Consider the following 56,714-nt stretch of genomic DNA (forward strand, 5'->3'; position numbering starts at 1 on the left):
AATGTCGTCAATCTCCGCGGCCGTCCTCACTCTGGAGCGGCAGCGCTGAAAGACCTCACTGATCGATGGGCTGGTGAAGGTCGTCCGCAGGGACGTCGACGGCCGCGAGAGGCTGCTGAGCTTCCGCGGGCCCGGCGAGGTGCTGGGCGACATGGCGGTGCAGAACGGCAGGGCCCGGCTCGCCGACGTACAGACCATTAGCGTGTGCGAAGTCGCATCGATTCCCGCGGCCGTCTTCCGGAGCTTCGTCGTCCGGCACGATCTCCCCGGCCGGCTGGCCTGCCTGGCGAACGACCGCCTGTGGGAGCAGACCGAGGCCGGCGAGGGAGACCTCGACCAGCGGCTCGCGGGAACCCTGCTGCGCCTGGTGGCCATGTCCGGCGACCGCGCCTTCCGCCTCACCCGGAGGGAACTCGCCCAGCACCTCGGGGCGGGCCGCAACTCCGTCAGCGACGCGCTGCGGCGCCTGGGCCCGGGCTGCGTCCGGGCCGACAAGACCTGCATCGAGGTCGTCGACGCGCGCCGGCTGCACGAGGCGCTGCGGCGGCCCCGGCCCGGCCGGCCGCCCGTCCCCTCCGGCAGGCAGTGACGGCCGTCACTCCTCCTGCGCACTGAGCGTGCACTGCCCCTCTCCCGGAGTGGCGAAGCTCGGAGAGCGCCCTCACCGGCGCCCCCCTGACCGCCGGTACCGGACCTCGCCCGTCCCGGTACCGGCGGGCCTTCGCAGAGGAGAGAGCCATGCACAGCGACCGTTCCGGGCTGCCCGCGACCTCGGCGGCCCCGTACTCCCGCAGCCGCCCGCTCCCGCCGTACCGCGGGATCCTGGCCGTGGACCTGAAGGGCTTCACCGAGCGCCCCGCCATCGACCACGAAGTGGTCAGCCGCGCGGTGCCCGACCTCCTGAGGATCTCGCTCGGACGCGCCGGACTGGCGCGGCTGTGGACCGACCGGCTGTTCCCCGCCACCACCGGCGACGGCTACGTCCTGGGCTTCGACCCCGCGTTGACGCCCCTGGTGATCCACCCCTGGCTGGACACCCTGCAGGACGTCGTCGCCGAACTGAACGTCCACGCCCTCGGCACGGCTCCGCTGCGGCTGCGGGTCGGTCTGCACATCGGTCCGCTGCCCGACACGGCGGACGCGTTCGGCGGCAACGGGACCGCCCGTACCGACACGCACCGGCTGCTCGACTCCCGTCCGGTCAGGGCCGTGCTGGCCGCGCACAGCGAGAACATCACGCATGTGGCGGCCATCCTCTCCGACCGGTGCTACCAGGACGCCGTCGCCTCCGGGTACACCGGACGCCACCGCGACTGGTTCCACGAGGTGCCGGCGACCGTCGACGGCAAGGCGTTCGCCCAGCGGGCCTGGCTGTACGTGCCCTCCCCCTCCGGGCCGCCGCCCGGCCGGACCGCTCCGGCGGACGGCACCACACCGGCGGACGGCACCCCTGCGGGGGACGGCAGCGCTCCGGCGGGACGGGAGGGCACCGGCTCGGCAACCGGCCGGCACCGTGCCGTCACCAGCGTGCTCCGTGCCGAGCGGGGCATCATCAACACCGGTTCCGTCCACGGCGGCCAGCACCTGGCCAACCTGGACGGGTCCGTCCGCCCCGGCCCGGAGGGCGGCCATGACGACTGACCTCGACTCGGACGGCGTCCTCGACGCCCTTCCGCCCGGACTCGTCCAGGACCGGGGCCTGGTCGTCATCGCACCGAACGGCTCGGTCAACACCGGTACCGTGCACGGCGGTCAGCGGTACACGGCGACGGACTCCCCCGCCGAGGTACCCCTGGTGCGCCAGGGCCCGGTACGGGCGAAGGACCTCCAGGCGGCCCGGGGCCGCTTCGCCCGGCCCCCCGGCTACACCACCGGCCTCGACGCGCTGGACTCCTCCGGCGTCCTGTTCGTCCTCGGAGCGCCCGGCACCGGCCGGCAGACGCTGGCGCTGAACCTCCTGGCGCACGGCCACGCCGAGCCCGTACTGCTCCAGGTCGACGGGACGGTGGACCTGGCGCACTGGCGGCCCCGGCCCCGCGGAGTGCACGGCTACCTGGTGATGAACCTGGCCGACCCGCTCTCCCTGCGGCCCTGGGACGTCTCGCGGCTGGAGGCGGAGACGGAGAAGGCCGGTGCCCGGCTGGTCGTCGTCCTGCGGGAGACCCCGGGTCTGGCACGGGTCCTGGAGGACCGCCTGGACGTGCGGGTGCTGCGGCACCGGCCGCCCGACCCGGGGGAGGTCTTCTCGCTCCACTTCGCGAGCCTGTGCCCGGACTCCCAGGAGCGCTCCCGTCGGCGCCGCCGGGTGGGGCAGGAGACCCTCGCGGCACTGCTGCCGACCGGGCTGCCGCCCGGCAGGGCGGTGCGGGTGGCCGAGGCCCTGGCCCGTCCCGGACCGGAGGGGCGGGCGAGTGGCGCCGAACTGACGGCCGGGCTCGCCGCGGCCGAGGCCGCGCGGCTGGTCTCGGCGGCGGACGACAGTCCCGCGCTGCTGGCCCACCTGCTCTCGGTCTGCGTCCACCAGGGACTGCGCCGGAACACGGTCCTCGGCCGGGCGACGGAACTGCTCGCCCTGATCCGCGCCGACCACGGCCCCGTGACCCCGCCGACGGCGCCGCCGCCGTACGACGGTGGCGCGGGCCGGGCGGCGCTCGCCCTGCCGGGTCACCCGGATCCCCGGCCGGCGGCCGGCCTCCCGGATCGCGCGGATCCCCGGCCGGCGCTCGCCCTGCCGGATCGCGCGGATTCCCGGCCGGCCCTCACCGCCGCCGCGGTCGAACCGCCGGCCGAGATCGCCGCGGTGTGCGCGGTCCGCGAGGACGGCGACGGTGACCCGGTCATCGCCTTCCTGTGGCCCGCCGTGGGCGAAGCCGTCTGGGACGAGGTGTGCCGTGCACGGTCCCCGTGGCTGCCGCTGCTGCACGTCTGGCTCGGCGCGGCCGGGGACGAGGAGCAGGCGGAACGCGCGGGGCGCGCGCTGGCCGCCCTGGCCGTGCGCACCGCCGGGCGCAGTCTCGGTCTCCTCGCGGACCTGGTCCGTACCGGGCCGGCCGCCGCCGAGGTCGCGGGCCGTGCTCTCGCCGCGTCGTCCCGCCTCCCCCCGGCCGCCGCCACGGCGCGGGCCCTGCTGGAGGAATGGAGCGGCGCGCCCGAAGCGTCGCTGCGCGCCACGGTCGCGGTCGCGTGCCGGCCCGACGCGGACGGGCTGCCCGCCGAGGACGCCATGCGGCTGCTGCGCCGGGTGGTGGACGCGATCGGCGACGGGGACGCCGCGGCGACGGCCCTGCACGTGTCGCAGACGCTCCTCCTCCGGTTCTCCGCCGGGACGCACCGGACCCGGGCGGTCATCGTGCGTGACCTGGCCGTCTGGGCGAGCGTGGAGGACGTAGCGGGGTTGCTGGCCGCCCTCGCGTTCCCCGCGCTCGTCGCCGACGACTGCGACTGGTTCGGCGGCCGGCTGTCCTCACAAGAGGCGTTCGGCGAGACCGGGGGCGCCGGGGAGCCCGGGAAGTTCGGGGAGGAGGACGTCGCGGGCCCGGTCGTCGCCCTCGTCGGTGCCGCCCTGGACGAGGCTTCGGCCTATCCGGCGATGCGGGACGCGCTGTTGATGTGGTGCGCCGGGGCGGCCGGCGTACCCGGACGCACCCGGCAGCTCGACGAGTTGTTCGCCCGGCTCGTCGACAGCCGCCGCCCCGGGTTCCTGCGGCTGCTGCTGTCGATCGAGCGGGCGGCCGAGACCACTCCCGGCAAGGCGCTCGCCGAACGGTCCCTCGCCCGATGGCGCGGCGGACCCGCCCCTGCCGCCGCCGACCCGGCCGAGTGAGCCGCGCCAAGCGGGCCACGCCGAGTGGGCCGCGCCAAGCGTGCCACGCCAAGCGGGCGCCGAGTCGGCCGCGCTCGGTGTCCCCCACCTTCTCGACCAGGCGTCCCCGACCCTCATGACCAGGAGAACCACGATGACGTCACCTCCGTACTCCGCCCTCTTCACCCGCGTGGAGCGGGACCTGCGCAGCCGGGAGCCGCTCACCGGGCTCCGGCTGGACGACGGATCCGGGGCCCCGGGCACCGCCCTGACCCCCGCCGAGGCACGCCCCCTGCTCTACGACCGCTCGGCGCCGGCCGCCCAACGGGCCTCGCTGTGGCACCAGATCGCCGCGCTGGCCCGGGCGGACACGGACGGGAACGGCTGGCGGCTGGGCGCGGTGTGGCTGGGGCTGCCCGGTCTGCGCCGCCACGCCTTCGCCCTCGTCCACCGGTTCGGCGCCGACCGTGACGACGTCGAGGCGGAGTTGCTCACCGCCTACCTGGAGACGCTGCGGACGATCGAGCCGTGCACCCCCGACCCCGGATCCGTCCTGCTGCGCTCGGCGTGCACCCGCGCCTGGAAGGCCGTCGGCAAGGCGCGGCCGGAGAGGACCGTGGAGGACATCCAGTACACGGTCGGCTCCCGGCGCGACCGGGGCGCCCTGTGGCAGGCGGAGTTCGGGGGCCGCGACCGGCCGGACGGCCTCGCCGCCACCCTGCGGATCACCCTCCCGGCCGACCGGGCGGAGGGCGTCCGGATCGGCGCCCTCGCCCGGGAATGGGGGCTGACCGCACGGGTCGCCGGGGCCGGCCGGTTCCAGCGGGGCCGCAGGGTCGGCACGCTGTCCCTGCGCTCCCGGAGCCGCGGATGACCGGGCGCGCGCAGACCCCCCTGACCTTCCGGGAGGTGCTGGACCTGCCGGTCAGTGTCGACCTGAGGACGGCGGCCAGGGCGTACGGCATGTGCATGGCCACGGCCTACCGGCTGGTCGCCCTCGGCACCTTCCCCTGCGAGACCGTGCGGGTCGGCCGCCGGCACCGCGTCCTCACCGCCCATCTGCTGACCTCGCTGGGCATCGAGGAACGGCCCGTCTACGCCGACGACCTCGGCGACGGCGTGGCGCTGACCCTCTTCGACTGAGCCGCACCGGGCGGGGCGGGCCGGCCCCGCCCGCGGCCCCTCCCCCCTTCCGCCTTCCGCCTTCCGCCTTCCGCCTTCCCCTGCCGTCCTTTCCCCCCTTCCCTCCCCTTCCCTTCCTTTCCCTTCCCTCTGTCAGGAGGTACTTCGTCATGCCCACCTGTCTCGTCCTGGGACCCACGGCGCTCTTCCACGAGGAGGTCGTACGGCCCGTCTGCGAGGAACTGGAGCTGTCCCTGATCCGGGCCGACCAGCTCGCCGATCCCAGCCCGCTGGGCGAACGGCTCATGCGTCACCTGGTCGAGGAGGACGTGGTCGTCGCCGATCTCACCGGGGGCCATCCGGCCGTGGTGCTCGGGCTCGGGATCCGGCACGCCACCGGCCGGAGCGCGGTCCGGCTGGGGCAGGCCGGCACGGTGCCGGCGGATCTCGGCGCGCTCCCGGCCATCGAGTTCCCGCCGCTGCCCGGAGGCCGGGCCGAGGCGCGGGCCCTGCTGCGGGCGGCCCTCGCCGAGGAGCTGGGCCTGGTCGAGGAGCTGGGACTGGCCGGGGACCTGGGTCTCGCCGGGGACCTGGGTCTGGCCGCCGCACCGGCCGGGGACGGCGGCCGTGGCGAGGCCGGGGACGAGCCGGCCGAGGACCCTGCCGCACTCGAGGAGAGCGGTCCCGGTCTGCTGGACCTGGCGGTCGCGGCCGAGACCGAGATGGAGGCGATGGCCGAGGACATGGCGATGGTCGAGGCGGCCTTCCTGGACCTGGGCGCGATGGGCGAGCTGTTCACCGAGGACGTGGTGCGGGCCAATATGCCGGGCACCCCGATGAGCGCTCGGCTGGCCGTCGTCAACCGGTTCGCCAAGTCCATCGAGGGTCCCTCGGACGAACTGGAGGCGGCGGCCTGGCGCCTGGCCTCGCGGATGGAGCTGACGATCGGCGCGCTGCGGGCCTTCCTGGAGTGGGCCGGGAGCACCCCCCGCTCCGAGTGGCCCGACTTCGTGGACGCCCAGCTCGACCAGGTGATCGAACAGACGCGGGAGATGCGGGAGTCGGCCACCGGCGTCGAGGAATTCGGGCCCATGCTCCTGTTCCTCGGCAGGACCAGCAGCCGGATGCGCGGGCCGAGCCGGAAGATCGCCGCCGCGCTCCGGACGCTGCTGGGGATCCTGTCGCCGATGGAGGAGTGCGCCCGCATGGCCCACATGCTGAAGCAGGCCTGACCGCCGTACCGCACCGCCCGGCCCGGGCGGCCGGGACGGCGGGGTCCGGGCCGGCGCGGTGCGTGGCGAGCCGTCCGGTGCGTCCGGTGCGTCCGGGAACACCCCGGCCGGGCCGGACGTTGATCTCGTGCGGCAGGAACGGAGGCGCGGGAAGTGCACGGTGAGTACAAGGTGCCCGGCGGCAAGCTCGTCGTCGTGGACGTGGACGTCGAGGACGGCGTGCTGCGGCGGGTGCGCGTGGCGGGGGACTTCTTCCTGGAACCGGACGAGGCGCTGGACGCGGTGAACGGCGCGCTGGAGGGCGCCCCCGCGGACACGGACGCGGCGGGGCTGGCCGCGCGGATCGACGCTGCGCTCCCCGCGGGGACGGTGATGTACGGCCTGACCTCGGAGGGCGTCGGCATCGCGGTGCGCCGGGCGCTCGCACACGCCACGGACTGGACGGACTACGACTGGCAGCTGATCCACGAGGTCCCGCAGCCGCCGGCCCTGCACATGGCGCTGGACGAGGTGCTGACCGCCGAGGTGGCCGCGGGCCGGCGGCCACCGACACTGCGGGTGTGGGAGTGGGGCGCCCCGGCGGTGATCATCGGCAGCTTCCAGTCGCTGCGCAACGAGGTGGACCCGGAGGGCGCGGCCCGGCACGGCATCGAGGTGGTGCGGCGGATCTCCGGCGGCGGCGCGATGTTCGTGGAGCCGGGCAACACGATCACCTACTCGCTGTCGGTGCCCGAGTCCCTCGTCCAGGGCCTGTCCTTCCAGGACAGCTACGCCTATCTCGACGACTGGGTGCTGGGCGCCCTCGGCGACATGGGCATCCGCGCCTGGTACCAGCCGCTGAACGACATCGCCACGGACCAGGGCAAGATCGCGGGCGCGGCGCAGAAGCGGATCCTCGGGCCCGACGGCGGCCCCGGCGCGGTGCTGCACCACGTGACCATGTCGTACGACATCGACGCGGACAAAATGGTCGAGGTGCTGCGGATCGGGCGGGAGAAGCTGTCCGACAAGGGGACGAGGAGCGCGAAGAAGCGGGTCGATCCGCTGCGGCGGCAGACGGGGCTGCCCCGGGAGGCCGTCATCGACCGGATGATCGAGTCCTTCCGCGCGCGCTACGGCCTGGCGCCGGGCAAGGTGACCGACGCGGAACTGGCCCGCGCGGAGGAGCTTGCGCGCACCAAGTTCACCTCTCCGGAGTGGACGGCGAGGGTGCCGTAGCCGGCGAACGGCGGGCAGGGGCGCAGGAGATAAAGGGCAAAGCCGGACAGCGGGCGCAGGCCGTCGTGACCGCTCGGGCACGGAGAGCGTTGGCACTTCCGCCCCACAGGCAGTCATGTGACACTGTCGTCCCCGTCCACCATGCGGACCCCTCCGCACCCCCTCCCCCACGAGAAGTGCGCCGTGCGTTCCCTTCCTCTGCCGCTCACCCTCACCGCGCGTCTGTCGCCGGTCGCGGTGCTCGCCTGCGCCGGCTGGGCGCTGTCGTCCGGGCCGGCCGCGCCGCCGGCCGCGGCCGGGCACCAGACGGCCCAGAAGGCGCCTGCCGCGTCCTCCGCCACCGCCCCCTCGTCGTCCTCCGGGGCCACGAAGACCTACTCCGCCGCGCCCTCCCCCTGCGCCGCGGTACCTGCGGCCACGGTCAAGTCGCTGGTGCCGGGCGCGAAGACGGCCGGCAAGGAGATCCCGTCCACCGACACCGCGCTGCGCCGCACCTGCTCCTGGAACGCCCTCAAGGGCTACGACTACCGCTGGCTCGACGTGTCGTACGAGATCGTCGACTCGGACGAGGCGGCCGGGAAGGAGTACGGGCAGCGGGTCGCCGAGAAGAGCGGCGGCGGGGCGGTGCCGGGGCTCGGGGACAGCGCCTACTCCGTCGTGAACCTCACCACGGAGGACGAACAGCAGACCCGTGAGGGCGTGGTGATGGTCCGTGCCGCCAACGCCCTCGTCATCGTCACCTACAACGGCAGCGACTTCGAGACCAAGAAGGCCCCCGCCACGGACGAGATCAACAAGGGCGCCATCAAGGCCGCGAAGTCAGCGGTGGCCGCGCTGGGCGGCGGCCAGGACTGAGCGGTACGGCGGCACCCGGGCCGGAGCGGTACGGGGGCACCCGGGCCGGAGCCCGTACGGAGGTGCTCAGTCGTCCGGCCCGGCGGGCTCGTCCTCGATGCCGCGGACCACGAAGCCGACCCGGGGGCCGAGTTCGATCCGGTCGCCGTTGTGCAGCCGCTCGGCCCGGTCCGGCACCAGCACGCGGTCGTTGAGTCGGGTGCCGTTGGTGGCGCCCTGCGCGACCTCGGTCACCCAGGCCGCCCCGTCCTCGGTGTGCAGGACGGTCGCGTGCCGGCCCGACACCGTCTCCTCGTGGGCCAGGAGCGCCGACGCCTCGGGCGCCCAGCTGCTGCTGCGGCCCAGGCGGAGTTCCGTGCCGCGCGGCACGACGAGGTGCCGGCCGCCGGACCGGAACACCAGCCGCAGGGCACCGCCCGCCAGCCGCTCGGGCCTCCGTCCCGTACCGGCCTCCCGCCGGGGCGCGCCGACCGGGGTCAGGCACGCGGGGCACACGGCCGTACCGGCGGGGACGACCGCCCCGCAGTCCCGGCACCGCTCACCGACGGACGGCGGGGACGGGACGGACGCGGGGCGCGCGAAGAGGCGGGAGCGGCCGACCCGCCCCCACTCGTCGTCGTCAGCCCCGTCGTCGTCGGTCCCGTCGTCGTCGGTCCCGTCACGGTCGGTCCCGTCGCGGTCGGTCCCGTCGCGGTCGGCCCTGTCCGCGTCTGCCTCTGCTTCTACGGCCGTGTCTGCGGCTGCGTCTGGTGCGTCGTCGACGGTGCGCCCCTCGCCGCCCCAGTCGTCGCCGCCCCAGTCGTCGTCATCCCAGTCGCGTACCCCCGCCATCCGCGGCTCCCTTCTTCAGGACCACCCTCGTGTCCACCCGGCCGCTGTCGGCCTCCCGGACGTCCGTCACCACCACCGTGGTGCCCGGCCCGAGGTCGGGCGCGGCGAACAGCTCCCGGGCGAGCGGATTGATCAGATGGGTCTCCAGCACCATGCCGATGCCACGGCCGCCGTTCCACTTGTCCCGGGTGCAGTACTCCAGCAGTTCGCGCCGGGCCTTGTCCTCGATCCGGAGGACGAGCTGGTGCCCCTGGGCCAGCTGGCGCTGGATGTTGCGGACCTGGAGGTCGAAGATCTGCTCGGCGACGTCGTCGGAGATGAAGTCGAAGACGACGACGTTGCCGCCGATCCGGTTCATCAGCTCAGGGCGTCCGATGACCTGTTCGAAGTGTTTCTTGACGTTGTCCCGGACGGTGGCCTCCAACTCCTTGTACGGCGTGCCGGGTTCCACGATCCACTCGCGTTCCCCGGTCTCCGGGTCGGTGCGCTGCACGCCGAGGTTGGAGGTGAAGATGAGCACGCACTCGCTGAAGTACGTGGTGACGCCCTGACCGTCGGTGAGCCTGCCGTCCTCCAGCACCTGGAGGAACTTGTCCAGGATGCCCTTGTCGGCCTTCTCGATCTCGTCGAAGAGGATGACGCGGAACGGGTTCTCCCGTACGGCGGAGGTCAGTTCGCCGCCCGCCTCGTAACCGACGTAGCCCGGGGGCGCGCCGACGAGCCGGTCGGCGGAGTGCGCGGCGGAGAACTCGCTCATGTCGAAGCGGAGATAGGCCTGGTCGCTGTCGAAGAGGACGGAGGCCACGGCCTTCGCCAGCTCCGTCTTGCCGGTTCCGGTGGGGCCGGCGAAGAACAGCACACCGCGTGGCCGGTGGCCGGGGCTGGTGGCCTGCGCGCCGGACAGCCCCAGCGCCGCGCGCTTGAGGATGTCCAGGGTCATCGCCACGGCCGCCTCCTGGCCCAGCACCCGGTTGGGGATGGACCGCTCGTTGCGCGGGTCCTCGCCGCGCAGGATGCGCTGCCGTATCTCGTCGCGGCTCCAGGGGTTCTTCTCCACGCCCAGCCGGTAGATCCGTACGGCGTCCGGCATGGCGGCGAAGGGCAGACCGCGGGAACGGGCGAGCCGCACGCTCTCCTCCATGGCCCGCAGGCTCAGTCCGGAGGCCGCCCGGGCGAAGGCGCCGACCGCGCGGGCCGCCTCCTCGGCGTCCACGCCGGTGCCCGCGCGGGCGTGCACGCCGGCGGGGACGGTGGTGGTCGTGCCGTCGGGCGCGGCGGATCCGTCGCGGCTGCCGTGTCCGGCGTAGCGCTCGTACCGCTCGTGCAGGAGGCGGGCCATCGTGCCGCGTTCGTCCGCGTCCGGCTCCGGCACGGCGACCGCGCGGATCCGCTCGCTGCCGGCGATCAGCCAGCCGGGTACGTCCCGCTCCCCGTCGGCGAGCCAGATCACCGGGTTGAACAGGCCCGGCCCCTTCGGTACGACACCGGGTGCCTTGCGGGGCGGCAACGGCTCGGCCTCCTCGGCGAGTTTCAGGCAGGCGAGGAAGAAGTCCCGTTCCTCGGGGGTCAGCCGGGACGGGTCGGTGAGGATGCGGGAGGCGTGGTCGATCACCAGGGCGACCCTGAGCGGAGAGAGCCGGCGGCCCTCGCGCCGGTGCGCCCACCCGTTGGTGAGGTTCCGCAGCTGCTCCAGCACGGCCTGCCGCTGCGCCGCCGTCTGACCGGGGAACTCCCGTGGCCCGTGGAGCAGTTCGTCCACGGCGGCGGCGGCCCGGGCCCCGCTCTCGCCGACGTCCGCCACCTGGAAGCCGGTCACCTGGTCGCACAGCACCAGAGCCTCGTAGCCCATCGTCCGCAGCGGGTTCCACAGCACGTCGTGCAGCGAGTAGTACCGGTCCCGGCCACGACGGCGCACGAGGTGCAGGTCACGGATGTTGCCGTGCAGGACGTACTGCGCGTGCACCCCCAGCGTTCCGGTCAGCTCCTCCACGAAGGGCGGGAGCCGGTCGTCCTTGGACAGGTCCATCGTTCCTCCCCGATGCGCGCTGTTCCGGGCCGCGCGCCGGCCATGGATGGTGCGGTCCTCTCGGCGCCGTGCTCCGCGACACCGGCTCACCGTGCTCAGCGGCGTCCGCCGCCGTCGACGGTCCGGTGCCGGACGGCGTCCGCGCGGTCGCCCCGGCGGTCGTCCCTGCGGGTGGCGGCCGGCTCGTCGAGCACCACGGCGTCCTCGCCCAGCACGCCCGGCAGGGCCCCCTCGGTGCTTTCGACCTTGAATTCGAGGTCCAGGCCGAGCCCGGCGGTGATCTCCTCGAACTCGGCGAGCCGTTGCCGGGTCTCGGCGCAGCGGGCGTCGTCCAGGGCGCGCTGCCCGGCCGTCCGCTCCCCGGGCCCGCCCCGGTACATGGTCGCCACCCGGAGGCGGCCGTCGACCAGGGTCGCCCGCAGCCAGTGGCCGGGCTCCCAGCCGTCCGGCGTCCAGTCGAGGCGGATCTCCTGGCCCTCGGGCCGTCCCGCCCCGGCCTGGCCGCCGAACCTCCTGGCCAGCTCGGCGACGGCGCCCGCGCACTGCTGACGGATGTAGATCGCCTCCAGGGCCCGCTGCCGCTCGTCGACCCGGCGTTCGACCAGCTCCCGTTCGGCCGGGGTCAGCGGGGTGCCGTGGTCCAGGGTCCGGCGCAGCAGCGCCAGGGCGTCCGGTGCCGGGGCGAGGTCCTCGGCACCCTCCGGGGTCTCGTAGCCGAGGAACTCGTACTGCAGGGCGGCGGCTTCCTGGGCCTCCCGGGCCTCCTGTGCCTGCCGGGCCGCGTCCCGGACGAACTTGCGGGCCTCGGTGAGGTGGATACGGGCCCGGCGGGGGTCGTCGGCGGCGCGGCGTACGGCGTCCCGGACGGCGCCCGCGGCGAGTTCGGCGGTCTCGGCGGGCGCGTACGGGTCCAGCTCGCCGAGGATCTCCGCGCCGGTACGGCGGACCTCGTCCGGGTCGAGTGCGCCGGGGGTGCGCCCGGCGGCGGTCTGCCGGGGCATGCGGTGGGCCTCGGCGTCGGCGGTGCGCTCGTCGGAGAACCGGCGCAGCGCGCGCTGCCGGCTCTCGCGCAGGGCGCCCTGCCAGTCGTCGTCCCGCTCCTCGTCGAGCCGGAGCAGGGCGGCGAGGCGCTGCTGTTCCCACGCGGCCTGGCGTTCCTCCGCGCGGTGCAGGGCCTCCTCGGCACGGGCCAGGTGCCGGCGCAGTTCGCCGAGCCGCTCCCCGACGGGTGTGAGCGGCGGGGGCACGTCGGGGACCGGTGGGGAGCCGGGCGGGCCGCCGGGTGCCGCGGCGGCCCGTGCCGCGCGGGCCAGCAGGGCGGTCCTGCGGGCGTTGAGCCGGGCGGCGGCGAACGCGGCGGCCTCCCACTGCTCGGCGGCCGTGGCGGCCAGCTGCTGCTGCCGCTCCAGGCAGCGCTGTTCGTCCGCGGCCCGTACCGCCGCCGCGGCGAGGAGCCGGGTGCCGAGCAGGGCGGCCCGCCCGACGAGCAGGACGCCGCTGAGCGAGCCGAGCACCTGGAGCGCGGCGTCCGCGGCCTGGTGGACCGCGTGGCCGGTCGCGCCGGCGAGATGGGCGGAGGCCTGCCCGGTCGCGTCGTGCAGGTGCAGCATGCCGGTGTGCGGCAGCGCCTGCGGGTCGAGGGGCGGCGGGGGCGGGGGGAAGGACACCGCGGGTTCGATCATCTGGATCGTGGGCAAGGCGAGACCCGAACTCATGTCTGCTCTCCTGTCGTGTCGGTCGTCGTCCCGGCCCGCCGGCGGACCACCCGCCGTAGCCGCCGCCACCCGTTCCCGGCCCGCGCGCGAACCCCCTGCCCCAGCCGCCGCCACCAGCCCCCGGTCCGGCCGGTATCCGGCTGCCGACCCCGGCGCCACCGGCCTCCTGCTCCTGCCCGGTCGCCGGCCGGCCGCCCCGGCCACCGGGACCGGCCCCCGGCCCGCCCGCGAACCGCCTGCCGCAGCCGGCGCCACCCGTCCCCGGCCCGCCCGCGAACCGTCCGCAGCAGCCGGCGCCACCGGTCCCGGAGGGGGAGCCGGGCCCCGGGCTGTCCGTCGGGTCCGGGCCGCCACTGCCGGCCGCGACGTCGGGCCTCCCGCCGGGCCCGGCGCTCGCTTCGCAGCCGCCGCCAGGCCCAGCCGCGGCGCACGCTCCAGACGGCGACGGCGGCGGCCGAGGCGAGCGGCCACAGCCACGGGGCCACGGCGACCGCGTAGAACCCGGCGAAGCCGGCGAGGACGAGCAGCGCCGCGCCCACCCAGCGTCCGAGCCGGGTGCGGGCCAGCCTGCCGGGCCGCTCCGAGCTGCGGATCAGCAGGCCCGCCAGCGACCGGCCGGGGTGGTAGAAGGGCGGGCCGATGTACACGGCGGTCCACATCTCCACCACGAAGACGAACGCGGCGGCGGGCAGCGCCTCCAGCCAGGCCGTGACGACCGCCTCGTCGGATGCGCGGCCGAGCACGTCCGCGAGGCCGATCACGAAGGTCCAGGGGGCGGTGACGGCGACGGCTCCGAGCAGGGCCCAGCCCAGCGTGGGCAGGCGGTCCATCCGGCGCAGTACGGCGATGAGTCCGTCCTGGTCGGCCGCCAGCAGCCGGGCGTGTTCCTCTTCCAGGCGTCGGTCGCTGAGCGCCTGCGCGTCCCTCCGGGCCCGGCCGGTGAGCAGCAGGGCGACGACGAGGCGTACGTCGTCGTCCTGGGCGGAGAGCAGCGCGTCGAACCAGGGGATCCGCGCCGGGAGTTCGGCGCGGATCCGCAGCAGCAGGCGGGTGAGCTGCTCCCTGGTGCGTTCCGGTTCGCGCGCCAGTTGCAGCAGCCAGGCGTCCACGGCCACGGTGCGTCTGAGGTCGGCGCGGTCCCGGCGGTCGCGCCGCAGTTCTTGGACGGTGGGCTCCCACCGGTCGCGCAGGACGCGCCACGCGTCGGCGGTCCGGTCGAGTCCGTGGCCGCCGGGCCGCTGGGCGAGTCCGGTGAGCACCTCGGGGTGGTCCGCCAGGTACCGGACCAGCGTGACCGCGTCGGCGTGCCCGTCCCGGGCGCCCTGGCAGAGCCGGCGCATGCCTTGCGCGTCCAGGGGTGCTCCGTGCCAGGTGACGTCGAGTCCGGGGCCGAGCCAGTTCAGCAGGTCCACGACGACCGCGACGGGCGGGGGCCCGGCCAGGTCCTGCCGCAGGCGGCGCAGCCGGTCCAGTTCGCCGCTGCTGCGGCCGCCGACGGACGCGAACTGGCCCAGCCATTCGACCAGTCGGGCCCGGTCCTCGTCGTCGGCCAGCATCCGCGCCGCCGACACGTGGTTCTGGTCCAGGTGGACGGCGAGGTGCTCGGTGCCGGTGAACTCCTGGCCCATGAACGGGAAGGGCCGGACCGCGGGGCGCGCGGGGTCGTCGGGGAAGATCCGCCCGTCGGTGCGCGGGGCGACGTCGGGGTCCTTGCCGTCCAGCCAGTCCCGCACCTGCGCCGCCTGCCAGCGCTGCTCGGGCGCCCGGGTGAGCAGGCCCTCGCAGAGCAGGCGGGTCCGCCGGTGCGTGATGCCGCTGACGTCGGGGGCGTGGGTGGCGATCTCCGCGAGCACGTCCTCGTCCCGGCGGAACTCGATGGGGTGCCTGCCGAGCGCGAGGTGGGCGGTGACCATGCCGAGGGACCACCAGTCGCCGGCCTCGGAGACGGTCTGCCGGAGCAGTCCGGCCTCCGGTGCGAGGTAGAGGGGCTTGCCGCGCCAGTCGGTCCGGGGCTCCAGCGCCTCCTCGGGCCGGTGGACGGCGGCGCCGAAGTCCACGAGGACGAGGTCGGCGGTGTCACCGCGGCGCGTCTGCACCATGATGTTGTCGGGCGTGATGTCCCGGTGGACCACGCCCCGTTCGTGCAGGGCGGTGACGGCGTCCCAGAGCTGGCCCACCACCGCGTGTACGGCGTCGGGGGGCAGGCCGTCGGGGTGGTCCCGGAGGTACCTCTCCAGGGTCTCCTCGCCGTGCGACCAGTACAGGTGCCAGGGGTGGCCGTGGGCGTCGCCGGTCTCCAGGAGCCGTTCCAGATGGGGGGCCGGGCGTGCGCCCAGCTCCCGCAGCTCCTGCTCGACGTCCGGGTCCGGGGCGTGCAGCCGGTGGTACCACTTGAGGACCAGCGGTATCTCGGCGGCCCCATGGCGTGCCGTCAGGTCACGGACGCGCAGGACGACGGCCTCGGCGGGCCGGAGTGCCTCGGAAAGCACGGCGACGAGCAGAAAGCGGTCGGCGAGTGCGGGCGGTACGTCAGCGCGTACCGGGCGGGTCTCGATGATCCGCGCATTGGTGAAACCCCCGTCGGCGGGGTCGACGAATCGGGTGGGCGGTGTGGTCGTCATCTACCGGCCTTCCGGGAAACGCGCTGGGTGAACCGGGGGCCACAATGCTTCGGCGAGCGGGCCCAAGGGACGGGCCGCAGGACGAAGAAGATATCCCGATTCCCTGCGAGGGGCGGGGAGTTTCCCGGATCTTCAGCACATGCCCGCCCGGGACTACGATGCGCATCATGTGCTCCCTGCCCTCGCACGAAAGTCTCGTCGCCGAACTCAGGGAAGTGAGGCGCCGAGGCCTGCCCGGGTTGCGCCACTGCGCCAGGGACGCGCTGCGCGAGGCCGCCACGGCGGCCGGCCTGTGCACCGGGCCGGACGACGAGCAGACCGGTATCGAGGAGCTGCTCGGCGCGGCGGTGCGGCGGCTGGCCGGCGGGCACCCGGTGCGGGACGACGACTCCAGCGATCCGCTGGCCCGCGCCGCCGCCCACTCCTTCGGGCTCTTCGCCGCGCGCCGCGGGGTTCCCGGCACCGACCGGCGCAAGGCCGCGGCGGCCGTCTACGGCGTGACCACCGAGCGGTTCCGCAAGAGCCAGGAGCACGACGTCGTCGCCGAACTGGCGGCGGCGGTCCTGGCGGTCGCCCGGGAGTCCGATGTCCGCCAACAGACCGGTGCCGCAGTTGAGTTGACGACACCGGCGCCCCCGGTGCAGACGGCCCCGCCCGCGCACACCGCCCCGCCCTCGCCCCCGGCCCGGGCCGCCGGCGGTTTCCCGGCCCGGCGCCCGGCCGTCCGACCGGTCACCGCCGGAGCGGCGGCCCCGGCGGGCCGGATCACCGTCCGGGTGTGCCCGATCGAGGAGGTCCGGGACGTGGACATCCTCGTCTCCTCGGAGAACACCTATCTGGAGATGTCCAAGACCTTCCGCCCCACGGTGTCCGGCGCGCTGCGCCGGGCCGCCGCCCTGCGGGACGGCTCGGGCGAGATCGTGGACGACGTGCTCTCCCGGGAGCTGGGCGTGTGGCTGCGGACGCACGGCCGTTCGGGCAGGCCGGTGCGGCCGGGTACGGTGATCGCCACCTCGTCCGGCGCCCTGGCCGCGCAGGGGGTGCGGCGCGTCCACCACGCGGCGATCGCCACCCCGGTCGGCGGCGGCGACCGCTACCACGTGTCCCCCGCCGTGCTGGGCGAGGTGGTGCGTACGTCCTTCGAACTGGCCCGCCACGAGAGCGAGTTCCTCTCCCTGCCGATGTCCTCCATCTGTTTCCCGCTGCTCGGCGCCGGCCGGGGCGGCCTGCCCGTCGAGACGGTGGCCCGCCGGCTGCTGGAGGCGATCCGGGCGGAGCTGCGCCGGGACCCGTCCTGGTCGGTGCTGGTGGTCACGTTGGAGGAGGGCCACGCTCGGCTGCTCACGGCCGCCAGCTCCGCTCCGTGAAGCCGACTCCGCGCTGCCGCAACCGCCGCTCCAGTTGCGCGAGTTCACCGCGGAGCGGGACGCCGTAGAACCGCAGCCGCCCGTCGTCGGCGGGGCCCGTCTGGAGCCGTGGGCCCGGTGACTCCCGGGTGAGGTACGGGACGTAGCGGGCGGTGCCGAGCGGGGTGAGCGGGACGATCCGCTGGTTGGCCGAGCCCCGCCAGGCCAGCCGGGTGGGCTCCGCGATCCGGAACCGGCCGGTGATCACGGCGTCCGCGCCGCGGAGGGCGGACCGCTGCCCGGGCGTCAGCTCCCCGGACTCGTACCCCGTGTACACCAGCAGGTCGGCGGGGTGGGGTCCGGCGCTCCCCGCGCGGCGCCGGGCCCCGTCCCGCAGGCGGGCCGCACCGGCGAGGAGTTCCGCGAGGGCCGCCGCCTGCTGCAGCGGCTCGCCGCCGCTGACCGTGAGGCCGTCCGCCCCGTCGGCGAGGGCCCGCCGCCACAGCGCGAGCACCTCGCCGACCGTGGCGGGCGTCCCCGCCTCCGGGTCCCAGGTGTGCCGGGACATGCATCCGGGGCAGGCCAGCGAGCAGCCCTGGAACCAGACGCCGAGCCGTTTTCCGGGGCCCAGTGTTTCCAACGGGTAGTGCGTCCCGTCGAGGCGTAATTCCACGGCATCTCCTCCTCGCACCGGCTTGGAGTATCCAGTGCGGCGAGGGCCGCCCGCAATTGCCGGAAGGCCGCGATCCGGCTCTCCGCCGGGCGGGAACCGGTTGTTTTCCGGAACCCCGCAAAGAATGATCGGTTCCTCTGAAATCGCGTGCCCCGGAAGGGGTTTTGCTCCGCTACTCTCTCCCCATCGCGGCGCCTTCCCACCCGGACCGCCCGCGACGAATGGGGGCTCTTCGAAAATGATCAACAAAGCTCGAATAAACGTCCGGGTTCGACGGCTGAAAACCGGGCGCCTCTCCTCGCTGCGCGCCCGGTTCCACGGCCGCCGGGACGCGGCCGGGCTCCGGGAACTGCTGAGGGACACCGCGGCGGGACGCACACCGGCCGACACCGGCCTGCCGCCCTACGTCCTCGGCCTGCACGCGCGGGTGCGGCGCGGCAGCGCGCGGCTGCGTTCCCGCACCCTGGCAGCGCACCGCGATCTGTACGTCCGGATCCAGGCCGAGTCGGTACGGGTGGTGACCCAGTACACCGTGCGCAGGGATCCGGCGCCGGCCGCGCTCGCCCGGTACGGGCGGAGCGTCGCGGAGTGGCGCTCCGCCGCCGCGGTCTGCCGGCAGCAGGCCCAGCAACTCGTGGACGAGGCGAACCAGTTGATCGCCTGCTACTGGGACGCCGTCTGGACCCGCGCCCAGGCCGACGGCGGCGGTGACGGCGAGGCCGGCGGCCCGCCGCCGGGCCGGCTGCCCGGGGAGATCACGCTGGACCCCACCTGGGCCAACCTGGACGACAGCCTGCTCAGCGACCGCTGGTACGCCCCGCAGGACGTCGGACGCCACGCCGACCCGTCGGCCGTCGCCCAGGCCCTGCACATCCTCGACCACCAGACGGTGCCCGGCGCCGACGCCACGAGCGGTGCCCGCGGGCGATGACCGTCCCCCGGCCGCCCGCCGCCCGTCCCGCGTACCCCGCTCCCCGGTACCCCGCTCTTCGTGCCCCGCTCCCAGGAAGGCCAAGGACCGTCATCGTGTCTCACTCGGCCCGGACCGCCGGCCGGTCCCCCGTCCGCGCCGCCCGCCGGCTCGCCGTCGTCGTCCCGCTGGTGTGCGCGCTCTCCGCGCTCGTGTCCTGCACCCAAGGGGAGGGGGGAGAAGCCCTCACCACGCCCTGCGGGGTGGTGGTCGACGGTTCGGGGTCGGCCGCCGCGGTGAAGGAGGGATTCGACTCGGAGGCCAAGCTCAAGGACAGCCTCGGCGAGTTCCTCACCGACCAGAAGTGCGGAACCGTGGACTTCGCGCCCATCACGCGCTCCTCCCGCAGTTCCTCCTGCCGCCAGAGCCAGGTGGACCTCGACCCGCCGCACGACGCGACCACCGACCGGAAGGTGCAGCGGGTGAACGCCCAGCGCAGCGCCGCCGTCGCGGCGCTCGCCGAGCTGACGTGCGCCCGCAAGCAGAACGGTTCGGACGTGTGGGGGGCGCTGGCCCGCATCGGGGAGACCGTCCCCGACGACGGCGGGGCCCCGAAGGTGCTCGTGGTCAGCGACTTCGACCAGGCCGACCCGGAGTTCCACCTGTCCCGCCAGGACCTCACCTCCGAGGCGAAGCGGGCGAAGGTCATCGACACGCTCGTACGGAAGCGGGGCCTGCCCGGCATCAAGGGGATGGACGTGTTCCCCGTCGGGCTCGGCATGCAGTACTCGGCGAAACCCAGCAGGGCCGACGACTTCGAGTCCTTCTGGACGGAAGCACTCGAAGGGAGGGCCAAGGCCCATGTCGACAACCGGTACAAGCGCTGACACCCCCCGGCCGCGCCGCAGGAGAGCGGGCCGCTACGTACCCTTCCCCGGGCGGAGCACGCAGCAGACCACAGGGCCCCTGACCGGCCCGGTCACCGGCCGGCTCCCCGCCGACCGGCCCTCGGTCCCCGAGAACAGGTCCGACCGGCGGCTGCTCGCCGAGGCCGGCAAGCGGGGCAGGAGGGACGGCAGGAAGCGGACGCTGGACCCGTGGGTGCTCAACAGCGGTGACCGGCTGCCCTATCTCGCCGAGCTGGCCTCGCTGCGGGACGCCGTGATCCACCGGATCGAGGAGAACCTGAACCGGACGGAGGAGACGGCACGCCTCCAGGACGCCCGGGCGGAGTCCGACGTGACCGCGGGCGAGGCCGAGACCCGGCTGCTGGACGAGCGGCTGCGCGAGGCCGACCAGGCCATCCAGGAGGCCAAGAGCCAGCTCAACCTGCTCGCGCTCCGTTCCTCGCGCTGGATCCGCTTCCGGGACCGGCTGCGCGAAGGGGTGGAGGAACGCTGGCTCCGCGAACGCTTCCGGGACGCCCCCGGGCCGCCGGCCGGCCACGTCCCGGCCCCGGCGGATCCCGGGCTCGGGGACGACGGGAGCGGGCAGCCCGACGGCAAGGCGGAGAGCGGGGACACCGGAGACGACTGGCAGACGGTGTCCACGGCGGGCACCGCCCCGGACGACACCTCGCGCGCCGCCCTGCGGGAGGAGTACATCGCCGCACGGCGCAGGACCGACGACGTCGGCTCGGCCGAGGGCTGGGAGGGACTGGCGACCCGCCCCGGCCTGCCCCGCTGGCTGACCCTGGTCCTGCTGCTCGTCATCATGGCCGTCGAGGTACCGGTCTACTGGGTCGCCTACCAGCCCTTCCACGGGGTCGGCAGCACGAGCGGGGACGCGCTGTCCGGAACGCTCGCCGTGTCCTCGGCCGTCCTCATGCTGATCCTGCCGCACCTCGCGGGACACATGCTGCGGTGGCGGGCGGCGACCGGATCGCCGCGCAGCGGCTGGCTCCCGTCCCTGTCGCTGCTCGGCGTGTGGGGCGGCCTGACCTGGGTGCTCGGCACACTGCGCGCCAGGTTCGTGATGCAGCACGACCCGCCGGCGCCCACCGGCGGGGCGGCCGCGGGCTTCCGCGGAATCGGCGGCTCGTCCGCCGGGACCTCCACCCTGGTGGACCGGCTGCACCTGACGAGCCAGACGGTGACCTGGCTGTTCTGCGCGCTGCTGCTGCTCTCGGGCGGGGTCGGCTTCCTGCTCGGCCTGTTCCGGGAACACCCGTTCCTCGACGCCTACCGGACGGCGGTCGAGCGGCGTACCGATCTGCAGCGGCAGCGCGAGAGGAGCATCGCCGACACCGAGCGGGCGCGGGCGGCGCAGACCACGGCCGAGGACCGGCGGCAGGCCCGCCGGGACGCCGCGAGCAGGCAGATCGCCTGCACCCGCGAGCTGTACGAGGCCGCCGCCGCCAAGTATCTCGACGGAGTGCGGGAGGGCGCGAACGACACCGCCGTCAGCGAGTCGGTGATGCGCCTGTCCAGGGCGCAACCGGTGCTGCCGGCGCCGCGCGGCCTCTGAAGGCCCGCGGCACCCCGGAACCGGAAACCGCCCCGGCCCCCGTGAGGGGACCGGGGCGGTCGTGTGCGCCGGTCCTCAGTCCTCCGGTACGGAGACGACCGCGCGCAGCGGTGCCAGCAGCCGGTTGACCTTGCGCACGTCGCCCGGCGACGCCAGCCGCAGGCACTCCCGCGGGCGCGGGTCGAGGGACGTGCCCGGGCAGCGGTCCTGGAACAGCTGGAGCGCCGGACGCGGCCGGCAGCGTTTGGACGTCCACCACAGGCCCTGTACGCCGGGGCAGCGTTCGCGGATCACACGGACCCAGTACCGGGTGCCGGCGTACTCCTCGGAGTCGATCAGCCAGTCGTCCTGCCAGACGGCGGCCAGCCCCTCGGCGGTGGTGAGGTCCACCAGGGAGAGGTCCGCCGTGGTGCGGACCGCGGAGAGCACGTACCGGGACGCCAGCGCCCAGGGGATCAGACGCACCCCGGCTGCGCCGAACTCGACGGACCTGAGCAGGACTTCGGACAGGGCGGTGACCGGGTCGAGGGCGGCGTAGAGGTAGGGATAGGGGTCCTTCTCGGTGGGGTCGAAGCGGCTGCCCTTGAAGAACTCGTGGGCGACGTTCGGGTTGAACTCGCCGGCCCCGAACCGCTCCTCGTGGCACCGCCACAGCACCGTACCGGCCGGCAGCAGGTGGCACACCGGCTCCATGGCGACGCCCTCGGGCGGGATCTGACCTGCCATCAGAGGGCCCCCACCAGTTCGGCGGCGGCGCGTTCCAGGGCCTCGTCGGGCAGGACGCCGAGCAGGTCCGCGGGGACCCCGCCCAGCCAGCGGTTGCCGCCCAGCCACCAGTCGGCGGCCCCCCAGGGGTCGCGGTCGGCGCGGAGCAGGGTGTTGATCCGGCGGACCACGGGCAGTGGTTCGGCCGTGCCGGGCCGGAACTGGAAGCGGGGGTAGCGGATGCCGCGGTCCGGGTCGCGGAGCCGGATCAGCCCGGCATCAGGAGGTGCCGCGTGCCCGGCCCCGGGCGGCTCGGCGCGTTCGGTCCCGGCCTGCTCGGCACGCTCGGCCCCGGCGGGCTCGGCACGTTCGGTTCCGGCCGGCCGGGCGTGTTCGGTCCCGGTGAGCGCGGCGCGTTCGGCCTCGGTCAGCGCGGGTGCGGCGAGGAGCCGTCGGCGGGCCGTCCGCAGCAGGGCGGCGGAGTCCGTGCCGAGGACACTGATCACGGCGTCGATCGTGCCGAGACCGGGCAGTTCCCGGGTGGCGGCGGCGTAGCGGTGGCCGCCGACCGCCTCGGACACGGGGTGGCCGGGCGGCAGCGCGGCGAGCGTGCGCTTCAGCCGGCGTACGGCGCGGGCGACGGCCACCGGATCGCCGGCGGCGGTCTCCTCGCGCAGCTCCCGCAGGGCGCCGGAGACCCGGTCGAGATCGTCGTCGTCCAGCCCGGTGACCACGGTGGTCCAGTGGCTCCGGAGGAGCCTGAGCAGTTCCTCCGATGTCATGCGCCGTCTCCTTCCTGCCGCCGGGCGGAGGCTGCCGCCGGGGCGGGGTTGCCGTGGTGGACGAAGGCGGCCCAGGTGTCGGGCCGGTCGCGGAAGTCCTCGGCGAGCCGCCAGGGGGCCGCGATGTCCTTCAGCGCGCGGACGGGCGGCCGGGCGTCCGGCGGGGCGAGCATCCAGCGCTGGGCGGCGCGCAGCGCGTCCGGCGGGGCGAGGCCCCGGTCGAGCGCGTCGTGCAGGACGAGCATGAGGAGTTCGGACCGCATGTCGTCGACCTTCCAGCGGGAGCCGATGGCGTCGGCGGCCAGCCGGTGCACCAGGACCGAGGTGAGGGTCAGGGCCTCGTCGTGGTCGCGGGTGGTGAGGTCCGTCTCGCAGCCGCCGCACACGACCAGCGGCCCCTCCGCGCGGAAGGCGTCTCCCTCGGCGGGCGTCTCCAGCAGGGTGCTCAGCGTGAGGTCCCCGCCGGTGCCGGACGGCTCCCCGGCCCCGTCCGGCGCCGCCAGCCGCAGGGCGGAGCGGGTGGGGTCGGGACCGGCGAGCCCGTGACAGGCCAGGTGGACGAGGGAGGCGGGGGCGGCGGCCCGGCCGCCGAGCAGGTCCAGGACCGTCCCCGGGGTGGCGGGGTCCTCGTCGGGGCGGTGGACGACGGCCTTCCGGTAGTGGACGGCGGCCAGGGTGTCGATCTCCTCCTCGGCCCAGGCCAGGTCGTCCGCGCCGTGGAAGACCAGGGCCGGCCGGTCCGCGGGTGCCATGCGCCGGCGGGCGGCGGCGCGCAGGAACTCCCGGCCGGAGGCGGCGTACGTGAGGACGGCGACCTCGCAGGCCCGTACGGCACGCGGTGCGCCGCGGGCGACGGGCGGCCGGAGGACGGCCGCCTGCCAGGGCACCACGCCGAGGTCGCCGCAGGGCACGATGACGAGGCGTACGGCGTCCGGGGCCCCGGCGGGTGCGTCCGCGAGGCCGGCCTCCGCGAGGGCGCGGTCCCACACCCGGAGGGCGTCCAGCGCGGGGCCGAGCACCTCGCCGGCCCAGGCGCACAGGTCGTCCAGGGCCTGCTGCCAGCGGTGCAGGGCGTGTCGTCGGCGCTCACCGGGGTCGACGGTGCCGTCGTCGGCGGCCTCCCGGCGCTGCCGGTCCGCGCCGGCCGCCAGGTACCGGGCGACCGGCCCGCGTCCGTCCGGAGCGAGGCCCGGCAGGGCCAGTGCCGTGACGGGGCCGTCGGCGGTGACGACGAGGACGGCCCCGTCCGGGTCGTCCACGCCGGGCACCAGGTACAGCAGCGCGTCCGCCCCGGTCGCCCGCAGCCCGGCGCGCAGGTCGGTCACGGTGGCGAGCTGCGGCTGTACGTCGGCCCCGCCCTGCCCCCGCAGCACGTCCAGCGAACGCCGGCGCAGGTCTCCGGGGAGGCCGGGGGCTCCCATGCCGGCCGCGGCGAGCAGTTCCAGCGGGCCGCGCAGGTCACCGGGGGTGCCGCCGGTGCCCGCGGCGGCGGACAGTTCGCCCAGCGAGCGGTCCTCGCCGCGCTCCGCGTCGTCGCCGGCGGCGGCCGTGCGCCAGCGTTCGGCCAGTTCGCTCTCGCCGAGGGCGGCGAGCCGGTCGGCGACGCCCGCCGAGACGGCCGCCGCGCCGAGCACCAGGGACCGGCCCGCCTCCAGGCATGCGATGGCCTCCTCGGGGAGTCCGGCGCGCAGCGCCCAGAAGGCGGCCGTGCGGCCCCGGTCCGCGGCGGCTCGCGCGATGCGCAGGCCTCGGCCGACGCCCTGCTGGAGCAGGACGTCCTCGGCGGACGACCGCAGGGACGTGCGAGCGAGTCCGACGGCGGCGCGCAGTTCGGCGACGGCGTCGGGCGCGACCGCGTCCACGGCGGTACCGGTCGGGTCCGGACGCAGCAGGGCACGCTTGGCGCGCAGCGCGGCCAGGTCCCAGGTGAGGCCGGCGCCCCCCGGCCCGCCGTCGGGCAGTTCGGCCCGCGCCCGCGTGAGTTCGTCGATCGCCTCGTCCAGCGCCCCGGTGTCCCCGGTGAGCTGGTGCAGGGTGTCCAGGGCGATCGCTATACCGCCGCGTGCCCTGGGCCGGAACTCGGAGGTGAAGGCGACTCCGTCCAGGGCGGTCCGGGCGCGCCGTACACCCTCGGCGATGCGGCCCGGGTCCGATTCCACGATCGCCGTCAGGGTGATCAGCGGAGCGCAGGCGATGTCGAGGATGCTCCGCATGACAGGCATGTCCACCGACATCTCCGTGACCCACTGGAGGTGGTGCACGGCCGCACGCAGGTCCGTGGTCCGGTCACTCCCGTTCGTGCCGTGCACGACGCGGCCCAGGTAGGCGAGGCCGAGCACGAAGGTGCTCAGCATCGCGGTCCATTCCTCCGCGCCCGCGCAGGTCTCGTCCAGTTCCAGTTCGCACAGCGCGTCGACGACGTCGTCGATCGCCTCGGCGTCGTGCCGGTCCAGGGCGGACGTCAGCCGTCCCAGGAGCCGGACGGACTCCGCGCACACGCGCAGGTTGGCGGCGTTGACGCTGGTGGGGTCGTCCTCCCAGTGGTACGCCTCGACCAGGTACTGGGCCATGTCCTCGTCCTGGAGGCTGCCGCCGGTGAGGGCGGCCCCGTGGAGCACCGCGGGCACGACGGCCTGGAGCCACTCGGTCTGTGCGCGGCCGTCGAGTTCGCCGTTGGCCGAGGCCTCCTGCATCAGCCGCAGCGCTTCCCGGAAGCCCTGCATGTCACCGGTGCGGAAGGCGAGAGCGACGTGGAGGAGGGCGGCGACCATCCGGGACGGCAGGGAGTGGCGCTCCTCCCCCTCGGCGCCCCCTGGTCCCGACATCTCGGCGAGGAGTTCGGACAGGCCGTCCGGTCCCATCATGCCCGGTGCCATCACCTCGGCCAGGGCGAGGAACCGGCTCATGACGCCCCGGACCTCCTCCGGCTCGACGGTGTCTCCGGTCCGCGCGTCGCGGGTCTCCTCCGCCTCCGCGGCGGCCTCGCCCCGGGGGCGCTCGATCTGGTCGAGCGCCAGCGTCATCAGGGTGCTCACCGACGGCGGCACCTCTCTGTCCGCCATGGTGGCGGCGGCATACCGGCCACCGCGGAGGAGCCCCTCGTGGTCGCCGGCCAGGTGTGCCTCGGTCATCTCGCCGAACACACGGAGGTCCTCGCGCAGGCGGGGGGTCATCTGCGGGTGGTCGCGTTCCAGCAGCAGCCGCACGAGCAGCGCGCTGTCCTCCACCAGCCCCGAGCCACCGCCGGCGAGGGGTGTGCCGAGCGCGGCGAGGGACATGAGCCGGTCGACGGTCCACTGCCCCGACAGCCCTGTCATGACCTGCCGGCTCAGCCGCACCAGCCGCGATCCGGCCAGCGCCACGAGGCTCCGGTACGCCGCCTCCCGTTCCTCCTCGCCGAGCAGGGCCGAGGACCGGGCCTCCTCCAGCAGTGCCAGCGCCCGCTCACGGTCGGCCGGACCGCCCTCCAGCAGGAACCGCGCGGCCCGGCACCGGCCGAGGCGGGCCGCCACCACGGCGGCCGTCGCCTCCTCACCCGGCTCTGCCGTCAGCTCAGCCAGTAAGTCCTCGAGTTCGTCCACCAGGGCGTCGAGCTCCGGGCCGCGTGTCCCCGTGTGGCCCTCCGGTTCGAGCGGTACGGAGAATCCCTCGGTGCGGGCGAGCGCGGCGGCGGCGCGCTGGGCCACGGGTGCCATCCCGGCTTCACTCATGTGACATCCCCTCCGCCGCTATGGTGCCCGTCCCCGTGATCCGGCAGCCGGGTCCGGAGCGCCCCACCGGCATCCTGCCGGACAACGCCCGGCTCCCGGCCGGTTTCCGCCCGATCCGCGGCGGCGCGGAGGGGCGGAGCCGGTCGCCGTCAGGGTGCGGCCGGCCTCGGTGGCGCGAGGCGGGTCAGGGCGAGGTACAGCACCAGCGAGGTGGCGAGGCCCACCGCCCAGCCGTAGTCGGCGAGGGAGGCCAGCGCGGGGACGGGGCGTCCGTCGATCAGGGGCCTGAAGCTCGCGCCGCCGACCGCGAGGACACCGCCCGCCAGGAAGGCGACGACCGCCCGCCAGTTCCAGCCGCCCGTGTACCAGTACCGTCCGCCCGCCCGGTACAGGTCGGCGAGGTCGAGCCGGGTGCGGCGCAGCAGCCAGTAGTCGGCGACGAGGATGCCCGCGACCGTGCCGAGGAGCCCGCCGACCAGGCCCAGCCAGGTGAAGATGTAACCCTGCGGGTCGGAGTACAGCTTCCACGGGAGGATCAGCACGGCGAGGACCGCGGTGACGAGGGCGCCGGTGCGGAAACTGACCTTCCTGGGGGCGACGTTGGAGAAGTCGAAGGCCGGGGAGACCAGGTTCGCCGCGATGTTCACCGACAGGGTGGCCACCAGGACGGTCACGAGCGCGTAGATCAGTCCGGCCGCGTTGTCCGTCTTCGCCGCCAACTGCACCGGGTCCCAGACCGGTTCGCCGTACACGGCCTGCGAGCCGGAGGTGACCAGCACGGAGAGGAGCGCGAAGAGGGTCATCGTGGTCGGCAGGCCGAGGGCCTGGCCCCAGGTCTGCGCCCGCTGGCTCCTTCCGTAGCGGGTGAAGTCGGGGATGTTCAGCGACAGCGTGGACCAGAAGCCGATCATGCCCATGAGGGAGGGCCAGAACAGCTTCCAGAAGTCGCCGCCCCAGCCCAGCCTGGACGGCTGGTCGAAGAGCGGGCCGACTCCCCCGGCCTTGCTGCTCATCCACCCCAGCATGACGAACGCGCCGACGAGGACGAAGGGCGCGGCCCAGTTCTCGAAGCGGCGGATGGTCTCCATGCCGCGGTGGATGATCGCCACCTGGACCGCCCAGAAGATCGCGAAGGAGAGCCACATGGTCCAGGCGTGGCCGCCGATGTGCGAGGCGCCCGTCCAGCCGCCGCCGATCAGTTTCCCGGCGAGGAAGTAGATGGCCTCGCCGCCGATCCAGGTCTGGATGCCGAACCAGCCGCACGCCACGAGCGCCCTCACCACGGCGGGCAGGTTGGCGCCCCGCACGCCGAACGAGGCCCGGGCGAAGACCGGGAAGGGGATGCCGTACTTGGGTCCCGCGTGCCCGGTCAGCAGCATCGGCACCAGGACGACCAGGTTGGCGAGGGCGATGGTGAACACCGCCTGCTTCCAGTCCATGCCCACCGCGATCAGCCCCGAGGCCAGGGTCCAGGAGGCGGTGTTGTGGGCCATGCCGACCCACAGGGCGGAGAAGTTGTACGTGGTCCAGGTGCGCCCCGCGGCGGGGACCGGGAGGAGGTCCTCGTTGGCGTAGGGGCCGCTGGGCGGCGGTGTGCCGGGGGCGAGTTCCACGCGTCCGTCGGGGAGGGTGACCTGGCCGGATATCGGTACGGCCGGGGGAGCTGTGTCGGTCATGGGCTGGCCAATCGGGGAGGAAGGGATCGGGAGCGGCCGTGCGGGCACCAGCCCCCTCCCCGGGACGGCGGGGAGGGGTGACCAGGAGGGGCGTGGGGGGGGGATCGGTGACTTCGTGCGGGAACTCAGGAGTTGACGGCGGGGATGATCCGGTGGCCGTAGGCCTCGATGGTGGCCTCCTGGGCGTCGTGCATGTCGTAGACCGCGAACTGGTCGACGCCCAGGGAGCGCAGCGCGGTCAGTTTCTCGATGTGTTGCGCGGGCGGTCCGATGACGCAGAACCGGTCCACGATCTCGTCGGGCACGAACCGGGTGTCGGGGTTGCCGCTGCGTCCGTGGTGGGCGTAGTCGTAGCCCTGGCGGGTCTTGATGTAGTCGGTGAGTTCCTCCGGGACCCGGTCGGAGTGCTCGCCGTACTTGGCGACCAGGTCGGCGACGTGGTTGCCGACCATGCCGCCGAACCAGCGGCACTGGTCGCGGGCGTGCGCGAGGGCCTCCGGCGAGTCGTCCTCGGTGACGTAGGCCGGGGCGGCGACGCAGATCGTCACCTCGGACGGGTCACGGCCGGCGGCCACGGCGGCGTCCTTGACGGCCTTCACCATGTACTCGGTCAGGTACAGGTCGGCGAGCTGGAGGATGAACCCGTCGGCCTCCTCGCCGGCCATCTTCAGCGCCTTCGGTCCGTACGCGGCCATCCAGACGGGGAGTTCGGCGCCCTCCCCGATCCACGGGAAGCGGATCTTCGTGCCGCCGAGGTCGGCCTCCTCGCCGCGGCCGAGGGCGCGGATGACCTTCATGGCCTCGCTGATCCGGGCGAGGGTGTTGGGTTTGCGGCCGGCGACGCGCATCGCGGAGTCGCCGCGGCCGATGCCGCAGACGGTGCGGTTGCCGAACATGTCGTTGAGGGTGGCGAACGTGGAGGCGGTGACCTCCCAGGTGCGGGTGCCCGGGTTGGTGACCATCGGGCCGACCTTCAGCCTCTGCGTGTTCGCCAGGATCTGGCTGTAGATCACGAACGGCTCCTGCCACAGCACGGCGGAGTCGAAGGTCCATCCGTAGGTGAAGCCGTTGCGCTCGGCCCGCTTCATCAGGCTGACGACGCGCGAGGCGGGCGGGTCGGTCTGCAGGACGAGTCCGAAGTCCATGGGCGCCACTCCTAGTTCAGGTACTGACAGGTGGAGCGCGGGGTGAAGACGCCGTGTCCGGCGCGTCCGGTGTACTCCCGCTGGTCGATGACGGGTTCACCGCGCGACAGCACCGTCTCGACGCGGCCGGTGACCCGCTTGCCCTCGTACGCCGAGTAGTCGACGTTCATGTGGTGGGTGGCGGCGGACATCACCTGCTCGGCGTGCGGGTCGTAGATGACGACGTCCGCGTCGGCGCCCGGGGTGATGGTGCCCTTCTTCGGGTACAGGCCGAACATCCGGGCCGGGGCGGCGCAGGCGATCTCGATCCAGCGGCGGCGCGAGATGTGTCCGTCCACGACGGCCTGGTGGAGCAGGTCCATGCGGTTCTCGACGCCCGGCAGCCCGTTGGGGATCTTCGAGAAGTCGCCGCGGCCGAGTTCCTTCTGGCCGGTGAAGCAGAAGGGGCAGTGGTCGGTGGAGACGACCTGGAGGTCGTTGGTGCGCAGGCCCTGCCACAGCCTGGCCTGGTGCTCGCGGGGCCGCAGCGGGGTGCTGCACACGTACTTGGCGCCCTCGAAGCCGGGTTCGGCGAGGTTGTCGGTGGACAGGAAGAGGTACTGCGGGCAGGTCTCGCCGAAGACGTTCAGTCCGTCGTCGCGGGCCCGTGCCAGCTCGGCGACCGCCTCCGCCGCGGAGACGTGCACGACGTACAGGGGGGCGCCGGCGACCTGGGCGAGGCGGATGGCCCGGTGGGTGGCCTCGGCCTCCAGCAGAGCCTTGCGGACCTCGCCGTGGTGGCGGGGGTCGGTCTCGCCCCGGGCCAGCGCCTGTTCCACGAGCACGTCGATGGCGATGCCGTTCTCGGCGTGCATCATGATCAGCCCGCCGTTCCCGGCGGCGCGCTGCATGGCGCGCAGGATCTGGCCGTCGTCGCTGTAGAACACCCCGGGATACGCCATGAACTGCTTGAACGAGGTCACGCCCTCCTCGATCAGAAGATCCATCTCCTTGAGCGTCTCCTCGTTCACATCGGAGACGATCATGTGGAAGGCGTAGTCGATCGCGCAGTTGCCCTCGGCCTTGGCGTGCCAGGCGTCCAGTCCCTCGCGCAGGGTGGTGCCGACGCTCTGCACCGCGAAGTCGACGATGGTCGTCGTACCGCCCCAGGCGGCGGCCCGGGTGCCGGTCTCGAAGGTGTCGGAGGCGTGCGTGCCGCCGAACGGCAGCTCCATGTGGGTGTGGGCGTCGACGCCGCCCGGGATGACGTACCTGCCGGTGGCGTCGATCGTGCGGTCCGCGCTCCAGTTCTGGGAACCGGGCGAGGCCAGGGCGGCGATGCGGGTGTCCTCGATCAGGACGTCGGCGTGGATCTCGTCGGACGCGGTGATGACGAGACCACCGCGGATGACGGTACGGCTGCTCATGCTGCTCCCTCTGTCGACGTGGCCGTCAGGGCGCGGTCAGCGGCCCGTAGGTGCCCGGCGCCCGGTCGCGGTAGAACTGCCAGCGGTCGCGGACCTCGCGGAGTGTGGCGAGGTCCAGGTCGCGGACGACGAGTTCGGTCTCCTTGTCGCTCGCGACCTCGCCGACGAACTGGGCCTGGGGGTCCACGAAGTACGTGGTGCCGTAGAAGTCGTTGTCGCCCAGGTCCTCCACGCCGACCCGGTTGATGGCGCCGACGAAGTACTCGTTGGCGACGGCCGCCGCCGGCTGTTCCAGCTGCCAGAGGTAGCGGGACAGGCCGCGTGAGGTGGCCGAGGGGTTGAAGACGATCTCGGCGCCGGCGAGACCGAGCGCCCGCCAGCCCTCCGGGAAGTGGCGGTCGTAGCAGATGTAGACGCCGATCCGGCCGACGGCGGTGTCGAAGACGGGCCAGCCGCTGTTGCCCGGGCGGAAGTAGAACTTCTCCCAGAACCCCTGTACTTGCGGGATGTGGGTCTTGCGGTACTTGCCGAGGTAGGAGCCGTCCGCGTCGATCACGGCGGCGGTGTTGTAGAGGACGCCCGGCTGCTCCTCCTCGTACATGGGCAGGACCAGGACGATGCCCAGTTCGCGGGCGAGGGCCTGGAAGCGCCGCACGGTCGGGCCCTGCGGGATCCGCTCGGCGTACTCGTAGAACGCCTTGTCCTGGACCTGGCAGAAGTAGGGGCCGTAGAACAGCTCCTGGAAGCAGAGGACTTGGGCGCCCTGGGCGGCGGCGTCGCGGGCCGCCTGCTCGTGCACCTGGATCATGGACTCCTTGTCGCCCGTCCAGGCGGTCTGGAAGAGGGCGGCGCGGATCACTCGGCTCATCGGGACCTCCGGTAGCTCGGTGTGCGCTGAGCGTAGGAAGCCCGGACCGTGGGTTGGACTGGCAGCGTGTCACGTCCGCGGGTGGTCGGCGTGCCACCGTGTCACGCGTGCCCGGTCCCATGTTTCACCGCCGTTGTCGCAGGTCGTCGCATGTTTCATCCCTGTTGCGCGTCGTGCGCGAGGAGCGCGATGTGCACGGAGGCCGCCTGTTCGAAGTCGTCCAGGTCGACACCGAGGCGGGCCTGTATGGCTTCCAGGCGGCGGTAGAGGGCTGGCCGGGAGACGTGGTGGAGCTGGGCGGTGCGGGACTTGTTGCGGCCCGTGGCCAGGTAGGTCCGCAGGACGTTCAGCAGCTCCGGTTCGTCCTCGCACAGCAGCCCGTCCAGCTCGCGTTCGGCGAAGGACTGCACCTGCGGGTCGTCGCGCAGCAGCCGGATCAGCCCGCGCAGATGGACGTCCTTGAGGCGGACGACGGCCGGCAGGTCGAGGGCGGTCGCGGAGCCGGCGACGGCGTCGGCGACATGCCGGGCCTCGCGCAGCCCGGCCGGCACGTCGTCCCAGGCGGTGCGGGGATCGGCGGCGGCGACGACGGCCTCGGACCCGGCCCGCAGCCGGGTCGCGAAGTGCGTGGTGAGCGCCCCGGCGTCCTGGTCGCGGGCCAGGCTGAGCAGCACGGCGGCGGTCCCGTCGGCGAGTTCGGCGGCGATGCCGGGCAGCCCCAGCAGGCGCAGCACCCGGTCCAGCCGGCCCGGGTCGCGGCCCTGGACGACGAGCGGGACGAACGTCCGCCGGTTCACGGGCAGTCCGGCCGCGCGGGCCCGGGGCAGCAGCTGCCGGGCCGGTACGACGCCGGAGACGAGGTCGGTCAGCAGGCTCTGCGCGGACTGCTCCTCCCAGCTGTGCGCGGCGGTGCCGCCGAGCATCCGGTGCAGCACCAGGGCCTCGGCCGCCCGGTCGGCGAGCAGCCGTCCGGTGGCCGGATCGCCGCGGTAGCCGCACAGCAGCAGCCGGCCCCAGCGCTCGCCGCGTCCGCCGAGTTCGGCGCCGATCCAGCCGCCGCCGGTGCTGCCTCCCCCAGTGCCTGAACGGCCTGGGCGGTACCCCCATGCCTGCCGGGCGATGCGTTCCCAGTCACGCAGCACGTCGTCCACCGCGGGGCGCTCGCCCGCCGTGCCGAGGACCCGGTGGGCGAGGTTGGTGACGACGACCGGGCAGCCGCTGTGCCGGGCGATCTCGTCGAGGAGCCGTTGCAGCGGGGCACCGGCCGTGATCAGCCCGGTCAGCGCGGTGCGGACGGTCTCCGACAGGCTGATCGCGGCGTACTTCCGCCGGACCAGCCGGGACTGCACCTCCTCGGTCAGCTCGGCGAAGGGGAACGGCCGGTGCAGGACGACCAGGGGCAGCCCGCACCGCTCGGCGGCCCGGCGCATCACCTCGGGCGGTGCGGGGAAGGCCCGGCCGAGGCCGAGGACGACGGCCGCCGCCTCCGCCCGGTGCAGGGACTGGATGTACTCGGCCTGCCGGGCCTCGTCGCCGGCGAGCAGCACACCGGTGGTGAGGACCATCTCGCCGCCGCTGAGCATCACGCCGACGTCGGCGGCCTCGGCGACGTGCACCCAGCGCACCGGCCGGTCGAGCTGGTCCCGGCCCGCCACCACCTCCGGTTCCCCGGCGAGCACCCGCTCCAGGGTCAGCACCCGGCGCACGGACAGGGCGGGTTCCGGGACGTGCCGGGACTCCGGGGTGATGCTCATGGCCGTACACCTGTTCTCTAGTACGTGCTCCTCAGCGCGTGCTCCAGGATCGCCGCGCCCTCCTCGGCCTCGGCGACCGTCAGCGACAGCGGCGGGGTGATCCGCAGGGCGGTGGTGCTGTGGCCGCCGCCCTTGCCGATGAGCAGCCCGCCCTCCCGTGCCGCCTCCAGTACGGCGGCCAGGGCCTGCGGGTCGGCCTCGTCCGTGCCCGGCCGGACCAGTTCGACGCCGATCATCAGCCCGCGTCCGCGCACCTCGCGCACCCCGGGCAGCTGGGCGGCGATCGCCCGCAGGCGCTCGATGAGCAGCCCTCCGACGCGCCGGGCGTTGCCCTGGAGGTCGTGTTCGAGGAGGTAGGTGAGGTTGGCGAGGCCGGCGGCCATGGTGACCTGGGTGCCGCCGAAGGTGGAGATGCTCTGCGCGTCCAGGCAGTTCATGATCTCGGCGCGGGCGATGACCCCGCCGACGGACATGCCGTTGCCGATGCCCTTGGCGAAGGTGACGATGTCGGGCGGGCCGCTGCGGGCGTGCGCCTGCCAGCCCCAGAAGTGGTCGCCGGTGCGGCCCCAGCCGGTCTGGACCTCGTCGGCGATCCACAGGATGCCGTGGTCCCTCAGGACTTCGCGGAAGGCGGCGTAGAGACCGTCGGGCGGGGAGGTGAACCCGCCGACGCCCTGGACGGGTTCGGCGATCAGCGCGGCCGGCGGGCGGGTGTGGCCGAGGACGTCCTTCAGGTCGGCGACGCAGGCCTCGGTGAACGCGCGGTCGTCGAGGTGGGCGAAGGGTCCGCGGGTGCGCACGCCGCCGTGGACGTAGTGGGTCTGCAGCGGGGACAGGGAGGTCGGGGACCAGGCGCGGTTGCCGGTGATGCCGATCGCGCTGAAGGAGCGGCCGTGGTAGCTGTTGCGCATGGCGAGGACGGTGTTGCTGCGCCGGTAGGTGGTGGCGAGCAGCAGGGCGGTGTCGTTGGCCTCGGTGCCGGAGGTCGTGAAGAACACCCGCGGGTCCGGCACGGCGCTCACCTGGGCGATGCGTTCGGCGAGTTCGACCATCGGCCGGTTGAGGTAGAGCGTCGAGGAGTGGATGATCCGGCCGGCCTGCTCGCTGACCGCCTTGGTGACCTCGGGCAGCGCGTGCGCGGTCAGCGTGGTCAGGATGCCGCCGAAGAAGTCCAGGTAGCGGCGGCCGGCCAGGTCCCAGACGTACCGGCCCTCGCCGTGGCTGATCTCGATCGGGTCGTCGTAGTAGAGGGCGAGCCAGTCGGGCATGACCCTGCGGTGGCGGGAGTAGAGGTCGTTCACGGCCGCACCAGTCCTTCGTAGGCGTCGGGGCGGCGGTCGCGGTAGAACGCCCACTGCTGCCGGACCTCCTCGATGAGGTCGAAGTCCAGGTCGCGGACGAGGAGTTCCTCGCTCCTGTCGCTGGCGGCCTCGCCCACGAACCGCCCCCTGGGGTCCACGAAGTACGAGGTCCCGTAGAAGTCGTTGTCGCCGTACTCCTCCTGCCCCACGCGGTTGATGGCGGCGACGAAGTACTCGTTGGCGACGGCCGCGGCGGGCTGCTCCAGCCGCCACAGGTAGGCGGACAGGCCCCGGTGGGTGGCGGAGGGGTTGTAGACCAACTGGGCGCCGTTCAGTCCGAGTTGCCGCCAGCCCTCCGGGAAGTGCCGGTCGTAGCAGATGTAGACGCCGACCTTGCCGACGGCGGTGTCGAAGACGGGCCAGCCCAGGTTGCCGGGCTTGAAGTAGTACTTCTCCCAGAAGCCCTTGACCTGGGGGATGTGGTGCTTGCGGTACTTGCCGAGGTAGGAGCCGTCGGCGTCGATCACGGCGGCGGTGTTGTAGTAGAAGCCGGACTGCTCGACCTCGAAGACCGGTACGACGATCACCATGCCGGTCTCCCGGGCCAGCTCCCGCATCCGGCGCACGGTCGGGCCGTCGGGGACCGGCTCGGCCCAGCGGTAGTGCTCCGGTTCCTGGACCTGGCAGAAGTAGGGGGCGTTGAAGACCTCCTGGAAGCCGATGATCTTCGCGCCCCGGCGGGCCGCCTCACGGGCGTGCTCCTCGTGCTTCGCCACCATGGACTCGGTGTCGCCGGTCCAGGTGGCCTGGACGAGAGCGGCGCGGACGACGTTGGCCATGAGCTGCTCCTTCGACACGACGTCAGAGCCTCTACGCCCGTAGAGCAGACCGTAGAGGGACGAAAGTAAGCCTCCGCGCGGGTCTTGCCAAGACCATCGTCGTCAACCCGCTGGGTCGATCTCGTTTCACACTCCTGCGGGTGACACGACCGGCCCCCAACCATTGCAGAACCACCCATACCCGGACAGTACTCTCCCCCGGCCGTCACATGCCGTGCCCGGCGACGCGCAACGCGTGCACGAGGTCCCAGTGCCGCTCCTCGGAGACACCGAGCGCGGCATGGAGCAGCAGCGGCACCAGGCGCCGGGGGTCGACGGCGGCGCACCGGGCGGCCTCCTCCGGCGTACGGACCCGCACATAGGCGTCCAGCAGGGCCCGCACCTCCCGGCCCCGCCCCTCGCCGTCCAGCCGCAGCACGGCCGCGCCGATCTGCTCCGCGGGCCGCGCCACGCCCTGCCGCAGCAGCTGCCGTCCGTCGTCGTCCCGGCCGGCCGCGGCGAGCGCGTCGGCGGCGGCGACCAGCTGCTCGGCGGGCAGCGCGGCGGCCTCCCACAGCAGCGTGGCCCAGTCGGCGCCGAGCCCCGTCCGGTGCAGGGCGTCCGCGAGCAGGGGCAACCGCCCCACGGGCCACCGGACCGCCTCCACCAGCAGCACATGCGCCTCCCCGCTCCGCCCCTCGGCCCGCAGCCGCGTCAACCGGGCGACAGTGCGCGCGACGGCCTCCGCGCCCCCTTCGTCCACGGCGACCGATTCCGCCCGCACCGGCTCCCCCACCCCCTCGACCCCGGCGAACCGGGCGCCCCGCGGCGTACGCCGCCCCGCACCGGCGTCCGCCCCGCCGGCCCCGCCCGCCTGCGGCACGACGACCGGAGCACCCTCGTCCCCCTCCACGACCCCGGCGAACCGGGCGCTGCCCCGACGGCGCTTACGGGGTTTGCCAGGGGAGCCGACGGCCTGCCGGGCGGGGTCGGGGGGTGCGGAGATCCCGGCGGGCGGAGTGGCGGCGGCGGAAGGGGATGCGGCCGCGTCGACGGGGGCGGAGGGAGGGAGTGGGAACGCATCGGCGATGGCGGGGGGAAGGGGTGCGACCGCGTCGGCTCCGTGGCCGGCACGGGAGCCGGGGACGACCGCGTCGACCCCCTGGCCGGCATGGGAGCCGGAACCGGCCGCGCGGACCCCGTAGTCGGCACGGGAGACGGAACCGGCCGCGCTGACCCCGTAGTCGGCACGGGAGACGGGGCCGGCCGGCCGGTCGGGCCGAGGGGTGGGGGCACCGGCAGGCCGGAAAGACCGCGCACCGGAGGGGGCACCGGCAGGGGTCGGAGCGGGAGGGGCGACGGGGGTGCCGGGGGTACCGGGAGGCTCGGGCCGGGGGGCGGGGCGAGCGAAGGGGTCGACGGGGGTGTCGTCACCGGCCGGGGCCGCCCTTTGGTCCAGGCGCCGCAGGCGTGCCTGGAGTTCGGCGCAGCGGGCCGTGGCACGGCTGTGGTCGTCCTGGGCCCAGGCGAGGTCGTGGTGGAGGGACGCGGACCGCTCCGGGGAGAGCGGGGTGGAGAGGAGGCGGGTGAGGTCGGCCCGGCGGTCCGCGGCGTGGCGCTGTTCGCGGAGCATGACGTCCAGCCGGCCGGCCAGCGCGTCGCGGGCGCCGGGCCGGGCGTCGTACGCGGTGAGCGCGGCCACGTGCAGCGCGCGGGCCCGCTCCCGCTCGGCGGCCGCGGCGGCGGGGCCGTACGCCACACCCAGGTCCTCCAGCAGCGCCTCCACCACGTCCCACGGCGGCACCTCACGCCCGTCCAGGCAGGCGCGCATGCCCTGGGGATCCCGCTGCCAGAACACCCCGCTCCAGCCGCCGCGCGGATCGAGACGCGCCAGGAGGGCGTCCAGGTAGTTCGCGAACTCCCGCACCGCGTCGGGGAGTTGATCCACAGCCATCGCCCAGCTCCCGCCCGACTGCCAGCACTCCGCCCGAAAGGCAACACCAGTCGTGTTACGGACTTGCTACGGAGAGTTTTCCGGCAGCGCGCGGACGGCTCATGGCGGGATCCGGGCCGGTACGCGACCCGGTGCCGCCGCCCGGAGGCCTCAGACGGGCACCAGGGCGCACCGGGCGACCAGCTCGTCCATCGACAGGCCGAGGACGCCCGCCAGCGCGGCCACGGTGAAGAACGCCGGTGTCGGCGCCCGCCCCGTCTCGATCTTGCGGAGCGTCTCGGCCGAGACGCCGGCCCGCGCGGCGACCTCGGCCATGCTCCGGTCGCCGCGCGCCTCACGCAGCAGCAGCCCGAGCCGCTCGCCGCGTTCGCGCTCTTCCGGGGTGAGGGGGGTACGCACCATGCGCCCATTCTAATACCGGCCCTCGCCGCCCCGCCGGGGCGCGACCCCATTTAAATACCGGTATAGTAATTGGCATGATGGAACTGAAGACCGCCACGTCGATCGACGCGATGCACGAGGCCGGCCGGGTCGTCGGCCGGGCCCTGACCGCCGTACAGAACGCCGCCCGCGTCGGCGTCTCCCTGCTGGAGCTGGACGAGGTCGCCCGGGAGGTGCTGCGCGAGGCGGGAGCGTCCTCGCCGTTCCTCGGCTACCGCCCGTCCTTCGCCCCGACCCCCTTCCCGGCGGTGATCTGCGCCTCCGTGAACGACGCGATCGTGCACGGCATCCCGACCGGCTACCGGCTGCGCGACGGCGACCTGCTCTCCGTCGACTGCGGCGCGGAACTGGACGGCTGGGTCGGTGACTCGGCGATCAGCTTCGTGGTGGGCCGCCCCCGCCCGGCGGACCTCCGGCTGGTCGAGACCGCCGAGCGGGCGCTGGCGGCGGCCGTCGAGGCGGCCGTGGCCGGCAACCGCATCGGCGACATCGCCCACGCCGTCGGCCGGGTCTGCCGTACGGCCGGCTTCGGCATCCCGCAGGGCTTCGGCGGCCACGGCGTGGGCCGCCGCATGCACGAGGAGCCCGAGGTCCCGAACGAGGGCCGCCCCGGCCGCGGTCTCCCCCTGCGCCCCGGCATGGTCCTCGCCATCGAGCCCATGCTGATCGCGAGCGGGAAGGACGGCTACCACGCGGCGGAGGACGGCTGGACCCTGCGGACCGACGACGGCTCCCGCGCCGCCCACGTCGAGCACACCGTGGCGATCACGGAGTCCGGTCCCCGGATCCTGACGGCACGCGAAACGGCCTGACCGGCCCCCGGGGGCGAACATGCCCGCCCCCACGGATCGTGTCATCGTGGGCATGAGCAACCCACCCCCGGGTTACCCGGCCGCTCCGCATGTCGTCAGCGAAGGAACCCACGCCATGACCAACGGCTACCCTCCTGACCCGTTCGGCGAATTCCTGGCCCGCTTCTTCGGCGGAGGCGGAGCCCCCAGCGGAGCGCCGCGTCACATCGACATCGGCCGTCTGCTCAGCCAGCCGGCCCGGGAGCTGGTCAGAGGAGCAGCCCAGTACGCCGCCGAGCACGGCAGCCGGGACCTGGACACCCAGCACCTGCTGCGTGCGGCCGTGTCGACCGAGCCCACCCGGAGCCTGCTGAGCCGGGCGGGCGCGGACCCGGACTCGCTCGCCCACGAGATCGACGACCGGGCGGGCCCGGTGCAGCACCCGCCGGGCGAGGCGCCCCCGCCGACCTCGCTGTCGCTGACCCCGGCGGTCAAGCGGGCCCTGCTGGACGCGCACGACATGGCGCGGGCGAGCGGCGCCGGGTACATCGGCCCGGAGCACGTGCTGAGCGCGCTGGCCGCGAACCCGGACTCGGCGGCGGGGCACATCCTGCACGCGGCCCGGTTCTCGGCGGGCGCCCTGCCGCCCGAGGCCCCGGAGAGCACGCAGCCCCGCCAGGAGCGGCAGCGGCAGCGGCCCACCGGCACGCCGACGCTGGACAAGTACGGCCGTGATCTGACCGACCTGGCCCGGCAGGGCGGGATCGACCCGGTGATCGGCCGGGACACGGAGATCGAGCAGACCATCGAGGTGCTGTCGCGGCGCGGCAAGAACAACCCGGTGCTGATCGGTGACGCGGGCGTCGGCAAGACGGCCATCGTGGAGGGCCTGGCCGAGCGGATCGCGGACGGGGACGTCCCGGACGTCCTCGCCGGACGCCGGGTCGTGGCCCTGGACCTCACCGGGGTGGTGGCCGGCACCCGCTACCGCGGTGACTTCGAGGAACGCCTGAACAACATCGTGGAGGAGATCCGCGCCCACTCCGACCGGCTGATCGTGTTCATCGACGAGCTGCACACCGTCGTCGGCGCCGGCTCCGGCGGCGAGGGCGGCGCGATGGACGCCGGGAACATCCTCAAGCCCGCCCTCGCCCGGGGGGAGCTGCACATCGTGGGAGCGACCACGCTGGAGGAGTTCCGCCGGATCGAGAAGGACGCGGCGCTGGCCCGCCGGTTCCAGCCGGTCCTGGTGCCCGAGCCGACGCCCGAGGACACGATCGAGATCCTGCGCGGCCTGCGCGACCGGTACGAGGCCCACCACCAGGTCCGCTACACCGACGAGGCGCTGGTCGCCGCCGTCGAGCTGTCGGACCGGTACCTCACCGACCGGCGGCTGCCGGACAAGGCGATCGACCTGATCGACCAGGCGGGCGCCCGGGTCCGGCTCGGCGCCCGGACGAAGGGCACGGACGTGCGCGCGATGGAGCGCGAGAGCGAGCAGCTGGTCCGGGACAAGGACCAGGCGGTCGCGGACGAGGACTACGAGCAGGCCAAGCAGCTGCGGGACCGGATCGCCGAGCTGAAGCAGCGGATCGCCGAGGCCTCCGGCGGTGACAGGGCCGACGAGGGGCAGGACCTCCAGGTGACGGCGGAGGCCATCGCCGAGGTGGTGTCCCGGCAGACCGGCATCCCGGTCAGCCGGCTGACCCAGGAGGAGAAGGAGCGGCTGCTCGGCCTGGAGGAGCACCTGCACCAGCGGGTGGTCGGCCAGGAGCAGGCCGTCGCCGTGGTGTCCGAGGCCGTGCTGCGCTCCCGCGCCGGGCTCGCCAGCCCCCACCGGCCGATCGGCAGCTTCCTCTTCCTCGGCCCGACCGGGGTCGGCAAGACGGAGCTGGCCCGGGCCCTGGCGGAGGCGCTGTTCGGCAGCGAGGACCGCATGGTCCGGCTGGACATGAGCGAGTACCAGGAGCGGCACACCGTCTCCCGGCTGGTCGGCGCGCCGCCCGGGTACGTGGGTCACGAGGAGGCGGGGCAGCTCACCGAGGTGGTGCGCCGGCACCCGTACTCGCTGCTGCTGCTGGACGAGGTGGAGAAGGCGCACCCGGACGTCTTCAACATCCTGCTCCAGGTGCTGGACGACGGCCGGCTGACCGACTCCCAGGGCCGCACGGTGGACTTCACCAACACGGTCATCGTGATGACCAGCAACCTGGGCTCCGAGGTGATCACCCGGCGCGGTGCCGGGATCGGGTTCGGGCCCGGTGGTGCGGACGCCGACGAGGAGGCGCGGCGCGAGCAGGTCCTGCGGCCGTTGCGCGAGCACTTCCGGCCGGAGTTCCTCAACCGGATCGACGAGATCGTGGTGTTCCGTCAGCTGACGGGCGACCAGCTGCGGCGGATCACCGAGCTGCTGCTGGAGGGCACCCGGCGGCTGCTGGACGGGCAGAACGTGTCGGTGGAGTTCACGGACGCGGCCGTCGACTGGCTGGCCCAGCGCGGCTACGAACCCGAGTACGGCGCCCGGCCGCTGCGCCGCACCATCCAGCGGGAGGTGGACAACCAGCTGTCCCGGCTGCTGCTGAACGGCACCCTCTCCCCGGGCGGCCGGGTGACGGTGGACGTGGCGGACGGGCGGCTGGACTTCCGCACCGGCGAAGGCGCCGGGGAAAGCACCGGGGAGCGCGCCGGGGAAAGCACCGGGGAGCGCGCCGGGGAAGCGCAGCCGCCCGCACCGGAGTTGTGAGCGTCCCGCGCGTCAGGGCGCCGGGTCCACCACCATCGCCGAGCCGCCGCCGCGCCGTGTCCTCTCGGCGGCGGCCAGCCACTTCCCGTCGGGCAGCCGCTGCACGCCGGTGGCCGCGCCGATCTCGGGGTTCAGCTTGAAGCTGTGCCCGATCGCCTCCAGCCGCTTCCTCAGGTCGCTGTCGTACAGCCCGGGCTCCAGCTCGGTCTGGGCCGCGTTGCGCTGGCTGGCGCGGGGTGCGGCGATCGCGTCGACCAGCGGCAGGTGCCGGTCCAGGAACCCGGTGAGGGTCTGCAGGACGGTGGTGATGATGGTCGCGCCGCCCGGCGAACCGACCGCCACCACCGGCCTGTCGTGCCGGTCCAGGACGATCGTCGGGGAGATCGAGGAGCGCGGCCGCTTGCCCGGGCCGGGCAGGTTCGGGTCGTGCACGGCCGGGTTGGCCGGGGCGAAGGAGAAGTCGGTCAGCTCGTTGTTGAGCAGGAAGCCCCGGCCCGGGACGGTGATGCCGCTGCCGCCGGTCTGCTCGATGGTGAGCGTGTAGGCGACGACGTTGCCCCACTTGTCGGCGACGGTGAGGTGGGTGGTGTTCTCGCCCTCGTAGGTCGTCGGGGCGGCCGTACCGCCCTGGCCGCAGCGCGCCGGGTGGCGCGGGTCGCCGGGTGCGAGCGGGCTGCCGAGCACCGCGTCGTCCTTGATGAGGCAGGCCCGCGAGTCGGCGTACCGCTGCGAGAGCAGCTGCCGGGTGGGGACGTCCTCGAAGGCGGGGTCGCCGACCCAGCGCCCGCGGTCGGCGAAGGCGATCCGGCTGGCCTCGATGTAGCGGTGCAGGTACTGCGCCTCGCTCGCCTTGGAGAGGTCCGTGCGCTCCAGGATGTTGAGCGCCTCGCCGACGGTGGTGCCGCCGGAGGAGGAGGGCGCGACGGAGTACACGTCCAGCCCGCGGTACGACGTCCTGGTGGGCGCCTGGACCTTGGCGCGGTAGACGGCGAGGTCCTTCTCGGCGAGCTTGCCGGGGCGGGCCTTCCAGCCGGAGGCGGGGTCCACGGGCGGGTGCTCGGCGGTCCGGACGATGTCGTCGCCGATGTCCCCGCGGTAGAGCGCGCCGACGCCCTGCCGGCCGAGCTGCTCGTAGGTGCGGGCCAGTTCGGGGTTCTTGAACGTGGAGCCGACGACGGGCAGCCGCCCGCCCGGCAGGAACAGCTTCGCGGTGTCGGGGAAGTAGCGGAACCGGGTCTCGTTGGCCGCGGTCTGCGCGCGGAAGGTGTCGTCCACCGTGAAGCCGTCGCGGGCGAGCCGCTCGGCGGGCCTGAGCAGGGTGCGCAGCTTGGTGCTGCCCCACTCGTCCAGCGCCTTCTGCCAGGTGGCGGGCGTGCCCGGGGTGCCGACGCTGAGGCCGCTGCTGACGGCGTCGGCGAAGGCGAGCGGCTTGCCGTTCTCGGTGAACAGGTCGGCGTCGGCGCTGAGCGGCGCGGTCTCGCGTCCGTCGATGGTGTGCACCGTGCGGGTTTTCGCGTCGTAGTAGACGAAGTAGCCGCCTCCGCCGATGCCGGCGGAGTAGGGCTCGGTGACGCCGAGCGCGGCGGCGGTGGCGACGGCCGCGTCCACCGCGTTGCCGCCGTGCTCGAGGACCTCGATACCGGCGGCCGAGGCGTCCGCGTCGACGCTGGCCACGGCGCCGCCGTAGCCGACGGCCACGGGAACCTTGCCGACCGTCTTGTCCGTTGTGGCGGCGGGTGGCGCCGCCGCCCCCACCGACACCACGGCGGCCGAGACCGCCAGGACCGCCAGTTTCCGCGTACCAGGACGACCCATCCGAACCTCCCGTCGGGACAGTCCGCGCAGCGTAACCGGATTGCCGGTACTACCGACAGTACGCCTGGGGCCCGTGGTCGTCGCCCGGGCCCGCTAGCATGCGCGGCCATGAACGACGACGTACGCAACATCGTCCTGGGGGTCGTGGCGGCGGGCATATCCGCCTCGCTGGGCTGGCTCGCCCGTACGTTCCTCTGGCGGCGCCGACTCCGCCGCAAGCAGGCCTTCTTCGGGCTGCCGGACCACTCCGAGGCGCTGCTCGTGGTCAACCGCAAGGCGGGCGGGCCGGAACTGACGGTGTCGCGGTACGACATGTACGCGCTGCTGGAGCTCTCCGCGCTGGTCAAGGACTGCCACGCGCGTGCCGAGATCGTGGCGCACGACGCGACCCGGCAGGGCTTCGGCGGGCGGACGGAGTTCTGCGTCGGGGGGCCCTACTCGAACGACCGGATGGCGGCCCACCTCTCCTCGCTGCTGCCGGGTGTGCGGATGAACGTCGAGGCCGAGAGCGGCCCGCAGCAGGGGGCGTTGCGGATCGGCGCGCAGACGTACCGCATGGAACGCGGCCGGAGCGAGTACGTGCTGCTCGCCCGGCTCACCGTGGACGGGCGGCGCGACGCCCGCCCGGTGTTCCTCTTCTGCGGCCAGCGCGCCGTCACCAACCAGGCCGCGACCCGCTATCTCGCCCGCGAGCACGAGCGGTTGGCCCGCGGGCACGGCGACGGCTCCTTCGTCCTGCTGCTGAAGGTGGTCAACTCCGAGGCGTACGGCCCCGATGTGGTGGAGCTGGTGGCGGACGTGACGCGGGCGGCGCGGGCGCCCCTGCCGGAGCCCGCCGCCGACGCCGGGTGAGGCTTCAACAATCTTTACCCGTACGTAACTTACCGACGGGTTACTTACGGTAAGAGGACAAGGTTACCGTCGGGTCACTTTGCACTGCCACACGTGAAGGAGTGACCCATGGGACGACGTCGCACCGGGCTGCGCGCCTGTGCCGCCACCACCGTGTCCGCGGCGCTGCTCGCCGGTACCGTCGTGGGCCTGGCGCCGGCCGCCGAGGCCGCCCCGTCCATCCGCTTCGTGGACATCACCGGCGACGGCGGCACCGTGCTCAAGGCCAACGTCCTCACGCCCGCGGACGCCGACGGCTCGCACCGCTATCCGCTCATCGTGCTGCCCACGAGCTGGGGCCTGCCCCAGGTGGAGTACCTGGCCCAGGCGCAGAAACTGGCCGACTCCGGTTATGTGGTGCTCGCCTACAACGTGCGCGGGTTCTGGCAGTCCGGCGGCCGGATAGAAGTGGCCGGTCCGCCCGACACAGCGGACGCCTCGAAGGTCATCGACTGGGCCCTCGACCACACCCCGGCCGACCCGGACCGCATCGGCATGGCCGGGGTGTCGTACGGCGCCGGGATCAGCCTGCTCACCGCCGCCCACGACAAGCGGGTCAAGGCCGTGGCCGCGCTCAGCGGCTGGGCCGACCTCATCGACTCGATCTACTCGGGGCGCACCCAGCACCTCCAGGCGGCGGCCGTGCTGGACGGCGCGGCCACCCTCACCGGCCGCGAGAGCCCCGAACTGCGGGAGATCTTCGACAACCTGTACTCCTCGAACCTGTCGAAGGAGCAGGACATGATCGACTGGGGACGGAAACGTTCCGCCACGACCTATGTCGACCAGCTCAACAAGAACGGCGCCGCCGTCATGCTGGCCAACGCCTGGGGCGACACGGTCTTCCCGGCGAACCAGTACGCCTCCTTCTACGAGAAGCTGACCGTGCCCAAGCGCCTCGAACTGCGGCCCGGCGACCACGCGACGCCCGAGCTGACCGGCCTGTTCGGGCTGCCCAACGACGTGTGGACGGACACCCGGCGCTGGTTCGACCACTACCTGAGGGGCGCCGACAACGGCGTCGACCGCGAGCAGCCGGTCCGGCTGAAGTCCCGTAGCGCGGGGGGATACGAGGGCTACCCGGACTGGAAGTCGGTCACCGCGACCCGGAAGAAGATCGCGCTCGCGGGCTCCACCACCATCCACGCGAACGTCGACTCCGGCGCGGACGGCGGGATCGTCTTCCTCTCCAGCATCCTGGACCAGATCGCCCGGCTCCCGCCCGTCGCGTCGATGCCGCTGCTGCCGCGCCGCTGGGCGGCCGTGTGGCAGTCGGAGCGCTACGGCAGCGCGCAGCGGGTGCGCGGCACCACCGCCCTGCACACCACGCTCACCCCGACGGAAGAGAGCGGCACGCTCGTCGCCTACCTGTACGACGTGGGCCCGCTGGGCTTCGGCAAGCTGGTCACGCACGCGCCGTACACCTGGCACGGGCGGACGCCCGGCGAACCGTTCCCCGTCGACCTGGAGCTGTTCTCCACGGCCTACGACGTCCCCGCCGGGCACCGCCTCGCGCTGGTGGTCGACACGGTCGACCCGCTCTACGCCGAGCACAACCCGTCCGGCGCGCAGCTGACCTTCTCCTCGCCCGGGGACGACCCGTCGTACGTGTCCGTCCCGCTCGGCGAGCAGTGATCTCCGGCTGCCGCCGGACGAGCATGGCCCGCGTGAACTGCCGCCCCCCTTACGCTCTCGGGGCCGTGGGGGGCACCCCACCCGGCAGCAGCGCCCCCGGCCCGGGCGTGGCGACCGCCACCCCCGTGGTCGTGGGGCTGCGCCGCTCACGCCGGGACACCCAGTCGGCGAACCACGAGAGCAGCATGCGCATCCCGATGCGGATCGGCGCGATCACCATCACCACGGGGATGAACGGCAAATCGTAGTCGAGATCGCAGACGATGAGCTTCCCGGCGTCGAGGAACTCCTCGTGGGCGGGGAGAAAACCGAGGGAGGTGTCCTTCGACGCGACCACCGGCCGGCCGCTCGTCGCGGGCGGCGTGGCGCGCCCGCCTGCGGGACCAGGACGTCCACCATGACCTGCGTGGACGGCCGGTTGGAGGGTGCCGGGGAAACCGCTGCCGCGGAGGGGGAAGTTGTCCGTCGGTACGGTCGTGCGGTCCGAAGGGCTCGCCGGCGGCCCTGAGTTCACCGGGCGGCCTCGGCCGCGGGTCCGGTCAGGACGGCGTGGTCTGTGGTGACGGCGTCGGCAGTGGGGCCGGCGTCGGCCGTGGTGACGGCGTCGGCCTGGTCGAACGAGGACGCATCGGCGGCCATCGGCAGGCCCGCTCACGGGGAGTCAGGTCTCGGCGATCTCCGCGTACAGCTGGGACAGCTCGGGGACCCCGCAGGCCGCCCACTCCTGCCCGGCCGGCACCACCTCCACCGCACGGCCGGAGGCGAGCCGCACGACGGGCTCGCCGTCGGGCCGGATCCGCCAGCCGGCGCCGGGTACGGTGCGCACCACGACGGTGCCCAGGTACAGCCCGGCGTCGTGGCCCAGCCCGGGCAGCGTCTCGGGGTCGTCCCGCCAGCGCGGGGCCATCTGGTCCAGGGCCTCCAGGGAGGCCGGGCTGCCGTCCAGGCGGACGCCCGCCCGCTCCGCCTGGGAACGCAGCAGCTCGCATTCGGACAGCAGCGCGGCGAGCGCCTCGGGGTCGGAGGAGAGCCCCTCGGGGCCGGCGGTGAGGGCCGCGTCACCGTTCTTCTTGTGCCGGGGGCCCAGGAACGGAAGGTGCATGGACCCAGCGTGGCATCACACGTCGAGGTCGACCACCACCGGCGCGTGGTCGGAGGCGCCCTTGCCCTTGCGCTCCTCCCGGTCGACGTAGGCGTCCTTGACGGCCTGCGCGAACGGCTGGTTGCCGTAGACCAGGTCGATGCGCATGCCGCGGTTCTTCGGGAAGCAGAGCTGGCGGTAGTCCCAGTACGTGAACGGGTGGTCGTACTTCAGCGGGCGCGGCACGACGTCGCCGAGGCCCGCCTCGCGCAGGGCGGCCAGGGCGGCGCGCTCGGCCGACGTGACGTGGGTGGAGCCCTCGAAGGCGGCCGGGTCGAAGACGTCGTCGTCGGTCGGCGCCACGTTGTAGTCACCCAGGACGGCGAACGGGCGGCTGCCCTGCGCGTCGCCGTACACGGCCGCCTTCAGGGCCTCGAACCACTGGAGCTTGTACGCGTAGTGCGGGTGGCCGACCTCGCGGCCGTTCGGCACGTACACCGACCAGACGCGGACCGGGCCGCAGGTCGCCGAGATGGCGCGCGGCTCGGTCACACCGTCGAAGCCGGGGTCGCCCGGCAGGCCCTTGACCACGTCCTCGATGCCGACGCGGGACAGCACCGCCACACCGTTCCACCGGCCGGTGGCGTGCACCGCGGCCTCGTACCCCAGCTCGCGCAGCTGGCCGAACGGGAACTGCTCCTCGGCGACCTTGGCCTCCTGGAGGCACAGCACGTCGGTGCCGCTGCTCTCCAGCCAGGCCAGCAGCCGGGGAAGGCGGGCGGTGATCGAGTTCACGTTCCAGGTTGCGATGCGCATGCCTCACAACCTACCCGGAGCCGCTGACAACGGGCTCAGAGCTCGGTCCACGCCCCCGGATGGAGCCGCTGGTGGGCCGTGCCGCCCAGGCGGCCGAGGTGGCCCTCGTAGATCGGCAGGGCGAGGTCGGTGAGCAGGGCGTCGTGGACGTCGTACGCGCGCTCCGGGCCCACCTCGCGCACGTAGTCGATCACCTCGGAGATCTTGTTCCAGGGGGCCATCACCGGCACCAGCAGCGTCTGGACCGCCCGGCCGGGGACGGTGAGGGCGTCTCCGGGGTGGAAGACCTTCCCGCCGTCGACCAGGTAGCCGACGTTGGTGACGCGCGGGAGGTCCGGGTGGATCACCGCGTGCAGCTCGCCGTGGACCTGGACGTCGAAGCCGGCGGCCGTGAAGGTGTCGCCGTGGCCGACGGTGTGCACGCGGCCCGGGAAGGCCGCCGTGATCCGGTCGGCGACGGACCTCAGCGTCCAGATCTCGGCGGCCGGGTTGTTCTCCATGGCGGCCCGCAGCCGGAACTCGTCGAAGTGGTCCGGGTGCTCGTGGGTGATCAGGATCGCGTCCGCGCCGAGCGCCGCGTCCTCCTCGGAGAAGGCGCCCGGATCGATGACGAGGGTCTGCCCGCCCTTGTCGAGGCGGACACAGGCGTGGGACTTCTTCGTCAGCTTCATGTCTCCCCATCCTGCCGTCTGCGGCCGCCTCCGGGCGCTACTCGGCGGGCGTGGTCTCCTCCCGGATCACCTGCTGGGCCACCCGGAACGCGCTGTTCGCGGCCGGCACCCCGCAGTAGACGGCCGCCTGGAGCAGCACCTCCTTGATCTCGTCCGGGGTGAGCCCGTTGCGCAGGGCCGCCCGGGTGTGGAAGGCCAGCTCCTCCAGATGGCCGCCCGCGACCAGCGCGGTGAGCGTGATGCAGCTGCGGGTGCGGCGGTCCAGGCCCGGACGGTCCCAGATCTCGCCCCAGGCGTAGCGGGTGACGAAGTCCTGGAAGTCCCCGGAGAACGCGTCGGCCTGTGCCAGCGCCCGGTCCACGTGCGCGTCGCCGAGCACCTCGCGGCGGATCTTCAGCCCGGTCTGGTACCGGTCCGGCGGCCCGGCGGGCTGTGCCGGTGCCGGCGCCGGGGCGATCTCGGCGACCGGCGCGGGCTGCGGCGCCGCGGCCGGGACCGCGACCGGGACGGCCGGCGTGCCCGGCAGGGCGGTCTGCCCGGTGTCGAAGGGCTGCTGCCAGGCGGTCGTGAAGTGGTGCACCAGCAGGTCGGTGACGGCGACGGGCTGCTCGACCGGGACCAGGTGCGAGGCGCCGGGGACGACCGCGAGCCGGGCGTCCGGGATGCCGGCGACCAGGGTGCGGGCCTCGGCGGGGCCGGTGACCTGGTCGTCGGAGCCGACCAGCACCAGGGTCGGCACCCCGACCCGGCCCAGCTCGGGCCGTACGTCGAAGGCGGCGAGGGCCTCACAGGCGGCGATGTAGCAGCCCGGGTCGGTGGTGCGGACCATCTGTACGGCCCACTCGGTGATCGCGGGCTGCGCGGCGGCGAACCCTCCGGTGAACCAGCGGTCGGGTGCGGTCCGGGCGATCGGGTCGAGTCCGTTGGTGCGCACGACCACCCCGCGCTGCCGGAACTCGTCCGCGGTGCCGAACCGCGGCGAGGCCGCGACCAGCGCGAGCGAGGCGAGCCGCTCGGGGTGGCGCAGGGCCAGCTCGATGCCGATCGCGCCGCCCAGCGCGCAGCCCGCGTAGCCGAACCGGTGCACGCCGAGCGCGTCCAGCGTGGCCAGCAGCCGGGTGGTCAGCTCGGCGACGGAGCCGGCCGGGTGGGCCGGGGCGCCGCCGTGGCCGGGCAGGTCGAATCGGAAGACCCGCCACTGCTCGGCCAGCTCCGGCACCTGGCGGTCCCACATGTGCCATGTGGTACCCAGTGAGGGACCCAGGATCAGAACCGGAGCGTCTTCTGGCCCGTCAAAGCGGTATTGCAGGGTGTTCGGGGGTGTCTCACTCACGCCCCAGACCCTCTCACGTCTCACGGACGCCCCTATAACGCGGGGGCGCGGGAGATCGGTCTGACCAGGTTGAAGACCTCTCGGGCGGCATATCGCTTGAGGCATCGGATGACCTCGCGTCGGGTCTTGCCTTCCTGGGTGCGGCGTTCGTAGTACGCCTGGGTGCGCGGGTCGTGGCGCAGTCGGGTGAACACGGTGCGGTGCAGGGCCGCGTTCGCCCGTCGGTCGCCGCAGTTGAGCCTGCGCGTGCTCCGACGGCCCGACGAATACTCGACGGGGCTGACTCCGCAAAGGGCAGCAAAAGATGCTTCGGTGTTCAGCCGCTCGGGGTTGTCCCCCATGGTGATCAGCAGGGTGACGGCGCTGTCCGGGCCGATGCCCATCGGTACGAGCAGTTGCGGCGCGTGGCGTTCGACGAGCCGGGTCAGGCGTTGGTTCAGCTCATTGATCTGTCCGGTGAGCTGCTCAATGCGTCCGGCCAGCATGCGTAATGTCATGTGGGTGGCCTGGGCCACCGCGTCCTCGTCTCCCCCACCGTCGGGTGGGCCGAGGGTCGCGCAGGTGCGGAACAGCTCGGCAGTGCCCAGGCTCGACAACCGTTCCCGCAGGACGGGATCGGCGATCACTAGGACGGCCTTGAGCTGGTTGATCGCCTGTGTGCGGGCCTTGACCGCGGAGTCCTTGGCGAGTTTGTAGATCCGGGCGCCGTGCACGGGTCCGTCGCCGGACTTGGCCTGGGCCCGGGTGCGACCGCTGAGCACGGCTCGCGCTGCGGCCTGCGCATCGAGCGGGTCCGACTTGCCGAGCAGACGGCAGGCCGTGCGGTCGGGCCGGTTCACTTCGAACACCTGGATCTGCTGGGTCAGCGGGTAGCGGGACAGGCCCGCGCCGAAGGTACCGGTGCCCTCGACACCGGCCCGGCGCACCGTACCCCGCTTGCGGGCCCACACGAGCAGCCGCCGATAGCCGGCCACCGTCGCCGGAAAGGACTCGGTGCCCAGGATCTTGCCCAGTGGGGACACCACGGCGGCGACATGGACCTCGCCGTGCGTGTCCATGCCCAGGACGACCTCGTCCCGAACAGGAGGATCCGCGCTGGAGGAGGTGCTGTGCTGTCTGGTCGCCATGGTGTTTGGCCTCCCGCGTGGTGACCTGCTGGGCGGATGACACCGGCCCGCTCGGGCGGTCTGAACCGTGATGGCGCCTGGAGCTCGGCAAGGCCCCTCTTGGGACACGCCCTGTGGCTCGGTGACAGCAGAACCCATCCCGCAACGACGGTCGACAAGCCTGTGACTGAACACTTCGGTCAAAGATCTCAAGAGTCAGACCCCCGTCCGGGACGGCATCGCGCAACCGTCCCATCCATCCCGGCACATCGGCACCCACCGACCACAGCCGGATGGCTTCGCCCGAACCAATGCCCAACCTGGCCGGAGCAGGCTGAGAATGAGTTGGCTCCCCGCCCACTCGCGACCGGCAATGACAGACAGCCGTCTGGGCCGCCTTACGGTCGCCCTCCATCGGCCATCGCACGAACGGCTTCGAGCCCTCATTCTGGTGCACGGTTGTCCGCAAGTCATGGCGCGGGCCGCCAAAGAGACGTCCTAGCAACTCGGCAAGAGCACCGGCGAGTGCTTCGGAACTCGGCCTACTCGAGTAACGGGGAACCAGCAGCACCGCACGAAGGAGCGCCCGCGTGGAAGGCATGGCGCATGTGGGCGCTGCCGGACCCGATGCTCGCGGCCCCCGTCTCCGACCCGGCGCCGCCCGATGGGTGGGCCGCCGAGGAGAAGTGGGACGGTTCTCAAGACACCTCGTGATGTCTCATTCGCGTTGGCACCGTTCACCTAGGTCACGACTGGTCCTTCGTGCGTGCGCCTGAGGCTTGCCGGGTGTCTGCGCCGCTGCTGACGTGCCGCTGGGTCTCCTGGGGGCCGTGCCAGTCCAGGCAGACGGCGGTGGCATCGTCTTCGAGCCGGCCGTCGGCGGCGTCCTGGACCGCGGACGTCAGCACCAGTGCGGCCTCCCTCGGGTGCAAATTCCGGGTGCGCGCCAGCAGAGCGGGCAGGTCGACCTCCTCTCCGTGACGTTCGAGCATGCCGTCGGTGAACATGAGCAGACGGTCACCGGGCCGCAGGTCGAGGTCCTGCACACGGTAAGGGTGGGGAGTCAGCTCAGACAGCCCGAAGGGATGGTCCACCTCGCAGGTGATCGTCTCCACAGCCCCGTTGCGCATGCGCAGCGGCCAGGGATGACCGGCGTTGACGAGCCGGGCCCGCCCGGTATGGAGATTGATGCGCAGGAGCTGCCCGGTGGCATGACCGTGGCCGTGTTCGATCAGTGCCTGGTCTGCCCGGTGGGCCTGTTCGGCCAGGCCGGTGCCCGCCCGGCGGGCACCGCGCAGGGCGCCCACCAGGACCGTGGCGGCCAGGGCGGAATCCATGTCGTGGCCCATGGGATCGGTCACCGACACGTGCAAGGTGTCGCGGTCCACGGTGTAGTCGAAGGTGTCGCCGCTGAGGTCCTCGGAGGGCTCCAGGTTCCCGCACAGGGTGAACTGTGCGGCCTCGCACGACAGCGACAGGGGCAGCAGCTGGTACTGGATTTCAGCTGCCAGGGTGGGGGGCTTGGAGCGTTTGCCCCAGGTGTAGAGATCGGTGAAGCGGCCGTTGGCGATCACGATGTAGGCCAGGATGTGGGCGGCTTCCCCGACTGCGTCGAGCACGTCCTCGCCAGGGTCGGTCGGCAGGAGCAGTTCCAGCAGCCCGATCGCATCCCCGCGGTTGGTGACGGGCACGATCACCCGCTGCCCCTCGCCGGTCGCGTCCTGATACAGGCGCTGGGTACGGATCACCTCCTCGTAGACGCTGCCGAACAGAGGAATCCGCTCGGCCTGCCCCCCACCCCGAGTGGGGGCGGTGGACAGCCGAGCCACCGCCTTCCCCGTCAGGTCCACGATGAGGAAAGAGACCTTCGTGGCCTCGAAACGCCGCCGCAGGTCCTCCGCGATCACGTCGACGGCGTCCGCCGGCGCCGCTGTCTCCGCTGCCGTCAGCAATCGGGTGAGCCGACTCTGTCCACCACTCACGACCGCAGTCCCTTCACAGCCCCCCACCAGCTTGGTAATCACCGCAGTGAGCGTCAATCCGTGAACGGTCACGCTCCGGCATTCGCCCGCGGACGGGGCCGCCACGGCTGCTCTGTACAAAAGCGGCTCGACGGGCCCATGTCTTAGGAGACACGCCAGAGTCTGGATAACGATCGCTGGAGAGCGCTGCTCTCTCTGGATGCCGGGCGTTTGGTGTTGCGCTCGCGCAGGGACAGGAACCTCGCACCTTCCTTCCCCGAGGTTCGTTCCGGGCACGGTCCAGCTGCCGACGCGACGGCCCTGGACGGCGAGCTGGTCGTACGGGAAATCCAGCAGGCTCGCCTTCGAGCGACTCCAGGGTCGCCTCCAGCGGCGCGGTGCCGGCACTGCCCGGCTCGCCGAGCAGTGGCCCGCCCACTTCGTCGCCTTCGACTTGTTGCGCCTGGCGGGCACCGACACGACCAGGTGGCCGTACGCGGGCGCCGCAGGGCCGCTCCGGAACGCCTCTTTGCCGAACAGAACCTCATCGCGCCGTGGGCGCTGTGCCCGTCGTTCCCGCTGACCTGGGGATTCACGAAACTGCGGACAGAGCCCTGAAAACGGCCAGGGCTACTTGTCGCCCCACTTGGTCCGGCGTTCAACGGAGTGGGGAGTTTCAGCGAGCGTCGCGCCCGCTGCCGACCACGCGGCCGGTACGTTGGCGGCCACCGGTCCCGGCTGACATGGACCCCCAACGCAGCCGGCCCGCAATCCCGCAGTTCAGGGGCGGCCACCCCGCCGACCTGACCGCCGAATACCGAGCCGGGTCCCATGGCCGGCCGCTTCACCGTGCCGTCGGGCCCGTTCCGTGGGGCATTCCTCGATACCGATGACCCGCAGCAGTTCCAGCCGCTCGCGAGCCTCGGCGACGCCGAGCGCGGCGCCGTGGCCGGCGAGCAGAAGACGGATGCCGCACCGGCCGCTCCCAGGAAGGCGCTGTGCACGGTGGCCAGCGGGGAGTCGGGCGGTGTGTCCAGGTCCACCCGCTTCTGAAGGACGGGAGCGCCTCCGTTCAGTACCTGGACCAGGGGCGAGTGGGTCGCCTCCCCAACCGGGGGGGCAGATGACGCGCCAGTCCTCCGGCCGGGCTTCACGGCTCTCCGGGCCGGTCACGGCAACTCGGTGCACCTGACGGGAGCCGACCCGCGGGTCCACCGGGAGCAAGGCTGCGGCTCAACCGGGCGAGGGCCTCGTCCACCTCCAGGGTGTGACCGAGCACGTCGGTGATCTCCGCGACGAGTGTCAACCGCTCGGCGAGACTCTCCAGAGCGCGCGCACGAGCGGCTCGTTCCGCCTGTCCCATCCGTTCTGACTGCCCCGCACGTTCCGCGCGTTCCCTACCGGCACGGCGGTCCGCCGCGGTCTCGACGATCAGCACGACCAGGTCACGCAGACGCCGGAGACGTCGTCCACCAGGGGGGTGGCCGACGAGGAGACCGGGACCAGCAGTCCGTCACCACGCAGGCATCTGCAGTCGTCCCCGCGTGCCGAACGCCTCTCGGCCAGTGCCCACAGCAGCGGGCAGCGCTCCCGCGGGATGAGGGCACCTCCCGGGTCGCGATGGCACAGGGTCGTGCGTGGAACTCGCCGTCACCACCCGCCAGACCAACGGCAGGGCCATGGGCACCACCACTACGGTCCCGTCAGCGGCTCCCCCGGCTCGTTGGCTGAACCGGAGGAGCCTGAGTCGAGCCAGCCCCATGGATACGCTGCTGAACGCGGCCCACCTCCGGGTCCCCCTCCCGAGTCCCCCGCACCCGAAAGCCTGCCGCGATGTGCGACAGGCGCTCAATCGGAGCAGCGACCGGTCGTGCGCAGAACCCCGGGAGGAGGGGATGCTCTGGGACGCCGCGATCAGGACGTCTTCTTCCGGCTGCGGTTGATGCACTCCGAACGCACGGCCGTCCGCGTCGGCACCGGAGACCCTCGAACCGACTCTGAAGACGGTCAGCCGAGCCAGGACGACACCACCCGGCCTCGTGATCCTGCCCCGGCGTCTGGTGGTCGAGCAGTCCTTCGCCCGGATCAGGCGCGCCCGCAGGCACCGCGACCATGGACGGCACATCCCGCGATCCGAGCGGTACTGATCGTCGCAGGGCAGGGCCCACCGTCATGGCCGAGTTGAACCCTGAGTGAGCTCCGCTCCACCGGCCGCTGCGCGCCGTGGAACGGGATGCACGAAAACGGCAACCTGGGGTAATAGTCGAACTGTCGTCCTCGCAATTCCGTACGGCACCGGCGACCCGGACGGGAAACCCGAGGTCTGGGATGTGATCCTGATGGAAGACTCTCTGAACGGCACCCCGATGCGGCTCGAGGGGCACTTGGTTCCGGCACGGACACCGCTCCTGAACAAAATCAGCGAGTTGCAGACGGAAATCAGTCAGCTGCAGGAGGCCGTCGTCTCCCACACCGTGGTGGACCAAGCGATCGGTGTGGTCATCACCCTCGGTGGCCTGCGTCCCGAGCAGGGCTTCCAAGTGCTACGAAAGGTCTCACAGCACACCAATACGAAACTGCGGCAGGTCTCCGAACTGATCGTGGAGTGGGTACACAGCGAACAGCTGCCCGACGAGATCCGCACCTCCCTGAACAGGGCACTGGCCACCGCACGGTCCATCTGAACGCAGCACAGCTCTGCCGCCCGCGTTCCGAGCCGGACGGCAGGGCGGGCGGACGAGTTGAATGCCAGCTCACTTCCGAACCCGCACGCGACGCGACCTCCGCTCAACGTGTCCCCGCACCCGTCTGACCAAAACGTCGCACGCCAGACTTTCCGGCGGTCGCTGATCACGCACGCTCCGGAGCACTCGCCGGCGTGCCCGCAAGGGCCCCACGATCACGGAGTCTCCCCCGAGTCGCGCGAACGGTTGCGTGGTTGCCGTGTGCAGCGGATCGGACGCCTCCTGCGCGGTCGGCAGCCGCCCGGCCGACAACAGGAGCGGGCCGGCGCCGCGAAGCACCCGGGACAGCGGGCCCGTCGCCGTCTCCGGCACCGGCGGCAACTGTCCCGTCAGGCCGGTCAGGGCTGCGTCGGGGTCACGGTGTGAGAAACAGACCCGCTCGGCGGCGCCGTCCTCGGCCACCAGACCGGCCGCGGACCAGTCGGCCAGTCCCGGCACCAGCACGCGGCACACCCGTCTGAGCCCCTCGACCGCGTCCAGCGTGCTCGACAGCGCCGCCGCACTCCGGGTGGCGAACGCCAGCTGGTCGAGCGCCGCTCGCAGCGCCGCGTCCGCGTCATCCTCGTCCATGGCGACCACCTGCCCGCCTGGGGGCTCTACGGCCGCTTCCGCCCTGGGAAACCAGCTTGCCGAACGACGGTTCGCGGGGCCTGTGCCCGCGCCGCCGCTCATGCCGCGTCGCGCCAGGCGGCGATACCGGTCACCGTGACCGCGACGGTGACCGGCTCCGCGGCACCGTGGGTGGCGAGGTGGGTGACGAGGGCGGCTGTCACCCGGTCGTGGACGTTTCGGGCGATGTCCAGCGCCCGCCGACCCTCCGTCAGGACGCAGCGCACCTCGATGTGCCATCCCGAACCGTCCGGCGCCCGGTCGGCGCGTACGCCGGCCTCGGGCGGCGTGGTGTCCGCCCGGGTGGGCGCGGCGGCTGCCGCGAGGCGCCGGGCGAGGCGGGGTTGCAGGGCGGCCACGCCAGGAACCGCGAGGGCTGCCTCGGCCGCGACGCCGGGGAGCGCGGTGGTGCCGACGGCGGTCATCATGCGCCACCGCCCGTCGGGAGGCGGGGACCGAGGGTCGGTCCCGGTTCCAGTACGTCGGCCACGGTGATGTCGACGGCTGTCACCGTGAGCCCCAGGTCCTTTCCGGCCGAGTGGAGGACCGATCGGCGCACCTGGTGGACCCGGTCGGGCAGCGGGCGGTCGAGGGCGGCGGCCAGGGTCATGGTCACCCGCACGTCGGTGCCGTTGCCCTCGGGTACGAGCCGGCAGGTCGCGGCCCTGGCACCGGGGACCGTGTCCGCGGCTCGCCTCAGCACCTTCGCCGCGGCGCTCTCGGCGATCCGCAGGTCCCGGTCGGGGTCGGCCAGGGGCAGCAGCAGCCCGAACCGGACCTCTGCCCTGACGACGTCCATGACCCGGTCGGCGAGTGCGTGCAGGCCCGGAGGGTCCTCGTCGCGCAGCGTCCGGGCGGCCGCGTTCACCGTGGCCAGTCCCTCAACCGCCTCTCGGCAGTGTGGACAGGACACCGGGTGCGGGTCCGCGGCCGGCGGTGCGTCCCGCGCCTGTTCCCAGACCCGGCTGAGCAGGCGGCCGCAGGGCAGTACCTCATCGCCTGCGATCGGGGGCACGTCGGCGGCGGCCCAGCCGTTGCGGGGCCCGTCGGCTCCGGGCGGTTCGGGAGGCCGCGTGTACGGGTCGTCTAGCGCCATGGGCCCATCGCCTCCTGCAGGGATCGGCGTGCCCTGAACAGTCTG

47 protein-coding genes and 1 pseudogene (1 of these 48 running past the window's edge) are annotated in these 56,714 nt (G+C 73.6%); 18 read left to right on the top strand and 30 right to left on the bottom strand.

Features of this window, described 5'->3' with window-relative positions; all coding sequences use genetic code 11:
• The first annotated feature begins 70 nt into the window (after positions 1-70).
• From IEZ20_RS30640 to IEZ20_RS30675, 8 genes are all read left to right on the top strand, one after another.
• Positions 71-589 carry a Crp/Fnr family transcriptional regulator gene (locus IEZ20_RS30640; protein WP_268253088.1) on the top strand — a complete coding sequence of 173 codons (519 nt, stop codon included), beginning with the start codon at positions 71-73 and terminating at the stop codon, positions 587-589.
• Positions 590-738: 149 nt separating this feature from the next.
• On the top strand, positions 739-1,641 hold the full coding sequence (locus IEZ20_RS30645; protein ID WP_189304682.1) for a nucleotidyl cyclase domain-containing protein: 903 nt from the start codon (positions 739-741) through the stop codon (positions 1,639-1,641).
• On the top strand, positions 1,631-3,823 hold the full coding sequence (locus IEZ20_RS30650) for a hypothetical protein (RefSeq protein WP_189304683.1): 2,193 nt from the start codon (positions 1,631-1,633) through the stop codon (positions 3,821-3,823). Before IEZ20_RS30645 ends, IEZ20_RS30650 begins: the two co-directional genes overlap by 11 nt.
• 133 nt (positions 3,824-3,956) lie before the next feature.
• Positions 3,957-4,676, top strand: a complete 720-nt coding sequence (locus tag IEZ20_RS30655) for a hypothetical protein (protein WP_189304684.1) — start codon at positions 3,957-3,959, stop codon at positions 4,674-4,676.
• Positions 4,673-4,945 carry a DNA-binding protein gene (locus IEZ20_RS30660; protein ID WP_189304685.1) on the top strand — a complete coding sequence of 91 codons (273 nt, stop codon included), beginning with the start codon at positions 4,673-4,675 and terminating at the stop codon, positions 4,943-4,945. The genes IEZ20_RS30655 and IEZ20_RS30660 overlap by 4 nt, the downstream gene beginning before the upstream one ends.
• Positions 4,946-5,094: 149 nt before the next feature.
• Entirely contained in the window at positions 5,095-6,156 is a 1,062-nt protein-coding gene (locus IEZ20_RS30665) for a hypothetical protein (protein WP_189304687.1), read from the top strand.
• Between the two features lie 153 nt (positions 6,157-6,309).
• Positions 6,310-7,374 carry a lipoate-protein ligase LplAB gene (lplAB, locus tag IEZ20_RS30670; protein ID WP_189304689.1) on the top strand — a complete coding sequence of 355 codons (1,065 nt, stop codon included), beginning with the start codon at positions 6,310-6,312 and terminating at the stop codon, positions 7,372-7,374.
• Positions 7,375-7,557: 183 nt separating this feature from the next.
• On the top strand, positions 7,558-8,229 hold the full coding sequence (locus tag IEZ20_RS30675) for a hypothetical protein (RefSeq protein ID WP_189304691.1): 672 nt from the start codon (positions 7,558-7,560) through the stop codon (positions 8,227-8,229).
• Between the two features lie 66 nt (positions 8,230-8,295).
• Here the strand turns inward: IEZ20_RS30675 and IEZ20_RS40020 are convergent, their stop codons facing one another.
• The 4 genes from IEZ20_RS40020 to IEZ20_RS40485 form a co-directional block, all read right to left on the bottom strand.
• Positions 8,296-9,060, bottom strand: a complete 765-nt coding sequence (locus IEZ20_RS40020; protein ID WP_229896348.1) for an FHA domain-containing protein — start codon at positions 9,058-9,060, stop codon at positions 8,296-8,298.
• Positions 9,035-11,086, bottom strand: a complete 2,052-nt coding sequence (locus IEZ20_RS30685; protein ID WP_189304693.1) for an AAA family ATPase — start codon at positions 11,084-11,086, stop codon at positions 9,035-9,037. The genes IEZ20_RS40020 and IEZ20_RS30685 overlap by 26 nt, the downstream gene beginning before the upstream one ends.
• Positions 11,087-11,181: 95 nt before the next feature.
• Positions 11,182-12,801, bottom strand: a complete 1,620-nt coding sequence (locus IEZ20_RS30690) for a hypothetical protein (protein ID WP_189304694.1) — start codon at positions 12,799-12,801, stop codon at positions 11,182-11,184.
• Entirely contained in the window at positions 12,798-15,422 is a 2,625-nt protein-coding gene (locus IEZ20_RS40485) for a protein kinase domain-containing protein (protein ID WP_189304696.1), read from the bottom strand. The genes IEZ20_RS30690 and IEZ20_RS40485 overlap by 4 nt, the downstream gene beginning before the upstream one ends.
• 167 nt (positions 15,423-15,589) lie before the next feature.
• Between IEZ20_RS40485 and IEZ20_RS30700 the strand changes: the two genes are divergently transcribed.
• Entirely contained in the window at positions 15,590-16,789 is a 1,200-nt protein-coding gene (locus tag IEZ20_RS30700) for a macro domain-containing protein (protein ID WP_229896349.1), read from the top strand.
• Here the strand turns inward: IEZ20_RS30700 and IEZ20_RS30705 are convergent.
• On the bottom strand, positions 16,764-17,441 hold the full coding sequence (locus IEZ20_RS30705) for a 4Fe-4S single cluster domain-containing protein (RefSeq protein ID WP_189304700.1): 678 nt from the start codon (positions 17,439-17,441) through the stop codon (positions 16,764-16,766). The two genes, IEZ20_RS30700 and IEZ20_RS30705, sit on opposite strands and share 26 nt — an antisense overlap.
• 238 nt (positions 17,442-17,679) lie before the next feature.
• On the opposite strand from IEZ20_RS30705, the gene IEZ20_RS30710 reads away from it, so the two are divergent.
• From IEZ20_RS30710 to IEZ20_RS30720, 3 genes are all read left to right on the top strand, one after another.
• Positions 17,680-18,372, top strand: a complete 693-nt coding sequence (locus tag IEZ20_RS30710; protein ID WP_189304702.1) for a hypothetical protein — start codon at positions 17,680-17,682, stop codon at positions 18,370-18,372.
• Positions 18,373-18,467: 95 nt separating this feature from the next.
• The gene (locus tag IEZ20_RS30715; RefSeq protein ID WP_189304704.1) at positions 18,468-19,238 is read left to right on the top strand and encodes a hypothetical protein; all 771 of its coding nucleotides are present in this window, start codon (positions 18,468-18,470) and stop codon (positions 19,236-19,238) included.
• Positions 19,213-20,817, top strand: coding sequence for a hypothetical protein (locus IEZ20_RS30720; protein ID WP_189304706.1), 1,605 nt, complete (start codon positions 19,213-19,215; stop codon positions 20,815-20,817). The genes IEZ20_RS30715 and IEZ20_RS30720 overlap by 26 nt, the downstream gene beginning before the upstream one ends.
• Before the next feature lie 75 nt (positions 20,818-20,892).
• On the opposite strand, the gene IEZ20_RS30725 is transcribed toward IEZ20_RS30720, so the two are convergent.
• The 12 genes from IEZ20_RS30725 to IEZ20_RS30780 all read right to left on the bottom strand — a co-directional run bounded on the left by IEZ20_RS30725 (position 20,893) and on the right by IEZ20_RS30780 (position 37,338).
• Positions 20,893-21,543: an RES family NAD+ phosphorylase gene (locus IEZ20_RS30725; RefSeq protein ID WP_189304707.1), complete on the bottom strand. Its 651-nt coding sequence runs from the start codon at positions 21,541-21,543 to the stop codon at positions 20,893-20,895.
• Positions 21,543-22,304: a hypothetical protein gene (locus tag IEZ20_RS30730; protein WP_189304709.1), complete on the bottom strand. Its 762-nt coding sequence runs from the start codon at positions 22,302-22,304 to the stop codon at positions 21,543-21,545. The genes IEZ20_RS30725 and IEZ20_RS30730 overlap by 1 nt, the downstream gene beginning before the upstream one ends.
• Complete coding sequence (locus tag IEZ20_RS30735) at positions 22,301-26,014, bottom strand: CHAT domain-containing protein (protein ID WP_189304711.1); 3,714 nt, start codon at positions 26,012-26,014, stop codon at positions 22,301-22,303. Before IEZ20_RS30735 ends, IEZ20_RS30730 begins: the two co-directional genes overlap by 4 nt.
• Before the next feature lie 149 nt (positions 26,015-26,163).
• Positions 26,164-27,690 carry an NCS1 family nucleobase:cation symporter-1 gene (locus IEZ20_RS30740; RefSeq protein ID WP_189304713.1) on the bottom strand — a complete coding sequence of 509 codons (1,527 nt, stop codon included), beginning with the start codon at positions 27,688-27,690 and terminating at the stop codon, positions 26,164-26,166.
• Between the two features lie 125 nt (positions 27,691-27,815).
• Complete coding sequence (locus IEZ20_RS30745) at positions 27,816-28,835, bottom strand: TIGR03842 family LLM class F420-dependent oxidoreductase (protein WP_189304716.1); 1,020 nt, start codon at positions 28,833-28,835, stop codon at positions 27,816-27,818.
• Between the two features lie 11 nt (positions 28,836-28,846).
• Positions 28,847-30,241, bottom strand: a complete 1,395-nt coding sequence (hydA, locus tag IEZ20_RS30750) for a dihydropyrimidinase (RefSeq protein ID WP_189304718.1) — start codon at positions 30,239-30,241, stop codon at positions 28,847-28,849.
• A 25-nt stretch (positions 30,242-30,266) separates the two neighbouring features.
• Entirely contained in the window at positions 30,267-31,109 is an 843-nt protein-coding gene (locus IEZ20_RS30755) for a nitrilase-related carbon-nitrogen hydrolase (protein ID WP_189304720.1), read from the bottom strand.
• Between the two features lie 155 nt (positions 31,110-31,264).
• On the bottom strand, positions 31,265-32,863 hold the full coding sequence (locus IEZ20_RS30760; protein WP_189304723.1) for a PucR family transcriptional regulator: 1,599 nt from the start codon (positions 32,861-32,863) through the stop codon (positions 31,265-31,267).
• 17 nt (positions 32,864-32,880) lie between these two features.
• Entirely contained in the window at positions 32,881-34,131 is a 1,251-nt protein-coding gene (locus IEZ20_RS30765; protein ID WP_189304993.1) for an aspartate aminotransferase family protein, read from the bottom strand.
• 29 nt (positions 34,132-34,160) lie between these two features.
• Positions 34,161-35,003 carry a nitrilase-related carbon-nitrogen hydrolase gene (locus tag IEZ20_RS30770; RefSeq protein WP_189304725.1) on the bottom strand — a complete coding sequence of 281 codons (843 nt, stop codon included), beginning with the start codon at positions 35,001-35,003 and terminating at the stop codon, positions 34,161-34,163.
• Between the two features lie 205 nt (positions 35,004-35,208).
• Positions 35,209-36,936, bottom strand: a complete 1,728-nt coding sequence (locus tag IEZ20_RS30775; RefSeq protein ID WP_189304727.1) for a hypothetical protein — start codon at positions 36,934-36,936, stop codon at positions 35,209-35,211.
• A 150-nt stretch (positions 36,937-37,086) separates the two neighbouring features.
• Positions 37,087-37,338: a helix-turn-helix domain-containing protein gene (locus tag IEZ20_RS30780; RefSeq protein ID WP_189304729.1), complete on the bottom strand. Its 252-nt coding sequence runs from the start codon at positions 37,336-37,338 to the stop codon at positions 37,087-37,089.
• A gap of 74 nt (positions 37,339-37,412) precedes the next feature.
• Between IEZ20_RS30780 and map the strand changes: the two genes are divergently transcribed.
• Positions 37,413-38,189: a type I methionyl aminopeptidase gene (gene map / locus IEZ20_RS30785; RefSeq protein ID WP_189304731.1), complete on the top strand. Its 777-nt coding sequence runs from the start codon at positions 37,413-37,415 to the stop codon at positions 38,187-38,189.
• 115 nt (positions 38,190-38,304) lie between these two features.
• Positions 38,305-40,911 carry an ATP-dependent Clp protease ATP-binding subunit gene (locus IEZ20_RS30790; protein WP_229896350.1) on the top strand — a complete coding sequence of 869 codons (2,607 nt, stop codon included), beginning with the start codon at positions 38,305-38,307 and terminating at the stop codon, positions 40,909-40,911.
• 12 nt (positions 40,912-40,923) lie between these two features.
• Here the strand turns inward: IEZ20_RS30790 and ggt are convergent, their stop codons facing one another.
• Entirely contained in the window at positions 40,924-42,726 is a 1,803-nt protein-coding gene (gene ggt, locus IEZ20_RS30795) for a gamma-glutamyltransferase (RefSeq protein WP_189304733.1), read from the bottom strand.
• A 108-nt stretch (positions 42,727-42,834) separates the two neighbouring features.
• Here ggt and IEZ20_RS30800 point away from each other — a divergent pair, with 108 nt between their 5' ends.
• The gene (locus IEZ20_RS30800; RefSeq protein ID WP_189304735.1) at positions 42,835-43,578 is read left to right on the top strand and encodes a hypothetical protein; all 744 of its coding nucleotides are present in this window, start codon (positions 42,835-42,837) and stop codon (positions 43,576-43,578) included.
• A 108-nt stretch (positions 43,579-43,686) separates the two neighbouring features.
• Positions 43,687-45,252 (top strand): CocE/NonD family hydrolase, encoded by a 1,566-nt coding sequence (locus IEZ20_RS30805; protein WP_189304738.1) that lies wholly within the window; start codon positions 43,687-43,689, stop codon positions 45,250-45,252.
• Between the two features lie 49 nt (positions 45,253-45,301).
• Here IEZ20_RS30805 and IEZ20_RS30810 read toward each other — a convergent pair.
• The 8 genes and pseudogenes from IEZ20_RS30810 to IEZ20_RS30840 all read right to left on the bottom strand — a co-directional run.
• Positions 45,302-45,660, bottom strand: a pseudogene (locus IEZ20_RS30810) (ABC transporter permease family protein); the annotation flags it as partial.
• Positions 45,661-45,762: 102 nt separating this feature from the next.
• Positions 45,763-45,891, bottom strand: a complete 129-nt coding sequence (locus tag IEZ20_RS40490; RefSeq protein WP_268253086.1) for a hypothetical protein — start codon at positions 45,889-45,891, stop codon at positions 45,763-45,765.
• 22 nt (positions 45,892-45,913) lie between these two features.
• Positions 45,914-46,354 (bottom strand): DUF6278 family protein, encoded by a 441-nt coding sequence (locus tag IEZ20_RS30815; protein WP_189304740.1) that lies wholly within the window; start codon positions 46,352-46,354, stop codon positions 45,914-45,916.
• 15 nt (positions 46,355-46,369) lie between these two features.
• Positions 46,370-47,149 carry an exodeoxyribonuclease III gene (locus IEZ20_RS30820; RefSeq protein WP_189304742.1) on the bottom strand — a complete coding sequence of 260 codons (780 nt, stop codon included), beginning with the start codon at positions 47,147-47,149 and terminating at the stop codon, positions 46,370-46,372.
• 35 nt (positions 47,150-47,184) lie between these two features.
• Positions 47,185-47,820 carry an MBL fold metallo-hydrolase gene (locus IEZ20_RS30825; RefSeq protein WP_189304744.1) on the bottom strand — a complete coding sequence of 212 codons (636 nt, stop codon included), beginning with the start codon at positions 47,818-47,820 and terminating at the stop codon, positions 47,185-47,187.
• 37 nt (positions 47,821-47,857) lie between these two features.
• Positions 47,858-49,153 (bottom strand): bifunctional 3-oxoadipate enol-lactonase/4-carboxymuconolactone decarboxylase PcaDC, encoded by a 1,296-nt coding sequence (gene pcaDC, locus IEZ20_RS30830; RefSeq protein ID WP_189304746.1) that lies wholly within the window; start codon positions 49,151-49,153, stop codon positions 47,858-47,860.
• Positions 49,154-49,185: 32 nt separating this feature from the next.
• Positions 49,186-50,280, bottom strand: a complete 1,095-nt coding sequence (locus IEZ20_RS30835) for an IS110 family RNA-guided transposase (RefSeq protein WP_444545262.1) — start codon at positions 50,278-50,280, stop codon at positions 49,186-49,188.
• A gap of 725 nt (positions 50,281-51,005) precedes the next feature.
• On the bottom strand, positions 51,006-52,211 hold the full coding sequence (locus IEZ20_RS30840) for a PP2C family protein-serine/threonine phosphatase (protein WP_229896363.1): 1,206 nt from the start codon (positions 52,209-52,211) through the stop codon (positions 51,006-51,008).
• An 840-nt stretch (positions 52,212-53,051) separates the two neighbouring features.
• On the opposite strand from IEZ20_RS30840, the gene IEZ20_RS30845 reads away from it, so the two are divergent.
• Both IEZ20_RS30845 and IEZ20_RS30850 read left to right on the top strand, forming a co-directional pair.
• On the top strand, positions 53,052-53,273 hold the full coding sequence (locus tag IEZ20_RS30845; RefSeq protein ID WP_189304750.1) for a hypothetical protein: 222 nt from the start codon (positions 53,052-53,054) through the stop codon (positions 53,271-53,273).
• Between the two features lie 1,286 nt (positions 53,274-54,559).
• Entirely contained in the window at positions 54,560-54,904 is a 345-nt protein-coding gene (locus IEZ20_RS30850) for an ANTAR domain-containing protein (RefSeq protein ID WP_229896364.1), read from the top strand.
• 69 nt (positions 54,905-54,973) lie between these two features.
• Here the strand turns inward: IEZ20_RS30850 and IEZ20_RS30855 are convergent, their stop codons facing one another.
• From IEZ20_RS30855 to IEZ20_RS30870, 4 genes are all read right to left on the bottom strand, one after another.
• On the bottom strand, positions 54,974-55,534 hold the full coding sequence (locus tag IEZ20_RS30855; protein ID WP_189304752.1) for a hypothetical protein: 561 nt from the start codon (positions 55,532-55,534) through the stop codon (positions 54,974-54,976).
• 98 nt (positions 55,535-55,632) lie between these two features.
• On the bottom strand, positions 55,633-56,001 hold the full coding sequence (locus IEZ20_RS30860; protein WP_037629154.1) for a hypothetical protein: 369 nt from the start codon (positions 55,999-56,001) through the stop codon (positions 55,633-55,635).
• The gene (locus IEZ20_RS30865; protein WP_189304754.1) at positions 55,998-56,669 is read right to left on the bottom strand and encodes a hypothetical protein; all 672 of its coding nucleotides are present in this window, start codon (positions 56,667-56,669) and stop codon (positions 55,998-56,000) included. Before IEZ20_RS30865 ends, IEZ20_RS30860 begins: the two co-directional genes overlap by 4 nt.
• Positions 56,660-56,714: the end of an RNA polymerase sigma factor gene (locus tag IEZ20_RS30870; protein ID WP_189304756.1), read on the bottom strand. Its footprint extends 521 nt past the window's final position; only the last 55 of its 576 coding nucleotides appear in the window; the start codon falls outside the window, past its right edge; it ends in the stop codon at positions 56,660-56,662. The genes IEZ20_RS30865 and IEZ20_RS30870 overlap by 10 nt, the downstream gene beginning before the upstream one ends.

The organism is Streptomyces cinerochromogenes (assembly GCF_014648635.1).
GTDB classification, from domain to species: domain Bacteria; phylum Actinomycetota; class Actinomycetes; order Streptomycetales; family Streptomycetaceae; genus Streptomyces; species Streptomyces cinerochromogenes.

What these genes read in the sequence shown, in the direction of transcription:
- IEZ20_RS30765 (WP_189304993.1), bottom strand. Translation starts at nt 34,131, where the DNA reads ATGCCCGACTGGCTCGCCCTCTACTACGACGACCCGATCGAGATCAGC.
- IEZ20_RS30660 (WP_189304685.1), top strand. Translation starts at nt 4,673, where the DNA reads ATGACCGGGCGCGCGCAGACCCCCCTGACCTTCCGGGAGGTGCTGGAC.
- IEZ20_RS30655 (WP_189304684.1), top strand. Translation starts at nt 3,957, where the DNA reads ATGACGTCACCTCCGTACTCCGCCCTCTTCACCCGCGTGGAGCGGGAC.
- IEZ20_RS30650 (WP_189304683.1), top strand. Translation starts at nt 1,631, where the DNA reads ATGACGACTGACCTCGACTCGGACGGCGTCCTCGACGCCCTTCCGCCC.
- IEZ20_RS30815 (WP_189304740.1), bottom strand. Translation starts at nt 46,354, where the DNA reads ATGCACCTTCCGTTCCTGGGCCCCCGGCACAAGAAGAACGGTGACGCG.
- IEZ20_RS30720 (WP_189304706.1), top strand. Translation starts at nt 19,213, where the DNA reads ATGTCGACAACCGGTACAAGCGCTGACACCCCCCGGCCGCGCCGCAGG.
- IEZ20_RS30710 (WP_189304702.1), top strand. Translation starts at nt 17,680, where the DNA reads ATGATCAACAAAGCTCGAATAAACGTCCGGGTTCGACGGCTGAAAACC.
- ggt (WP_189304733.1), bottom strand. Translation starts at nt 42,726, where the DNA reads ATGGGTCGTCCTGGTACGCGGAAACTGGCGGTCCTGGCGGTCTCGGCC.
- IEZ20_RS30800 (WP_189304735.1), top strand. Translation starts at nt 42,835, where the DNA reads ATGAACGACGACGTACGCAACATCGTCCTGGGGGTCGTGGCGGCGGGC.
- IEZ20_RS30690 (WP_189304694.1), bottom strand. Translation starts at nt 12,801, where the DNA reads ATGAGTTCGGGTCTCGCCTTGCCCACGATCCAGATGATCGAACCCGCG.
- IEZ20_RS30735 (WP_189304711.1), bottom strand. Translation starts at nt 26,014, where the DNA reads ATGAGTGAAGCCGGGATGGCACCCGTGGCCCAGCGCGCCGCCGCCGCG.
- IEZ20_RS30860 (WP_037629154.1), bottom strand. Translation starts at nt 56,001, where the DNA reads ATGATGACCGCCGTCGGCACCACCGCGCTCCCCGGCGTCGCGGCCGAG.
- IEZ20_RS30645 (WP_189304682.1), top strand. Translation starts at nt 739, where the DNA reads ATGCACAGCGACCGTTCCGGGCTGCCCGCGACCTCGGCGGCCCCGTAC.
- IEZ20_RS30745 (WP_189304716.1), bottom strand. Translation starts at nt 28,835, where the DNA reads ATGGACTTCGGACTCGTCCTGCAGACCGACCCGCCCGCCTCGCGCGTC.
- IEZ20_RS30850 (WP_229896364.1), top strand. Translation starts at nt 54,560, where the DNA reads ATGGAAGACTCTCTGAACGGCACCCCGATGCGGCTCGAGGGGCACTTG.
- IEZ20_RS30770 (WP_189304725.1), bottom strand. Translation starts at nt 35,003, where the DNA reads ATGGCCAACGTCGTCCGCGCCGCTCTCGTCCAGGCCACCTGGACCGGC.
- IEZ20_RS30755 (WP_189304720.1), bottom strand. Translation starts at nt 31,109, where the DNA reads ATGAGCCGAGTGATCCGCGCCGCCCTCTTCCAGACCGCCTGGACGGGC.
- IEZ20_RS40485 (WP_189304696.1), bottom strand. Translation starts at nt 15,422, where the DNA reads ATGACGACCACACCGCCCACCCGATTCGTCGACCCCGCCGACGGGGGT.
- IEZ20_RS40020 (WP_229896348.1), bottom strand. Translation starts at nt 9,060, where the DNA reads ATGGCGGGGGTACGCGACTGGGATGACGACGACTGGGGCGGCGACGAC.
- IEZ20_RS30865 (WP_189304754.1), bottom strand. Translation starts at nt 56,669, where the DNA reads ATGGCGCTAGACGACCCGTACACGCGGCCTCCCGAACCGCCCGGAGCC.
- IEZ20_RS30825 (WP_189304744.1), bottom strand. Translation starts at nt 47,820, where the DNA reads ATGAAGCTGACGAAGAAGTCCCACGCCTGTGTCCGCCTCGACAAGGGC.
- IEZ20_RS30790 (WP_229896350.1), top strand. Translation starts at nt 38,305, where the DNA reads ATGACCAACGGCTACCCTCCTGACCCGTTCGGCGAATTCCTGGCCCGC.
- IEZ20_RS30730 (WP_189304709.1), bottom strand. Translation starts at nt 22,304, where the DNA reads ATGACATCGGAGGAACTGCTCAGGCTCCTCCGGAGCCACTGGACCACC.
- IEZ20_RS40490 (WP_268253086.1), bottom strand. Translation starts at nt 45,891, where the DNA reads ATGGCCGCCGATGCGTCCTCGTTCGACCAGGCCGACGCCGTCACCACG.
- IEZ20_RS30775 (WP_189304727.1), bottom strand. Translation starts at nt 36,936, where the DNA reads ATGGCTGTGGATCAACTCCCCGACGCGGTGCGGGAGTTCGCGAACTAC.
- IEZ20_RS30700 (WP_229896349.1), top strand. Translation starts at nt 15,590, where the DNA reads ATGTGCTCCCTGCCCTCGCACGAAAGTCTCGTCGCCGAACTCAGGGAA.
- IEZ20_RS30665 (WP_189304687.1), top strand. Translation starts at nt 5,095, where the DNA reads ATGCCCACCTGTCTCGTCCTGGGACCCACGGCGCTCTTCCACGAGGAG.
- IEZ20_RS30740 (WP_189304713.1), bottom strand. Translation starts at nt 27,690, where the DNA reads ATGACCGACACAGCTCCCCCGGCCGTACCGATATCCGGCCAGGTCACC.
- IEZ20_RS30820 (WP_189304742.1), bottom strand. Translation starts at nt 47,149, where the DNA reads ATGCGCATCGCAACCTGGAACGTGAACTCGATCACCGCCCGCCTTCCC.
- IEZ20_RS30835 (WP_444545262.1), bottom strand. Translation starts at nt 50,280, where the DNA reads ATGGCGACCAGACAGCACAGCACCTCCTCCAGCGCGGATCCTCCTGTT.
- IEZ20_RS30685 (WP_189304693.1), bottom strand. Translation starts at nt 11,086, where the DNA reads ATGGACCTGTCCAAGGACGACCGGCTCCCGCCCTTCGTGGAGGAGCTG.
- IEZ20_RS30780 (WP_189304729.1), bottom strand. Translation starts at nt 37,338, where the DNA reads ATGGTGCGTACCCCCCTCACCCCGGAAGAGCGCGAACGCGGCGAGCGG.
- IEZ20_RS30855 (WP_189304752.1), bottom strand. Translation starts at nt 55,534, where the DNA reads ATGGACGAGGATGACGCGGACGCGGCGCTGCGAGCGGCGCTCGACCAG.
- hydA (WP_189304718.1), bottom strand. Translation starts at nt 30,241, where the DNA reads ATGAGCAGCCGTACCGTCATCCGCGGTGGTCTCGTCATCACCGCGTCC.
- IEZ20_RS30725 (WP_189304707.1), bottom strand. Translation starts at nt 21,543, where the DNA reads ATGGCAGGTCAGATCCCGCCCGAGGGCGTCGCCATGGAGCCGGTGTGC.
- IEZ20_RS30760 (WP_189304723.1), bottom strand. Translation starts at nt 32,863, where the DNA reads ATGAGCATCACCCCGGAGTCCCGGCACGTCCCGGAACCCGCCCTGTCC.
- map (WP_189304731.1), top strand. Translation starts at nt 37,413, where the DNA reads ATGATGGAACTGAAGACCGCCACGTCGATCGACGCGATGCACGAGGCC.
- IEZ20_RS30805 (WP_189304738.1), top strand. Translation starts at nt 43,687, where the DNA reads ATGGGACGACGTCGCACCGGGCTGCGCGCCTGTGCCGCCACCACCGTG.
- IEZ20_RS30845 (WP_189304750.1), top strand. Translation starts at nt 53,052, where the DNA reads ATGGCCGGCCGCTTCACCGTGCCGTCGGGCCCGTTCCGTGGGGCATTC.